The 57,671-nt window shown below is 71.1% G+C and carries 49 protein-coding genes and 1 pseudogene (2 of these 50 cut by a window edge); 27 read left to right on the top strand and 23 right to left on the bottom strand.

All coding sequences use genetic code 11. From position 1 onward, the window contains the following. The 5 genes and pseudogenes from ACFMQL_RS24050 to ACFMQL_RS24030 all read right to left on the bottom strand — a co-directional run. A protein-coding gene (locus ACFMQL_RS24050) for a hemolysin family protein (RefSeq protein WP_364057015.1) crosses the window boundary here: on the bottom strand, positions 1–834 show its 5' portion. It extends 528 nt beyond the left edge of the window; 834 of the gene's 1,362 nt are visible here — the first part of the coding sequence; it begins with the start codon at positions 832–834; its stop codon lies beyond the left edge, outside the window. Beyond that, positions 831–1,307, bottom strand: a complete 477-nt coding sequence (gene ybeY, locus ACFMQL_RS24045; RefSeq protein ID WP_364057018.1) for an rRNA maturation RNase YbeY — start codon at positions 1,305–1,307, stop codon at positions 831–833. Before ybeY ends, ACFMQL_RS24050 begins: the two co-directional genes overlap by 4 nt. Further along, the gene (locus ACFMQL_RS24040; protein WP_378790204.1) at positions 1,304–2,185 is read right to left on the bottom strand and encodes a PhoH family protein; all 882 of its coding nucleotides are present in this window, start codon (positions 2,183–2,185) and stop codon (positions 1,304–1,306) included. Before ACFMQL_RS24040 ends, ybeY begins: the two co-directional genes overlap by 4 nt. Before the next feature lie 339 nt (positions 2,186–2,524). Next, positions 2,525–3,229 (bottom strand): annotated as a pseudogene (locus ACFMQL_RS24035) (PhoH family protein); the annotation flags it as partial. Positions 3,230–3,368: 139 nt separating this feature from the next. Further along, entirely contained in the window at positions 3,369–3,713 is a 345-nt protein-coding gene (locus ACFMQL_RS24030) for a histidine triad nucleotide-binding protein (protein WP_364057021.1), read from the bottom strand. Between the two features lie 280 nt (positions 3,714–3,993). On the opposite strand from ACFMQL_RS24030, the gene ACFMQL_RS24025 reads away from it, so the two are divergent. Both ACFMQL_RS24025 and ACFMQL_RS24020 read left to right on the top strand, forming a co-directional pair. Continuing rightward, positions 3,994–4,506 (top strand): SigE family RNA polymerase sigma factor, encoded by a 513-nt coding sequence (locus ACFMQL_RS24025; RefSeq protein WP_080047132.1) that lies wholly within the window; start codon positions 3,994–3,996, stop codon positions 4,504–4,506. After that, the gene (locus ACFMQL_RS24020) at positions 4,503–5,165 is read left to right on the top strand and encodes a hypothetical protein (protein ID WP_364057024.1); all 663 of its coding nucleotides are present in this window, start codon (positions 4,503–4,505) and stop codon (positions 5,163–5,165) included. The genes ACFMQL_RS24025 and ACFMQL_RS24020 overlap by 4 nt, the downstream gene beginning before the upstream one ends. Before the next feature lie 107 nt (positions 5,166–5,272). On the opposite strand, the gene ACFMQL_RS24015 is transcribed toward ACFMQL_RS24020, so the two are convergent. From ACFMQL_RS24015 to hrcA, 3 genes are read right to left on the bottom strand one after another with little or no spacing between them, the layout of a single operon-like run. Further along, on the bottom strand, positions 5,273–6,004 hold the full coding sequence (locus tag ACFMQL_RS24015) for a 16S rRNA (uracil(1498)-N(3))-methyltransferase (RefSeq protein ID WP_364057027.1): 732 nt from the start codon (positions 6,002–6,004) through the stop codon (positions 5,273–5,275). Continuing rightward, a complete protein-coding gene (gene dnaJ, locus ACFMQL_RS24010; RefSeq protein ID WP_364057030.1) occupies positions 6,001–7,146 on the bottom strand; it encodes a molecular chaperone DnaJ in 1,146 nt (381 codons plus the stop codon). The genes ACFMQL_RS24015 and dnaJ overlap by 4 nt, the downstream gene beginning before the upstream one ends. A gap of 11 nt (positions 7,147–7,157) precedes the next feature. After that, the gene (gene hrcA, locus ACFMQL_RS24005; protein WP_364057033.1) at positions 7,158–8,171 is read right to left on the bottom strand and encodes a heat-inducible transcriptional repressor HrcA; all 1,014 of its coding nucleotides are present in this window, start codon (positions 8,169–8,171) and stop codon (positions 7,158–7,160) included. Positions 8,172–8,597: 426 nt separating this feature from the next. Here hrcA and ACFMQL_RS24000 point away from each other — a divergent pair, with 426 nt between their 5' ends. The 3 genes from ACFMQL_RS24000 to ACFMQL_RS23990 are packed head-to-tail and all read left to right on the top strand — an operon-like array spanning position 8,598 to position 10,876. Further along, a complete protein-coding gene (locus ACFMQL_RS24000) occupies positions 8,598–9,092 on the top strand; it encodes a hypothetical protein (protein WP_378787109.1) in 495 nt (164 codons plus the stop codon). A gap of 18 nt (positions 9,093–9,110) precedes the next feature. After that, positions 9,111–9,920 carry a DUF3097 domain-containing protein gene (locus ACFMQL_RS23995; protein WP_364057039.1) on the top strand — a complete coding sequence of 270 codons (810 nt, stop codon included), beginning with the start codon at positions 9,111–9,113 and terminating at the stop codon, positions 9,918–9,920. After that, positions 9,917–10,876 (top strand): DUF4870 domain-containing protein, encoded by a 960-nt coding sequence (locus ACFMQL_RS23990; RefSeq protein ID WP_364057042.1) that lies wholly within the window; start codon positions 9,917–9,919, stop codon positions 10,874–10,876. Before ACFMQL_RS23995 ends, ACFMQL_RS23990 begins: the two co-directional genes overlap by 4 nt. 256 nt (positions 10,877–11,132) lie before the next feature. Here the strand turns inward: ACFMQL_RS23990 and hemW are convergent, their stop codons facing one another. Continuing rightward, positions 11,133–12,353: a radical SAM family heme chaperone HemW gene (gene hemW, locus ACFMQL_RS23985; protein ID WP_364057045.1), complete on the bottom strand. Its 1,221-nt coding sequence runs from the start codon at positions 12,351–12,353 to the stop codon at positions 11,133–11,135. A 618-nt stretch (positions 12,354–12,971) separates the two neighbouring features. Here hemW and ACFMQL_RS23980 point away from each other — a divergent pair. Continuing rightward, complete coding sequence (locus ACFMQL_RS23980; RefSeq protein WP_378787106.1) at positions 12,972–14,222, top strand: glycoside hydrolase family 18 protein; 1,251 nt, start codon at positions 12,972–12,974, stop codon at positions 14,220–14,222. 12 nt (positions 14,223–14,234) lie between these two features. Here the strand turns inward: ACFMQL_RS23980 and ACFMQL_RS23975 are convergent, their stop codons facing one another. Further along, positions 14,235–14,384: a hypothetical protein gene (locus ACFMQL_RS23975; protein ID WP_364057051.1), complete on the bottom strand. Its 150-nt coding sequence runs from the start codon at positions 14,382–14,384 to the stop codon at positions 14,235–14,237. A gap of 67 nt (positions 14,385–14,451) precedes the next feature. Continuing rightward, positions 14,452–14,784: an RNA polymerase sigma factor gene (locus ACFMQL_RS23970; protein WP_378790203.1), complete on the bottom strand. Its 333-nt coding sequence runs from the start codon at positions 14,782–14,784 to the stop codon at positions 14,452–14,454. A 1,302-nt stretch (positions 14,785–16,086) separates the two neighbouring features. Here ACFMQL_RS23970 and ACFMQL_RS23965 point away from each other — a divergent pair. From ACFMQL_RS23965 to ACFMQL_RS23955, 3 genes are all read left to right on the top strand, one after another. Then, entirely contained in the window at positions 16,087–16,575 is a 489-nt protein-coding gene (locus ACFMQL_RS23965; protein WP_378787104.1) for a hypothetical protein, read from the top strand. A 49-nt stretch (positions 16,576–16,624) separates the two neighbouring features. Continuing rightward, the gene (locus tag ACFMQL_RS23960) at positions 16,625–17,641 is read left to right on the top strand and encodes a sensor histidine kinase (RefSeq protein ID WP_378787102.1); all 1,017 of its coding nucleotides are present in this window, start codon (positions 16,625–16,627) and stop codon (positions 17,639–17,641) included. A 479-nt stretch (positions 17,642–18,120) separates the two neighbouring features. Continuing rightward, on the top strand, positions 18,121–19,251 hold the full coding sequence (locus ACFMQL_RS23955; protein ID WP_378787100.1) for a response regulator: 1,131 nt from the start codon (positions 18,121–18,123) through the stop codon (positions 19,249–19,251). Here ACFMQL_RS23955 and ACFMQL_RS23950 read toward each other — a convergent pair. Beyond that, positions 19,238–19,528, bottom strand: a complete 291-nt coding sequence (locus ACFMQL_RS23950; RefSeq protein WP_364057057.1) for a hypothetical protein — start codon at positions 19,526–19,528, stop codon at positions 19,238–19,240. The two genes, ACFMQL_RS23955 and ACFMQL_RS23950, sit on opposite strands and share 14 nt — an antisense overlap. 696 nt (positions 19,529–20,224) lie before the next feature. Here ACFMQL_RS23950 and ccmA point away from each other — a divergent pair. After that, positions 20,225–20,848, top strand: a complete 624-nt coding sequence (ccmA, locus tag ACFMQL_RS23945; RefSeq protein ID WP_364057060.1) for a heme ABC exporter ATP-binding protein CcmA — start codon at positions 20,225–20,227, stop codon at positions 20,846–20,848. A gap of 455 nt (positions 20,849–21,303) precedes the next feature. Continuing rightward, complete coding sequence (locus ACFMQL_RS23940) at positions 21,304–23,091, top strand: DUF6297 family protein (RefSeq protein WP_378787097.1); 1,788 nt, start codon at positions 21,304–21,306, stop codon at positions 23,089–23,091. A 33-nt stretch (positions 23,092–23,124) separates the two neighbouring features. On the opposite strand, the gene ACFMQL_RS23935 is transcribed toward ACFMQL_RS23940, so the two are convergent. Further along, entirely contained in the window at positions 23,125–23,616 is a 492-nt protein-coding gene (locus ACFMQL_RS23935) for a GNAT family N-acetyltransferase (RefSeq protein ID WP_364057066.1), read from the bottom strand. Between the two features lie 197 nt (positions 23,617–23,813). Next, positions 23,814–25,685: a translation elongation factor 4 gene (gene lepA / locus ACFMQL_RS23930; protein ID WP_378787095.1), complete on the bottom strand. Its 1,872-nt coding sequence runs from the start codon at positions 25,683–25,685 to the stop codon at positions 23,814–23,816. Positions 25,686–25,699: 14 nt separating this feature from the next. On the opposite strand from lepA, the gene ACFMQL_RS23925 reads away from it, so the two are divergent. The 6 genes from ACFMQL_RS23925 (at position 25,700) to ACFMQL_RS23900 (ending at position 34,517) form a co-directional block, all read left to right on the top strand. Further along, entirely contained in the window at positions 25,700–26,686 is a 987-nt protein-coding gene (locus ACFMQL_RS23925) for a hypothetical protein (RefSeq protein ID WP_378787094.1), read from the top strand. Positions 26,687–26,794: 108 nt separating this feature from the next. Then, positions 26,795–27,067 (top strand): 30S ribosomal protein S20, encoded by a 273-nt coding sequence (rpsT, locus tag ACFMQL_RS23920; protein WP_364057075.1) that lies wholly within the window; start codon positions 26,795–26,797, stop codon positions 27,065–27,067. Between the two features lie 208 nt (positions 27,068–27,275). After that, positions 27,276–30,332, top strand: coding sequence for an ABC transporter permease (locus tag ACFMQL_RS23915; protein ID WP_378787091.1), 3,057 nt, complete (start codon positions 27,276–27,278; stop codon positions 30,330–30,332). Further along, entirely contained in the window at positions 30,329–32,911 is a 2,583-nt protein-coding gene (locus tag ACFMQL_RS23910) for an FtsX-like permease family protein (protein ID WP_378787089.1), read from the top strand. The genes ACFMQL_RS23915 and ACFMQL_RS23910 overlap by 4 nt, the downstream gene beginning before the upstream one ends. Beyond that, positions 32,908–33,828 (top strand): ABC transporter ATP-binding protein, encoded by a 921-nt coding sequence (locus tag ACFMQL_RS23905; RefSeq protein ID WP_364057084.1) that lies wholly within the window; start codon positions 32,908–32,910, stop codon positions 33,826–33,828. Before ACFMQL_RS23910 ends, ACFMQL_RS23905 begins: the two co-directional genes overlap by 4 nt. Continuing rightward, positions 33,825–34,517: an ABC transporter ATP-binding protein gene (locus ACFMQL_RS23900; RefSeq protein ID WP_364057087.1), complete on the top strand. Its 693-nt coding sequence runs from the start codon at positions 33,825–33,827 to the stop codon at positions 34,515–34,517. Before ACFMQL_RS23905 ends, ACFMQL_RS23900 begins: the two co-directional genes overlap by 4 nt. A gap of 105 nt (positions 34,518–34,622) precedes the next feature. On the opposite strand, the gene ACFMQL_RS23895 is transcribed toward ACFMQL_RS23900, so the two are convergent. After that, on the bottom strand, positions 34,623–36,035 hold the full coding sequence (locus ACFMQL_RS23895) for an MFS transporter (RefSeq protein WP_378787086.1): 1,413 nt from the start codon (positions 36,033–36,035) through the stop codon (positions 34,623–34,625). Between the two features lie 68 nt (positions 36,036–36,103). Here ACFMQL_RS23895 and ACFMQL_RS23890 point away from each other — a divergent pair, with 68 nt between their 5' ends. Continuing rightward, entirely contained in the window at positions 36,104–36,589 is a 486-nt protein-coding gene (locus tag ACFMQL_RS23890; protein ID WP_364057093.1) for a MarR family transcriptional regulator, read from the top strand. An 11-nt stretch (positions 36,590–36,600) separates the two neighbouring features. On the opposite strand, the gene ACFMQL_RS23885 is transcribed toward ACFMQL_RS23890, so the two are convergent. From ACFMQL_RS23885 to ACFMQL_RS23865, 5 genes are all read right to left on the bottom strand, one after another. Then, complete coding sequence (locus tag ACFMQL_RS23885) at positions 36,601–37,005, bottom strand: hypothetical protein (RefSeq protein WP_364057096.1); 405 nt, start codon at positions 37,003–37,005, stop codon at positions 36,601–36,603. Between the two features lie 688 nt (positions 37,006–37,693). Further along, the gene (gene holA / locus ACFMQL_RS23880) at positions 37,694–38,665 is read right to left on the bottom strand and encodes a DNA polymerase III subunit delta (protein ID WP_364057099.1); all 972 of its coding nucleotides are present in this window, start codon (positions 38,663–38,665) and stop codon (positions 37,694–37,696) included. Between the two features lie 203 nt (positions 38,666–38,868). Continuing rightward, the gene (locus ACFMQL_RS23875) at positions 38,869–41,379 is read right to left on the bottom strand and encodes a ComEC/Rec2 family competence protein (RefSeq protein WP_378787084.1); all 2,511 of its coding nucleotides are present in this window, start codon (positions 41,377–41,379) and stop codon (positions 38,869–38,871) included. A gap of 364 nt (positions 41,380–41,743) precedes the next feature. Then, the gene (locus ACFMQL_RS23870) at positions 41,744–42,670 is read right to left on the bottom strand and encodes a helix-hairpin-helix domain-containing protein (RefSeq protein WP_378790202.1); all 927 of its coding nucleotides are present in this window, start codon (positions 42,668–42,670) and stop codon (positions 41,744–41,746) included. Between the two features lie 1,503 nt (positions 42,671–44,173). Further along, positions 44,174–44,797 (bottom strand): DegV family protein, encoded by a 624-nt coding sequence (locus tag ACFMQL_RS23865; protein ID WP_378790201.1) that lies wholly within the window; start codon positions 44,795–44,797, stop codon positions 44,174–44,176. Between the two features lie 46 nt (positions 44,798–44,843). Between ACFMQL_RS23865 and ACFMQL_RS23860 the strand changes: the two genes are divergently transcribed. Beyond that, complete coding sequence (locus tag ACFMQL_RS23860; protein WP_378790285.1) at positions 44,844–45,128, top strand: hypothetical protein; 285 nt, start codon at positions 44,844–44,846, stop codon at positions 45,126–45,128. A gap of 301 nt (positions 45,129–45,429) precedes the next feature. Here ACFMQL_RS23860 and hutI read toward each other — a convergent pair whose 3' ends face one another. The 3 genes from hutI to ACFMQL_RS23845 form a co-directional block, all read right to left on the bottom strand. After that, on the bottom strand, positions 45,430–46,638 hold the full coding sequence (hutI, locus tag ACFMQL_RS23855; protein ID WP_364057105.1) for an imidazolonepropionase: 1,209 nt from the start codon (positions 46,636–46,638) through the stop codon (positions 45,430–45,432). Between the two features lie 1,003 nt (positions 46,639–47,641). Then, a complete protein-coding gene (gene hflX / locus ACFMQL_RS23850) occupies positions 47,642–49,054 on the bottom strand; it encodes a GTPase HflX (RefSeq protein WP_378790200.1) in 1,413 nt (470 codons plus the stop codon). 11 nt (positions 49,055–49,065) lie between these two features. Beyond that, entirely contained in the window at positions 49,066–49,854 is a 789-nt protein-coding gene (locus ACFMQL_RS23845; RefSeq protein WP_378787082.1) for a DUF4097 family beta strand repeat-containing protein, read from the bottom strand. Between the two features lie 158 nt (positions 49,855–50,012). On the opposite strand from ACFMQL_RS23845, the gene aceB reads away from it, so the two are divergent. From aceB to ACFMQL_RS23805, 8 genes are all read left to right on the top strand, one after another. Next, positions 50,013–51,590, top strand: a complete 1,578-nt coding sequence (gene aceB, locus ACFMQL_RS23840; protein ID WP_378787080.1) for a malate synthase A — start codon at positions 50,013–50,015, stop codon at positions 51,588–51,590. A 25-nt stretch (positions 51,591–51,615) separates the two neighbouring features. Continuing rightward, positions 51,616–53,052, top strand: coding sequence for an FAD-linked oxidase C-terminal domain-containing protein (locus ACFMQL_RS23835; protein ID WP_378787078.1), 1,437 nt, complete (start codon positions 51,616–51,618; stop codon positions 53,050–53,052). Further along, positions 53,049–54,278: an FAD-binding oxidoreductase gene (locus ACFMQL_RS23830; protein ID WP_378787076.1), complete on the top strand. Its 1,230-nt coding sequence runs from the start codon at positions 53,049–53,051 to the stop codon at positions 54,276–54,278. Before ACFMQL_RS23835 ends, ACFMQL_RS23830 begins: the two co-directional genes overlap by 4 nt. 1 nt (position 54,279) lies before the next feature. Further along, a complete protein-coding gene (locus ACFMQL_RS23825; protein ID WP_378787074.1) occupies positions 54,280–55,482 on the top strand; it encodes a (Fe-S)-binding protein in 1,203 nt (400 codons plus the stop codon). Beyond that, a complete protein-coding gene (locus tag ACFMQL_RS23820) occupies positions 55,479–56,225 on the top strand; it encodes an IclR family transcriptional regulator (RefSeq protein ID WP_364057126.1) in 747 nt (248 codons plus the stop codon). Before ACFMQL_RS23825 ends, ACFMQL_RS23820 begins: the two co-directional genes overlap by 4 nt. A gap of 18 nt (positions 56,226–56,243) precedes the next feature. After that, on the top strand, positions 56,244–56,984 hold the full coding sequence (locus tag ACFMQL_RS23815) for an IclR family transcriptional regulator (protein ID WP_364057129.1): 741 nt from the start codon (positions 56,244–56,246) through the stop codon (positions 56,982–56,984). A 3-nt stretch (positions 56,985–56,987) separates the two neighbouring features. Beyond that, positions 56,988–57,200, top strand: coding sequence for a DUF2277 domain-containing protein (locus ACFMQL_RS23810; RefSeq protein ID WP_364057132.1), 213 nt, complete (start codon positions 56,988–56,990; stop codon positions 57,198–57,200). Positions 57,201–57,485: 285 nt separating this feature from the next. Further along, on the top strand, positions 57,486–57,671 hold the beginning of the coding sequence (locus tag ACFMQL_RS23805; RefSeq protein ID WP_364057135.1) for a hypothetical protein. Its footprint extends 666 nt past the window's final position; 186 of the gene's 852 nt are visible here — the first part of the coding sequence; the start codon lies at positions 57,486–57,488; its stop codon lies beyond the right edge, outside the window.

Here is a 57,671-nt window from a genome sequence, read left to right as displayed (position 1 = left end):
CACGTACGCGGCCGGCCGCATGATCGACTCGACCGTCTCCTTGCCCCCGCCCTCGCCCGACTCGTGGATCTTGCGGGCGATGTCCTTGAGGTAGGCGATGCCGATGACGTCGTCTTCGTTCTCGCCGACCACCGGGATGCGGGAGAAGCCGCTGCGCAGCGCCAGCGACAGCGCCTGGCTGATCGTCTTGGCCCGCTCGATGTAGACCATGTCCGTGCGGGGCACCATGACCTCGCGCACGAGCGTGTCGCCGAGCTCGAACACCGAGTGGATCATCTCGCGCTCGTCCGGCTCGATCACCTGGCGCTCCTCGGCCAGATCGACCAGGTCGCGCAGCTCGGCCTCTGAGGTGAACGGGCCGTCGCGGAAGCCCTTGCCGGGCGTCAGCGCGTTGCCCAGCAGGATGAGCAGCTTGGGCAGCGGGCCGAGTATGCGGGTCAGGCCGTAGACGATGGGCGCGCTGGCCAGCGCCACCGGCTCGGCGTGCTGGCGGCCCAGCGTGCGCGGCATCACGCCGACCACGACGTAGCTGATGACGATCATCACGGCGGCGGCCCAGAAGTAGGCCCAGCCCTGGTCGTCCAGCAGGTCGATGAAGAGCAGCGTCGCGATCACGGTCGCGCCCATCTCGCAGCACAGCCGCAGCAGCAGGAGCAGGTTGAGGTAGCGAGGCGGGTCGTTCACGATGTCCCGCAAGCGCGCGGCGCCGCGCCGCGACTCACGGACGTATTCGTCGGCACGCACCCGGGAGATGCGTGTCAGCGCCGTTTCCGCACTGGCGATCAGGCCACCGACGACGACGAGCGCGATGGCCGACAGCAACCAGGCGTTCACCGCGGCTTGCGCACCTCCTGCCACGACTCGAGGAGCCGGGACTGAAGGCCGAACATCTCCCTGTGCTCCTCCGGCTCGGCATGATCGTAACCGAGCAGGTGCAGGATGCCGTGGGTGCACAGCAGCTCGAGCTCGTCGGCCGTGCTGTGCCCGGCCTCCTCCGCCTGCCTGGCGGCCACCTGCGGGCAGAGCACGACGTCGCCGAGCAGCGCGGGGTCGGCGGGCCCTTCGGACTCGCCGCGCGCGCCGCCGCCGGGACGCAGCTCGTCCATCGGGAAGGCCAGCACGTCGGTCGGGCCCGGCTCACCCATCCACTTCTCGTGGAGCTCCGCCATGGCGTCTTCGTCGACGACCACGATGGACAGCTCGGCCAGCGGGTTGATGCCCATCTCGCCGAGCACGTGGGTGGCCAGGGCGACGATGCTCTCCTCGTCGATGCCGACGCCCGACTCGTTGTTGATCTCGATGCTCACGGTCGCCGCTTCCCTCGCTGCTGAATCGCCTTGGGCTCCTGGGCCGCCTGCGAGGCGTCGTAGCGCCCGTAGGCGTCGACGATCTCGCTGACGAGCTTGTGGCGCACGACGTCGGTGCTGGTCAGCCGGGCGAAGTGGATGTCGGGGATGCCTTCGAGGATCTCCTGCACCACCCGCAGTCCGCTCACCGTGCCCGACGGGAGGTCGACCTGCGTGACGTCACCGGTGACCACGATCTTCGAGTTGAACCCGAGCCGGGTCAGGAACATCTTCATCTGCTCGGCCGAGGAGTTCTGGGCCTCGTCGAGGATGATGAAGGCGTCGTTGAGCGTGTTGTGGGTCAGCAGGAAGCCCTCGGTGACGTAGAGGGAGTCCTCGGCCGCCACCTGGATGCAGACGCACTCGGCCGTGCCGCTGGGCTCGATGCGCTCGATGCGGCGCTCGGGGCGGACGCCGCCGTGAGCGTGGTAGGCCGCCGCCTTGCCGGCCCGCCTGAAGGGCTCGACGCCCTCGGGCAGGTGGACGTCGAGGACGCCCGCCGTCCGCCGCGCCACGCCGCCGAGCGAGCGCACCAGGGTGACGACGTCGTCGCCGAGCCGCTCGGAGGCGGTGGTGAAGCGCAGGCCCTCGGCGGTGACCGTGCCGCCGGCGTCGAGCAGGCCCTGGAGCACCGCGAGCCTGATCTCCGCCGTGTTGCGGAGGTAGACCTCCGGCACGAACGTCGTCTCCGGCCCGAGTTCGGCCAGGCCGAGCTCGGCCGGCGGGTGCGCGAGCGTCGTGGTGCCGCCGGACCGCCCGGCCGCGACCGGCACGCCCAGGCTCTTGGACGCGGTGCCGCGGCCCTCGCCGAGCAGCAGGCCCAGCGCGTACGGGTCCATCGCGACGGCGCGCTCGGGGAAGCAGACCGGCGCGGTCAGCAGCGGCAGCTCCCACCTGCGCTCACCGGCGGGACCGAGGTCGCCTGCCAGCTCCTTGGTCTCCAGCACCCGCCAAGGCCCGCCGCGGCCGTCGCGGACGGTCCACAGGTGGTCTTCGCTGGCCAGGACCGAGGCGCCGTCCTGGCTGGACAGGCGGTAGATCTTCTTCTCACCCTGCGGGTAGACCCCCAGCACGGGCGTCGGCTCGCCATCGGACCCGACGACGAGATCGCCGACCTCCAGCTCGCCGATGGGGCGCCAGCCGTCGGGCGTCAGCACCTTGCTGCCGACCGGCTGGGCCCGCCCGCGCATGTAGGCGAGCGGCGCGACCTCGATGGTGCCCGCGGCCATCAGCTTGGGGATGGAGTCGGGGTCGACCATGTCGTGCAGCGCGTCGTAGAGCGGCCGCAGGTATGGGTCGATCTTCTCGTACAGGGTGCCGGGCAGGAAGCCCAGCCGCTCGCCCGCCTCGACCGCGGGACGGGTCAGGATGATGCGGTTGACCCGCTTCTCCTGCAGCGCGCGCACCGCCTTGGCCATCGCCAGGTACGTCTTGCCGGTGCCGGCGGGGCCGATGCCGAAGACGATGGTGTGCTTGTCGATGGCGTCGACGTAGCGCTTCTGGTTGACGGTCTTGGGACGGATGGTGCGGCCCCGCGACGACAGGATGTCGAGCGAGAGCACCTCTGCCGGCCTGTCGGAGGTCATGCGCAGCATGGCGATGCTGCGCTCGACCGCGTCGGGGCTCAGCTCCCCGCCGCTGCGCAGGACCTCGACGAGCTCCTCGAAGAGGCGTACGACGGTGCCGCTCTCGTCAGGGCTGCCGGTGACGGTGATCTCGTTACCGCGTACGTGGATGTCGGCCCGGAAGGCGCCTTCGATGACGCGCAACAGCTCATCGCCGGAGCCCAGGAGGCTGACCATCGGGTATTCGTCCGGTATCAGCACCTTCGCTTGAGTCCGCGAGGGAGGTGCTGTACGTCGGGATTCATGTAGTTCGGACATGGGCAGGCCAGCGGCCTGATGCCTCCCGGTCTCTTTCGGAGTTCTTCTCCGCCCATCGTATCCGGGGCCAGGCCGATTGCTCGCCCCGATATTCGCAGCGTCCGGGCCCCGTGCAGGCGGCCCCGGCCGCTGCGGGCCGTCAGCCCGGCGGCCAGGTCAGGTCGCGCCCGCCCAGCACGTGAGCGTGGACGTGGAAGACCGTCTGGCCCGCGCCGGGTCCGGTGTTGAAGACCACGCGGTAGCCGCGCTCGGCGACGCCGCGCATCACGGCCACCTCGTGCGCGGTCTTGAGCACCTCGTCAGCGAGCCCGTCGTCGGCCTGGGCGAGCGCCGCGGCGTTGGCGTGGTGCTCCTTCGGGATGACGAGCACGTGGGTCGGCGCCTGCGGGTTGATGTCCTGGAACGCCAGGGTCCTGCCGGTTTCGTAAACGATCTCGGCGGGAATCTCCTTGGCGACGATTTTGCAGAAGAGGCAATCGCTCACCCGATCAGCCTACCGAGGGCGCCGCCCCCGGCCGAGTCCGTTGCGAATCGGTAATCACCTGTGTCGTGCACAGGAAGATCAACAAGGTTAGGGTGAGTGTGCGAAACTACAGCAGAAAAGACGATTCAGGGTCGGGCGAGCGCCACCTGGCGAGGACACAGACTGGGTAATGCACCCTAAGGAACCGGGGAAACCTCCAGAACCGGAAGAGCGTAAACCCTCTGGGAAGGCCGCGCGTCCCACTGATGTGACCACCGAAACCCTTCTGGCCGACAGGTCGATGGGGGCGGTGCCGGTCGGGTGGGATGCCGACATGGCCGTGACGGCGCTGTACAGCGCTCATTTTCGGTCGTTGGTGCGTCTCGCTGTGTTGCTGGTGCGCGACATAGCAACAGCTGAGGAAGTCGTGCAGGATGCGTTCGTCGCCATCCATGGTGCCTGGCGCAGGCTGCGCGACCCCGACAAAGCACTTGCCTACCTGCGCCAGTCTGTCGTCAACCGGTCCCGGTCAGTGCTGCGCCACCGCGCGGTCGTCGAGAAGTATGCTCCGAAAGGTCTGCCTGACGCGCCGAGTGCCGAAAACGGCGCCATCGGGGAGCTGGAACGTTCTGCTGTGATCGAGGCGTTACGTGCCCTGCCCACCCGACAGAGAGAAGCACTGGTTCTACGCTACTACGGTGATCTGTCCGAAGCTGAGATCGCTCACGCCATGGGCATCAGCAAGGGGGCGGTCAAGAGCCACACGGCACGTGGCATGGCCGCCTTGCGATCGGTCCTGGAGAAGATGTCATGACCCAGCCCCCCGACGAGTACGGCGACCTGCTGCGCCGTGCGCTCCGCGCGGAGGCGGACGCGGTCGTGCCCTCGCCGGACGGACTGGAGATCATCCGTGCTCGCATCGAGCGGCGCAACGTACGAAGGCTGTTCTGGTGGCGAGCGGGGGCGGCCGCGGCCGGCGCGGTCCTGGTGGCCGGCACGATCGTGCTGGCCGTCCCCGGCCTGCGCTCCCAGATCATCGACCGGGCTCCCGTGCAGGTCGTGGACGATGAGACGACCAAGGTGCCGTCCAACTCCTCGACCACCCGCTCCATCGACCCGCCGGTCACCAGTGTCCTGCCCCGCCAGTCCCATCCGGTGGTGCTGCCGCCCGCCACGTCGGAGCCCGCGACCCCCAAGGTGACCCGCAAGGCCGACTCGACCAGCAGGCCGTCACCTACTCCCACGCCCACCCCCACCCCCTGTCCGTCGGCGCTCGCCGATGAAGCCGAGCCGCCGGCCGACTGCCCCACGCTCTCGCCGTCGCCCACGCCGACGCCGAGCCCCACGATGATCGAGACGTCCGCGCCGCCGTCGCCGTGCCCGCCCGAGGAGTGCCCTCCCGAGGACGTGATGACCGAGACGCCGCCCGTCGAGGCGTCCACGCCGCTGCAGGACACGCAGCCCACGCCCTGAACAGGCCCTGAAAAACAGGCCCTGAAAAACAGGCCCTGAAAAACAGGCGCTGAAAAACAGGCCCCGAAAAACAGGCACTGAAAGACGCCCTGAAGAGCGTCAGAGGCTCACCAGCGCCCCGTACGGCTGAACAGGACGGACGCCGCCGCCACCCCCGCCGTGGACGTGCGCAGGACCGTCGGGCCGAGCAGCACGGGCGCCGCCTTGGCCGCCGTGAACCTGGCCAGCTCCTCCTCCGAGACCCCGCCCTCGGGGCCGACCACCATGACGATGTCGCCCTCGGCGGGCAGCGCCACGCCCGACAGCGGCTCGGTGGCCTCCTCGTGCAGCACCAGGCCCAGCGCGGCCTCCGACAGCAACCGCTCGACCTGGGCGGTGGAGGCGAGGTCGGCCACCTCGGGCAGGTGGAAGCGGCGGGCCTGCTTGCCGGCCTCGCGCGCGGTGGAGCGCCAGCGGCCCAGTGCCTTGGCGACCTTATCGCCCTTCCACTGGGTGATGCTGCGCGCGGCCGCCCACGGCACGATCACGTCGACGCCGGCCTCGGTCATCATCTCCACGGCCAGCTCGCCTCTGTCGCCCTTGGGCAGGCCCTGGACGACCGTCAGCCGGAGCGCCGGCCGTTCGACGTCGTAGCGGCGCAGCACGTCGAGCCGGAGCCTGTCCTTCAGCGTCTCGCGTACGACGCACTCGGCCACCGCGCCCGCGCCGTCGGTGAGGTCGACGCGCTCACCGGGCCGCAGCCGGCGCACGGCGGCCGCGTGCCGCCCCTCGGGGCCCTCCAGCGTCAGCTCGGCCCCGTCGAGGCGCTCGCGCTCGCAGAGGAAGACCGGCGCCGTCACCGGCCGTTGAAGGCGTCACGCAGGCGGGAGAAAAAACCCTGCTGACCCGGTGCGAACTTGCCAGGCGGGCGCTCCTCACCTCGCAGCCTGGCCAGCTCGCGCAGCAACTCCTCCTGAGCGGAGTCGAGGCGGGTCGGCGTCTCGACGTTGACGTGGATGAGCAGGTCGCCCCTGCCGGACTCGTTGAGCCGCTGGACGCCCCTGCCGTACATGGTGATGACCTGGCCGGACTGCGTGCCTGGCCGGACGTCGACCTCTTCGGTGCCGTCGAGGGTGTCCACCGTCAGCACGGTGCCGAGCGCCGCGGCCGTCATCGGGATCTGCACGGTGCAGTGGAGGTCGTCACCGCGCCGTTCGAAGATCTCGTGGGGCCGCTCGGCGATCTCCAGGAACAGGTCTCCGGGCGGGCCGCCGCCGGGGCCGACCTCGCCCTCGCCGGCGAGCTGGATGTGGGTGCCGTCCTCGACGCCCGCGGGGATGCGGACCTTGATCGTACGGCGGGTGCGCACCCGGCCGTCGCCGGAGCACTCCTGGCAGGGGTGGCGGATGATGGTGCCGAAGCCGCCGCACTGCGGGCAGGGACGCGAGGTCATGACCTGGCCCAGGAAGGACCGCGTGACCTGGGAGATCTCGCCGCGCCCGCTGCACATGTCACAGGTGTCGGGGTGGGTGCCGGGTGCGGTGCCGGCCCCGTGGCAGACGTCGCAGAGCACGGCCGTGTCCACGGCGAGCTCGCGGGTCGTGCCGAAGGCCGTCTCGCGCAGGTCGAGCTCGACCCTGATCGTGGCGTTGCGGCCCCTGCGGGCACGCGAGCGCGGCCCCCTGGCACCGGTGGCGGTGCCGAAGAAGGCGTCCATGATGTCGCTGAACGGGAAGCCCGCTCCGAACCCGCCGGCACCGGCGCCCGCTCCCGCACCGCCGCCGCCGAAGGGGTCGCCACCCAGGTCGTACATCTGGCGCTTGTTCGGGTCGGACAGCACCTCGTAGGCCTGCGTGATCTCTTTGAACCGCTCCTGGGTGTCAGGATCGGGGTTCACGTCAGGGTGCAGCTCGCGAGCGAGCCGGCGGTACGCCTTTTTGATCTCGTCCTGACTTGCGTCACGGCGCACCCCGAGGGTGGCGTAGTAGTCGCTGTTTGCCACTTATCGACCTCTTATGATGCAGCCAGGATCTGGCTGACGTAGCGTGCCACCGCGCGTACGGCGCCCATCGTCACGGGGTAGTCCATCCTGGTCGGGCCCAGAACGCCGAGCCGGGCGAGTTGGTTGTCGCCAGAACCGTATCCGGTCGCGACGACGGATGTGCCCCGCAGGTAGGGGTTTTCCGATCCGATGCGCACGGTGAGCGCGGACGGGGTGTCTGAGGATGTCTCGCCGAGCAGCCGCATGAGGACGACCTGCTCCTCAAGCGCCTCCAGCACGTCGCGCAGACCGGTGGCGAAGTCGGCGCCGGCGAGGTTGGCCGCTCCGGCGAACACGACCTTCTCGTCGTGCCGTTCGACCAGCGTCTCGAGCAGCACGGAGAGGATCGTCGCCGCGGCGGGCCGGTCTTCGACGGGAAGCCTTTCCGGCAGGTCGGCGACCAGCTCGGGCACGGCGCTCAAGCCGCAGCCGTCGAGGCAGGCGTTGAGCACGGCGCGCAGGTTGGCGATGCGGTGGTCCTCCACCACTTCCGGCAGCTCCACCACCCGCTGCTCGACGCGGCCGGTGTTGGTGATGAGCACGAGCATGACCCGCCGCTCGGTCAGGGGAACGAGCTCGACGTGCCGGACCGTCGAGCGGGTGAGCGTCGGGTATTGGACGACCGCGACCTGCCGGGTGAGCTGCGCCAGCAGCCGGACCGTACGGGTGACCACGTCGTCGAGGTCGACGGCGCCCGCGAGGAACGTCTCGATGGCCCGCCGCTCGGCCGCCGACAGCGGCTTGACCTGCGAGAGCCGGTCGACGAACAGGCGGTAGCCCTTGTCCGTCGGCACGCGGCCCGCGCTGGTGTGTGGCTGGGTGATGTAGCCTTCCTCCTCCAGCGCGGCCATGTCGTTCCTGACCGTCGCCGGGGAGACCTTCAGATTGTGACGCTCGGCCAGCGCCTTGGAGCCCACCGGTTCGTTGGTGGACACGTAGTCTTCGACAATGGCCCGGAGCACCGCCAGCTTCCGATCGTCGAGCACGTGCTCACCTCCTGCCTCTGTCCCTTACAGGAACGTGGTGTCTAGCACTCTGTGTTCCCGAGTGCCAAGTGTACGGCTCTCGGTCACAAGGTGCGATAACACCGCGTCCCAACTGCTTCTGGCTTCCTGAGAGCAGCAGGCCTCACACTTGCCCTCATGACCGACGATTCCCGGCCCCCGACGTACGGCCCGCCGCCCGGCCACGGACCGGCACCGTACGGACAGCCGCCGTGGCAGCCTCCGCAGGAACCACCCCAATACGGCCGGCAGCCCGTACCTCCACAGGGCCCACCGCCGTACGGTGGCCCGGGTCAGTTCGGCCCGCCATCTCAGTACGGACAATACGGCCAACAGACCCAATTTCCACCACGAATCGACTCCAAAGCCATAAAGCCCAGCCTGTGGTGGATCGCGGCCGCCTGGGGAGTGTTCCTGGCCTGCGCGGCGGCCGGGATCGTGCTGTTCGCGAACGGTATGGGCGCCGCCTCTGACCTGGTGCCCAAACAGACGTTCGCGTCCGGCGAAAAGATCACGGTGACGGTGGACCCGGCCGACAAGCCCGGCGTCTACCTCGCGAGCGACACCCAGGTCACCTATGACTGCTCCATCAGCGGGGACGCCAAGCTGGCCAAGACCCCCGACCGGCGGATGATCGAGGCGGGAGACGCGGTCTGGGAGCAGTTCCTCGTGATCAACGCCCCGGCCAAGGGCGACTACGAGCTGACCTGCGTCAACGAGGAGAAGGCCACCGTGCGCTACGGCGTCGGCCGCGACTCCTACTCCGTCGTGACCGGTGTCGCCGACGGCATGATCACCATCATCGCCGTCTCGGGCGCCGGGCTGCTCGCCGCCGTCGCAGGCACGATCGTCGTCCTCGTCCGCCGCAGCGGCGCCCGCAAGCGCCTTGCGGTCAGCGGGTGATTTGCTACGGTCCCCCCTGTGTACGAGGGCGATGTTCTGGCGGGAAACTGGCGGCGGCCGGGCAAGGGGAAGATCCCCAAGGTGCCCGCCGAGCGGGACCTCGTCGTGGAGGACGCCGACAGCGGCTTCTGCGGCGCCGTGGTGGCGTGCGACAAGGAGGCCGTCACCCTTGAAGACCGGTTCGGCAACCGCCGGCTCTTCCCGCTCGCGCCCGCCGCGTTCCTGCTCGAGGGCAAGCCCGTCACGCTGATACGCCCTGCCGCGCCCGCCCCCGCGGGCCCCAGGCGCAGCGCGTCGGGCTCCATCGCCGTCGAGGGCCTGCGGGCGCGAGTGGCCCGGCAGAGCCGCATCTACGTCGAGGGCGTCCACGACGCCGCGCTCGTCGAGAAGATCTGGGGCCACGACCTGCGGGTCGAAGGCGTGGTCGTCGAATACCTCGAAGGCATCGACCACCTGCCCGCCATCGTCGAAGAGTTCCGCCCCGAGCCGGGGCGGCGGCTCGGCGTGCTCGTCGACCACCTGGTGCCCGGCTCCAAGGAGAGCCGGATCGCCGCCGAGATCACCTCCCCCGATGTGCTCGTGGTCGGCCACCCGTTCGTCGACATCTGGCAGGCGGTCAAACCGTCCGTGCTGCGCATCCCGGCCTGGCCGGAGGTGCCGCGCGGCGTGCCGTGGAAGGAGGGTGTCATCGCCGCGCTGGGCTGGCGCATGGAGCCCGCGGAGGCGTGGCGGCGCATCCTCGGCGCCGTCTCGACGTACACGGACCTGGAGCCGGCGCTGCTCGGCCGGGTCGAGGAGCTGATCGACTTCGTTACGGAGGCACCATGAGCCAAGACCCCCATGCCGGCCAGGACCCGCCCCGACCTTCCCCCGACGACGACGCGACCCGCAAGGTGAGCGCGGCGGACGCCGACGCCACCCGCAAGTTCTCCCCCGCCGACATGCCGCCGCCCGCGCCGGGCTCTGGCCCGCAGCCGGGCCCGCCGCCGTACGGACAGCAGCCCGACTCCGCACCCGGCTACGGCGCACCATCCGATTCCGCACCCGGCTACGGCCCGCCATCCGACTCCCCACCCGGCTACGGCACGCAGCCCGGTTCGACGCCCGGCTCGGCCCCTGGTTACGGCGCGCAACCCGGCTCCGCACCCGGCTACGGCGCACAGCCCGGTTCAACCCCCGGATACGGGCAGCAACCCCCCTCCTACGGCGGGCAGATTCCCTACGGGCAATTGCCCGGCTCGGCGCCCCAGTACCAGCAGCAGCCGCCCACCGACTACGGGCAGCCCGGTTACGGCCAGCCCGATTACGGCCGGCAGGGCCCCTACGGCGCGCCCGGCGGCTACGGCCAGCCAGGCGGCCACCCCGGCGGTTACGGCCGTCCCGGATACCCGCCGCCCCCGCCCGGGTACGGATACGCCCAGCCGCCCGGCCAGCCGTACATCCCCGGTCGCTTCGGCCCCCGCCCTGGCTCCGACGACAACAGCATGGCGATGCTCAGCCACCTGCTGGGCCTGCTGGTCTCCTGGATCGGCCCGCTCATCATCTACCTGGTGCGCAAGGACCAGTCCCCCTACGTCAGGGACCACGCGGCCGGTGCGCTGAACTTCGAGCTCACGATGTTCATCGGCTACATCGCATCGACGTTCCTGATGTTCTTCTTCATCGGCTTCCTGACGCTGCCGGCGATCTACGTGGTGTCGCTGATCTTCCACATCCAGGCGGCGGTGGCGGCCAACAAGGGCAAGCACTACCGCTACCCGATCGCCATCCCCTTCGTCACCTGAACCAGCCGTCACCTGAACCAGCAGATCCCTGACCGGGGCATCGGTCTACGCCAGGAGATCCCCCGGCCAGGGCGTGGATTCAGACCAGGAGATCGATCCTGATCAGGGGCGTCGGCCTGGACCAGCCGGCGCAGGGCAGGCCCCCTGACCGAGCCGTCGGCCTGGACCAGCCGGACTGCGTCAGATCGGTCGGTCAGTCGGCGGCGTCAGGCCACTCGAATCAGACCGGCGAGACCAGTCGGTTAGGACCACCGGCTCAGACCAGGAGATCCCTGACCAAGGCATCGGCCAGCAGCCTGCCCTGGAGGGTCAGCACCATGCGGCCCGCCTTGAACGGCTCGGGCTCCAGCAGCCCCCTGGCGAGCGCGCTCGCCACCGCGGGCCGCGCGGCGGGCGCGACCTCGGCCAGCGGGTAGCCGGACGACAGCCGTAGCTCCAGCATGAGGCGTTCGGCGGCGCGGTCGTCGGGCCCGAGCACCTCGCGGGCGTGGGCGGGCGAGGTGCCGGCGGCCAGCCGCTGGGCGTAGGCGGCGGGGTGCTTGACGTTCCACCAGCGGGTGCCGCCGACGTGGCTGTGCGCTCCTGGGCCGGCGGCCCACCAGTCGCCGCCGGTCCAGTAGAGCAGGTTGTGGCGGCAGCGGGCGTCCTGCGACGCCGCCCAGTTGGACACCTCGTACCACTCGAACCCGGCCTGCGACAGCAGCTCGTCGGCGATCAGGTAGCGGTCGGCGGCCACGTCGTCGTCGGGCATCGGCAGCTCGCCGCGCCGGATGCGCGCCGCCAGGCGGGTGCCCTCCTCGACGATCAGCGAGTACGCCGACACGTGGTCGGGACCCGCCTCGATCGCCGCGCTCAGCGACGCCCGCCAGTCGTCGTCGGACTCGCCCGGTGTGCTGTAGATCAGGTCGAGGTTGACGTGCTCGAACCCTGCTTCCCTGGCCTCCCGTACTGCCGCGGCCGCTCTGCCGGGCGTGTGGCGGCGGTCGAGCACCTGCAGGACGTGCTCTCGTACGCTCTGCATGCCGAAGCTGACGCGGTTGAACCCGCCGTGGCGCAGCTTCTCCAGCGACGACGGATCCACCGACTCGGGGTTGGCCTCGGTGGTGACCTCGGCGTCCGGCCGCAGCCCGAACTCCGAGCCGATCGCGGCGAGAATGCGCGCCAGGTCCTCAGGGGGCAGCAGCGTGGGGGTGCCGCCGCCGAAGAACACCGTCTCCACCGGCAGGTCCGTCTCGCCCAGGACGCGCCGCGCCAGCCGGATCTCCTCGATCACCGTGTCGGCGTAGTCGCGCTGCGAGGCCCCGGGGCCCAGCTCGGCGGCGGTGTAGGTGTTGAAGTCGCAGTAGCCGCAGCGGGTCAGGCAGAACGGCACGTGCACGTAGAAGCCGAACGGCCGCTCGCCGAGGCCTTGCAGGGCACTGTCGGGCAATTCGCCGGAGGCGGGCGCGGGATCACCGTCAGGCAGGATGGATGGCACCCCTCCAGTGTGCCCGCCCCTCACAGTGCTCCGCCCCACCCAAGCCCGCCCGGTGCCAGCCCGCAGCAGCCGCGCCCGCCGGGTGGTCACGCCGCGCGAGGGCCGCCCCACCCGCACCCGCCGGTGCTAGCGCCGTTGAGAGCCGCCCCGCCAGGACACGAGCCGCGCCACCGTCCCGCCCCCGCAAGAGCCGCCCTACCGGTGCTCACGCTGGGCAGGAGCCACTCCCGCCCGCACACAAGCCGCACCACCGTCCCCGCGCCCCGCAGGAGGAGCCCCACCGCGTCAGAGCCGCGCACCGCACCAGGCCCGATCCTTACGCCCCTCGCCACGCGGGAGCCGCGCCCGCCGTGCTCGCACCCACGCCGCGCAGGAGTTGCCGCCGCCGTGGCAGCACGCGCCACACCCACCACCCGCTCGTCCCCGCGCCTCACGCGCAAGAGTCGATTGCCCGGATCCGCCACAGGTATCGACGCCTTTCCCACCAGCGAGACACACAAGCAAGCCAGCCCTCGCCGAGGCGGCGACGAGGGTCGTTGACGTCGGCGAGGGGCCGCTCTACGATCGCGTTCAACTTATAGGAAAGTTTCCTATTTGTAGGCGTCCGGGAGCGGCCCCGTGAAGAAGAAGATCCTCATCGCAGTGTCACTCTTACTCGGCCTCACGCTGATCTCCGTACCGGCAGAGGCCCGCGCCGCCGGGTTCAACCGGGTCGCGTACTTCATCCAATGGGGCGTCTACGGGCGCGACTACCACGTCAAAGACGTGCACACCACCGGGGCCGCCGCCAAGCTCACCCACCTCAACTACGCGTTCGGTTTCGTGAGCGCCGACGCCACCTGCTACTCCTCCGACCCGTGGGCCGACTGGCAGCGCCCCGTACCGGCCGAGCAGAGCGTCGACGGCGTCGCCGACGAGCCCGGACAGGCGCTCAACGGCAACCTCAACCAGCTCCGCAAGCTCAAGGCCAAGCACCCCCACCTCAAGGTGATGATCTCGCTGGGCGGCTGGACCGGCTCTGCGTCCTTCTCCGACGCCGTCCTCACCCCCGAGCGGCGCTCCGCACTCGCCCGTTCCTGCATCGACATGTGGCTGCGCGGCAACCTGCCCGGCCTCGAGCCCGGCGCGGCCGCCGGCATCTTCGACGGCATCGACCTCGACTGGGAATGGCCGGGCTCGGCCGGCGCCGAAGGCAACGTGGTCAGGCCCGAGGACAAGCGCAACTTCACGCTGTTCGTGGCCGAGCTGCGCCGCCAGCTCACCGCGTTCGACCGTAAGACGCAGCTCACCGCGTTCCTCCCGGCCGCCGCCGCCAAGATCGACGCGGGCTTCGAGGTACGCGAGGTCTTCAAGCACCTCGACTTTGCCACCCTCCAGGGCTACGACCTACACGGCACCTGGGAGCAGCAGACCGCGCACCACGCCAACCTGTTCACCGACCGCCGCGACCCGAGCCCGGTCAAGTTCAGCGTGGACCAGACCGTACGTGACTACCTCACCCGCGGCGCGCCCGCCCGCAAGCTCGTGGTGGGCGTCCCCGCGTACGGGCAGGGCTGGACCGGGGTCCCCGCCCGCGGCAAGGGCCTCTACCAGCCCGCCACCGGCGCCGCCCCCGGCAGGTGGGCCGACGGTGTCGAGGACTATAAGGACCTGGTGAACAAGCCCGGCAAGCGCCACCGCGACCTGGGCACCGGCGCGCTGTGGCTGTACGACGGCAACGAGTTCTGGTCGTACGACGACCCGGCCGTGATGCTGCAGAAGGCGGCCTACATCCGGCTGAAGGGGCTCGGCGGGGCGATGCTGTGGTCGATCGACCAGGACGACGCCCGCGCCTCGCTCACCTCGGCCCTCTACACCGTGCTCCGCTGACCGCCCCGGCCGTCACGGGTGCGGGCTGTCCAGGTCGAACGCCACATCGGCGAGCCGGATCGTCCGCACCCGCGGGTCCTTGAGCAGTTCGCGCAGATTGCGGACTGAGCTGAGGCCGTCCACGTAAGCGTGGGCGAGCCCGGCTCGCGCCGCCTCGCGCAACCGCTTGAGGCTCAGGTCGAACGAGCGCAGGTTGGCGTCGTCGTGGTCGCGCAGCAGGCCGACCCGGCTACGGAACCGTGAGCAGCCGGCGCTGCTGTTCGGGCAGCCGCTCCAGCGCGTCGCGCACGTCCATCGCCGCGACGTGCAGCGGGGGCACGCCCAGCTCGTCGGGGCTGGGAAGCTCCAGCTCGCGGCGGTTCCTCCGTACGTGGTCGAGCAGGACATTACGGGCGATTGTGAGCAACCACGCGGCCGCGTTCCCGCCGCGCCAGCCGAGCAGCGCCCTGGTCGCCTTGACGAACGTCTCCTGCGCCAGGTCTTCGGCGAGATGCGGGTCGCGGGTCCTGCGCAGTAGGAACCCGCACACGAGCGGCCAGTGCTCGCGGTAGAGCTCCTCGATGATGTCGCCCTCCGAACGGTTTCGATGGTCATGTCACATACAGACGCCATCGACCCCGCAATGGTCACACCCTCCCAAAAGCCAATCCCCAGCACCCCTGCTCGCCAACTGCCCCTGCCCGGCCTAAGAGGCCACACCCCTCCCTCCGCCTTCGAACGGCCGCTCTCTGAAAAGACGCCGCGCCCCACCCTCGATCGACCACCACCCCGGCAAAGACGACGCACCCCACCCCCGAACAACCACCCCGGCAAAGACGACGCGCCCTACCCCGAAGGACCGCTATTCCGGACCAAGATGGGGGCACCCCGCCCGCCCCAACGTCCCACTCCGGCCGAAAGGCGTCCCCCACCCGACCCAACCGTCCACGTTCCGGACTGAGAAGTGGCTCCCCACCGAGCCCGACAGCCCCACTTCAGACACCTCCACCCGGCCGAACCCCGGCTGGTCGGGGAGACACGTCAAGCGGAGCGAAGCACCCCGCACCCACGGAGCACCCCGCACCCAGGAGCGCCACGCCCGGGCTGGGAGCACCGCGCCCTCAGCCCCACCGGCACCGGCACCAGCACCAGCACCAGTCCGCACCATCGTGGACGGCCCCGGCGTGCACGGCCGGGGGCTACGGACGCCGTGGTGGGCGCGGCCCACGGGACGCCACGCCAGCGGGCGCGACTCCCGAGACGCGCTCCTGACAGGTGCGGTGCAGTCCCGGGAGGCGACGTCGGGCGAGCGCAGCCCACCAGGTCCAGCCTCTCGCAGCCACCTCCACCCCGACACCAGCCACCACCACCCACCCCACCGTCCGCCGACCAGCCACTCACCAGCCGCCAACCGCCACCACCGACCGCCGACCAACCACTCACCAGCCGCCAACCGCCACCACCGACCGCCGACCAACCACTCACCAGCCGCCAACCGCCACCACCGACCGCCGACCAACCACTCACCAGCCGCCGACCGCCACCACCGACCGCCAACCGCCAAACCTGCCCACAAGAGAGCCCGCCCCGAGCCGGAAGTCCGACCTCGGACCGGAAGCCCGACACCGGACAGGAAGCCCGACCTCGGGCCGGACACCGGACAAAGCCGACACCGGCGAGCCGGACAGAAAGCCGACACCGGCGACACCGAACAGGGAGCCCGACACCGGCGACACCGAGCAGGAAGCCCGACACTGAACCGACACATCAGGATCGTCAGGAAGACCAGGAACGTCGGGAACATCTCCACCCCCGGGTGGAGATGCACGAACCTCAACCCGCAGGTCGATCCACGTCGCCGACCCCGTCCCTACCGTCACGTGACATGAATTCCGCTGTCACACCCCTGCTGATCGTCCTCGTCCTCGCCTACGCCATCTACCGCCAGTTCAAGACCCGCCCAGCCGACCGCTCGGCCGTCCTCTACATCTCGCTCGCCCTGATCGTGTTCGGCCTCGTCTCGGGCGGCGTCCTCGACTCCGACCACCTCGGCCCCAGCGTCTTCATGCTCGCCATCGAAGTGGTGACCGCCGTAGGGCTCGGGGTCCTGCGCGCGATGACCGTACGCATCTGGGCCGACGCCAAGGGAGTCGCCTGGTCGAAGGGCACCGGCTGGACCCTGCTGGCCTGGCTGGCCTCGATCGCGGTACGTGTGGCCGAGCAGTTCGCCGGCAGCGCCATGGGCCTGACCGTCGCAGCCGGCGGCATCATGGTCTTCGTCGGCCTGACCCTGGCCACGCAGTCGCTGGTGGTGTCGTCTCGGGGACGTGCGCTTTTCGGTTCCGGTACCGGGTCCTATACCGTCGAACGGTGATGCACGTTTCGCCCAGACCCTCCCCCGCATCCTGCGGCTGGTCGCGATCGTGCTGGTCGGCGCGGCCCAGGCCCGGACCGCGCTCACCGCAGGCCCGCCGGGCATCATCTTGGGCTGCGCCCTGGTGCTCGCCCTCGCCCTGGCCCTGCTCCCCTTCAGAGTCGCCGGCCGGAGCTCGGCGGACACGCCCCTCCCGACGGTCGCCCTCGCCGTCGCCACGGTCATCGCCGCCGTCCTGCACGACATGATCCCGAACGGCGCCGCCGCCCTCGTCGTGCTCGCCTGCGTCGTGGCCGCCACCAGCCGCCTGCCTCTCCAGAAGTCGCTGGTGATCGCCCTGACGGCGATCGTCGCCCTGCTCGTGACGGGCGCGATCACCGGTGACGTCTCGAAGAACCTGACCCTCGCGTTCAGCACCAGCCTGGTCTTCCTGATCACGTACGCCGCCGGGCAGCGCAAGGCCATCAGGCAGGCCGAGGCCAGGGAAGCCGTGCTCGCCGAGCGGGCCAGGATCGCCAGGGAACTCCACGACATCCTCGCCCACTCCCTGTCCGCCCAGCTCGTCCACCTGGAGGGCGCCAAGCTGCTGCTGCGTGCCGAACGTACCGAGGAGGCGCTCGACCGCGTCGTACGCGCCCGCGACCTCGCCAAGTCGGGCCTGGAGGAGGCCAGGCGCGCGGTGGCCGCCCTGCGTGAGGACCCGCCGGAGCTGCCCACCGCCCTGCGGCGGCTCAAGGAGGAGTTCGAGAGCACCACCCACCTGCCCTGCACGCTGCGCATCTCCGGCCCCGAACGCCGCCTCACCCCGGAGGCCGAGCTGGCTCTGACCCGCACCGCGCAGGAAGCCCTCACGAACATCCGCCGCCACGCCCCCGGCGCCCCCGCCACCATCGACCTCACCTTCTCCCCCACCTGGTGCGACCTCCGCATCACCAACCCACCCCCAACCGTCACCCCACCCGAGCGCCTATCGCCAGACCACGCCACTCAGCCGGCACTCCTCGCTGGGCACCGCACCCGAGCACCAGGCCGCTCGGCAACACCCTCTGCTAGACGCCTCCCCTGAGCGCCCCTCACCGGACACCACCACTCAGCACCCCTCTCCGAACGCCGCATCCGAGCACCATTCACCGAGCAGCCCCTCCCCCCAGCGCTACTCACCGATCGTGGCCCCAGCCGAGGGCCAATCACCGGACGGCTCCTCAGCGAGGCGCCGCACGCTCAGCGAACCGGCGGAAGCGGCGGAAGCGGCGGCCGAGCATCGGTCGCTGGGCGGCGGTCACGGCCTCATCGGCATGCGTGAACGCGCCGAACTCCTCGGCGGCACCCTCACGGCAGGCGCCGACGACCAAGGATTCACGGTCCACCTCAGGGTTCCGGCATGATCGCACCGACCATCCCTCCCGCCCCTGCCTTGGCACGTGACGCTGCCCCCACTCCAGCGAGCGAAGGACGGGGCGTTTGCTCGGCTGCGATGGTTTGGGAGGTGGCCGGATGACCAGGGTGGTCGTCGCCGATGACCAGGCCGTGGTGCGGGAGGGGCTGGTGCTGCTGCTCGGCCTGCTGCCCGGCATCGAGGTGGTCGGCGCGGCGGGCGACGGCGAGGCGGCTCTACGGCTGGTCGAGTCGGAACGGCCGGACGTGGTCCTCATGGATCTGCGCATGCCTCGCATGGACGGCGTGGAGGCAACTCGCCGGATCCGTGCCGCCCATCCCGGCACGCAGGTCGTGGTGCTGACCACGTACTCGGATGACGAGTCGGTCTTCGCCGCACTCCGGGCAGGCGCGCGTGGCTTCCTCACCAAAGACGCCGAGGCCGAGGACATCGCCAAGGCCATCGCCACCGTCATGCGCGGCGACGCCCAGCTCGACCCCACCGTGCAGCGCCGTCTTCTGGACACCATGTCCCAGCCCACCTCATCGCTGTCCACTACGCCTTCTTCCATCGCGTCTCCTCCTGCCGGTTCCTCCCCCGCCGCACCACCGACTCCTGACACCCTTCCTGCCGGCGCGTCGCTTTCCGACGGCTCTGGTCCTGATGTGCTTCCTCCTGGCGTCGCCTCTTCCGACACGTCGGGTCCAGGCGTGGGCCCCGACGAGCCCGTGTCGAACGTGCGTCGCCCGGACATGCGCCGCTGGGACGTGCACGGTTCGGGGGCGCGCCCTGCCGACCCGCACGCCTCACATGCACGCCCGGCGGAAGCGGGCCCGGCAGATGCGGGCTCGATAGGCGCAGGCTCAGCGGGCACGGGTCCGACGGGCTTCGGGGTTCACCCGTCACCCGCGCCCTCTTCGGGGACGGGCCTTTCAGACGCGCAGATTGCAGGGGTACGCCCTCCCGGCCCAGATGTACCGGTCTCTAACTCGGATGCACGGCTCGCCAGCGCGGACGGACGGCTCTCCGACGCGCCTCCGGCCCAGCACCGGCAGCGTTCCGCCGGACGACGGGCCCGGCGGAGCGACGTCTCCCTACCCGACGGCCTGACGCCACGCGAGGGCGAGGTGCTGATGCTCATCGCCGAGGGGCTGTCGAACGCCGAGATCGCCGCCCGGCTCTTCATCACGGAAGCCACCGTGAAGACGCACATCAACAACCTGTTCGCCAAGGCGAGGCTGAGGGATCGCGCCCAGGCAGTCACGTACGCCTACCGCCACGGCCTCGTCACCCCTGGCTGAGGCCCCCTTGCTGCCGCTCGCCGAGCTTCTCGCCGGACCCGCCGTTGAGCTGGGACTCCTCGTCGAACCCGGCGAGCTGTAAGAGGGTCTCAAGGGCCGCCTGCCGGGTCTCCTCGACCGAGCCGCCACGCTCGCCGAAACACTCGGCCGCCACGTCGAGCAACATCGCTACCACCGCCGCATCCGGATAGGGGACATCGACCAGCACAGTGCCGTCGGCCGCCTCTTCGGCCTCACCCACGTGGCGCCTCAGCAGCCGTCGAGTCTCCTCAGCCACGGCAACCCCTAGAACGGCTGCACGCTCGAAACGCTCAGAAGCAATCACGTCACCCTCCAGTCGCACAGGTGTTCGGAGAATGAAAGGTAGACGACGCCACCGACAAAATCGGCCCTGCAGCGGGCACCCAAACAACCGGCGCGGCCGGGTGATCGGGCGGGCAGCCGCACCACCTCACGCCGTCCGGCAACCAAGCAATCGGTACGGCGAAGCAATCGGTATGGCCGAGCAGGCGAGCCGACATACGGCGCCCACGACGGCGGGACCGTACGCTGGGAGCTCGGCCCGGGCACCGGCCACGGCGCGCGCCTGGTCTTCAGCCACGCGGCCAGACCGGCGCCCGCCCAGGCATCCGGCTGCGCACGGCCGGGCGAGGCCCCTCGCGTGCGGGACAACCGAGCACCAGGCGTGGCCGGGCGGTCAAGCGCCTCACATCGTCCAGCGACCACGCCGCCTCGCTCCGCTCAGCAACGGGCCCAGCAACCAGCAGGACTCGGCGCGGCCGGGCAGCCAATCACATCGATCTGGCCACCAAGCCATCTCGCGCCGTCAGACGACCACACCGCCTCGCTCCGCTCGGCAACAGGCCGGACGATCAGCAGGCCCCACCGCCGGTCGCACAGCTCTCGTGTCCGCCTCTCTCCAGGCGACACGGGCCGACACGCGATCACATCGCCGACCGGTTAGCCTCGAACCGTGTCAGACCCCCTCATCAGCGTCGATTCCCTCACGGTCGAGCTCGGGGGCAACCCCGTACTGCGTGACCTGTCCTTCACCGTCGCGCCGGGTGAGATCGTGGCGGTGGTGGGGCCGAACGGTTCCGGCAAGTCCACTCTGCTGCGCTGCCTGGCCGGGTTGCAGCCTGCCACCGCCGGTGAGGTACGCGTGTTCGGGGAGGCCCCGGCCGACGATGCACGCTTCTGGGGCCGCGTGGCGCTGTTGAGCGATGAGCCCGCCTGGTATCCGGGGCTCACCGCGCGCGAGCACCTGGAGCTGATGGGCGCCGTGCACACTGCCGCCCGCATGACCGTGGACGCGGCGCTGGAGACGTTCGCGCTGGTGGAGCGGGCGGACGCCGCCCCGCTGAACCTTTCGACCGGCCAGCGTCAGCGCCTCGCCCTGGCCGCCGCGCTGCTCAGACCGAGCTCGTTGCTGCTTCTCGACGAGCCGGAACGCGGCCTCGACGCTCAGTTCCGCGCCGCTCTGGCCGACCTGCTCGACGAGTACGCCGCCGAAGGCGGCACCGTGGTCCTGGCCACCCACGACCAGGATCTGGCCGACCACGGCCGTCGCATCCTCCCATCGGGCATCCCCGCATGACCGGCCGCAAGCGCCGCGTTCTCCCGTCGAGCGTCCGCGGCATGACCGGACACGACCGCGTTCCTGCATCGGACGTCCACGCATGACCGGCCCCATCACAGCCACATGTCTCCGCCACCCCGCATCACCTGCGATCTCCTGCCTTCCCGCATCGGCGTCTCGGCCGTCCGCCAACGCACGGGCATCTCGATGAGCCTTCCGACGTGCACGGCAGCCCTCGGGTACCGTCCTGGCGCGGGCAGCTCGGCAGGCCGTCCCCACGGCGTCAGTTCACGACACGGCGAAGGCCGGCTCCACGGCGTCGGTTCACGACACGGCGAAGGCCGGCTCCACGGCGTCGGTTCACGACATGGCGAAGGCCGTCCCACGCCACAACAACGGGGCCGGAGCGTGCCCGTTCCCGCAGCCGTTCCACCTGACGTCCACCCCGCCGCCACCCCACCGAGGACCATCCGATGACCGAGATCGGTGTACGGGCCGTCCGGGCGTATCTGCGCTCCCGCGGCCCCGCGCCCGCCAGCCTGCTCGACCGTTACGTCTCCGGGTTCTGCCTGCTCATGGCCATCGTGGTCCTGGGGCAGCCGCTGGCGGGGGTGCTCGCGGGGCTGGCCGAGCCGGTCGATCCCGACCGCATGGGAGCGGGGGTGGCGCTGCTCGCGCTCGCCCTGTGCGGGTTCCTGGCGGGTGCGCGCGCGGCGGGGCCGGTGGCGATGTCGGCCCCTGACGCGTCCTGGCTGCTGCTCTCCCCGCTGAGCCGGCGGTATCTGCTCGCCCGTCCGGTCAGGACGCTGGGCTTGGTGGTGCTGGCGGCGGGTCTGCTGTTCGGGGTGGGGCTGGCAGCGGTGCTGGGCGCGCCCGATCAGCTCGTGTGGCGGGTGCTCGCCGCGCTGGTGCTGGGCGTGGCGGCGACCGTGGGCGGTACGGCGCTGGCGGTGCTCGGCCAGGCCGACCAGCCGGAGCGGTTCGGGCAGGCGGCGGTACAGCCGGGACGGCTTGGGCAGACGGCTCGGTCGTGGCGGCTCGGGCAGGTGCAGGCGTGGCAGCTGTGGCTGACCGGGGTGATGGCCGCGCTGCTGGTGCTGGCAGTGGTGGCGGTGACAGGTCAGTTGCGTACGGTGCTCACCACGGTCGCGCACGCACCCCTTGCGGCGCTGGCCGCCGCCGCGGCCGGGGCGGTCGTGGGGGCGGGGCTACTGGCCCGGCACGCGTGGCGTTCGCTCGACCGCATCCCCGCCCGTACGCTCCTGGCCGCCTCCACCCGCGCCGGGCACGTCGCGAACGCCACCACGTCGCTCGACCTGAGCACGCTCACCTGGATCGCCGAGGACAACCACTGGCGGGCCAGGAAGCTCACCTCCCGCCGCTGGCCCGTGCTGCCGGCGCCGCTCGCGCTCGCCTGGCAGGACTGGCGGCGGCTGGCACGCAGGCCGGGACGGCTCGCGCTGATCGCGGGTACGGCGGTGCCGCCCGCGATCCTGGGTCAGGCGGGCGCTCCTGTGGCGGTGCTCGCGATCGCGGTGCTGATGGGCGGTCTCGCCGTGGCCGCGACCGCCACTTCGGGTGCCCGGCGGGACGCCGACAACCCGGCTCTGGCCAGGCTCATCGGAACGCCGTTCCGCGCGACGCTGGCCGCCCGCGCAGTGCTGCCCGCCCTGCTGAGCGGCGTCTGGACGGCGTTGGCCCTGCTGCTGATGAGCCTGCAGGCGGCGAGCGTCCCGGCGGCGGCCGATGCCGCAGCCGTCTTCGCGGGTGACACAGCCGTCGCCACAGGTGACTCGACCGTCTTCGCAGGTGACACAGCCGTCTTCGCGGGCGACTCGGCCGTCTTCTCGGGTGACGCGGCCGTCTTCGCCGGAGATGCGGTCGGCGTCGCTCTGAGCGGATCCTCGGGCGCGCTCCTAGGCGAAGGCGTGGGCGCCGCAGCGGGTCAGGCCTTGCCGGTCGGTACGGCGTGGTTGTTCGGGCCGCTGGTCGGGCCCGCCCTGGCCGCCGGGGCGCTGCGGATGGCCAGGCGTGAGCCGGTCGATCACACGATGCCGGTCATCGAGACGCCGGGCGGCGCTATCCCCACCGGGCCGCTGAAGTGGGCGGCGACGGGGCCGGATCTGGCCCTGGCCGGCAGCCTGCCCGCCCTGGTCGCGCTGACCTCCCCAGGCGTTCCTCTGGCCACCTGCCTCGCCGTCCAGGCCGTCTGGGGCGCGGTGGTGCTGGCGGCCTACGTCCGGCGCACCCGGTCCCGATGAGCGCCGTCACACATCAAGCGGTGCGGAAATCGGTCAGGCCACGTACAGGTCGCTGGGCACGCCGCCGTACGGGATCGTGCGCTCCCTGCGCATCCCGGCCCGCTCGGCGACCCTGCGGGACGGTTCGTTGATGTCGCGGATGACCGCGACCACCGTCCCCAGTCCCTTGCCCACGTCGAGGGCGGCGCGGACGAGTTCGAGTGCGTAGCCGTGCCCCCACGCGGACGGGCGGAAGCGGTAGTAGAGGTTGAGCACGTGCCGGTCGTCCACCACGGCGTGGCGCAGCCCGCCGAAGCCGAGTACGTGCTGCGAGTCGTGGGGCCGGGCGGCCCAGTAGCCGAGGCCGCGCTCGTCCCAGTCGTCGAGCCACAGGCCGAGCATGGCACGGCTGGACTCGATGTCGGTGATGGGGCCGCTGGGGTGGTAGACGCTGGTGCGCGGGTCGGAGTGGATCTCGTGTACGGCGTCCAGGTCGTCAGCCGTCACCCGGGAAAGGACCATACGCGCCGTCTGCACCACTTCCATGCATTCAGGGTATTTCGCCGGGCTCGGCGGGCGGCACGAACCCCGACAAAGGGCGCCGAGGCCTAGCGAGGCGCCCCAGACCCCGGGCGAAGGGCTCAGGAGCCCAGCAAAGCGCCCCAGACCCCGGCAAAGGGCTCAGGAGCCCAGCAAAGAGCGTCACAGCCCCGACAAAAGGCGGCCGAGCCCCGGCGAGTCCCCTACTTCTTGGGCTTGTCGGCGCTGGAGTCGGTGGACAGCGCGGCGACGAAGGCCTCCTGAGGCACCTCGACCCGGCCGACCATCTTCATCCGCTTCTTGCCTTCCTTCTGCTTCTCCAGCAGCTTCCGCTTACGCGAGATGTCACCGCCGTAGCACTTGGCGAGAACGTCCTTGCGGATGGCCCTGATGTTCTCGCGCGCGATGACCCGTGCCCCGATGGCCGCCTGGATGGGCACCTCGAACTGCTGCCGGGGAATCAGCTCGCGGAGCTTCTTGGCCATGTCGACGCCGTACGCGTACGCCTTGTCCTTGTGGACGATGGCGCTGAAGGCGTCGACCGCCTCGCCCTGCAGCAGGATGTCGACCTTGACCAGGTCGGCCTCCTGCTCGCCCGCCGGCTCGTAGTCGAGCGAGGCGTAGCCGCGGGTGCGCGACTTGAGCTGATCGAAGAAGTCGAAGATGATCTCGCCGAGCGGCAGCGTGTAGCGGATCTCGACGCGGTCTTCGGACAGGTAGTCCATGCCGAGGAGCTGGCCGCGCCGCCCCTGGCAGATCTCCATGATCGCGCCGATGAACTCGGCCGGCGCGAGGATCGTGGACTTGGTGACCGGCTCGAAGACCTGCGCGATCTTCCCGCCCGAGGGGAACTCGGAGGGGTTGGTGACCGTGAACTCCTTGCCGTCCTCCATCACCACGCGGTAGATGACGTTGGGCGCGGTGGAGATCAGCGACAGGCCGAACTCGCGCTCCAGCCGTTCGCGCACGATCTCCATGTGCAGCAGCCCGAGGAAGCCGACGCGGAAGCCGAAGCCGAGCGCCGCCGACGTCTCCGGCTCGTAGATCAGCGCGGCGTCGTTGAGCTGAAGCTTGTCGAGCGCCTCGCGCAGCTCCGGGTATTCGTCGCCGTCGATCGGATAGAGGCCGGAGAACACCATCGGCTTGGGGTGCTCGTAGCCGGCCAGCATCTCGTCGGCGGGCCGCGCGGCCGAGGTCACGGTGTCGCCGACCCGCGACTGGCGGACGTCCTTCACGCCGGTGATGAGGTAGCCCACCTCGCCCACGCCGAGCCCGAGCTCGGCGGGCTGGGGCTCGGGCGAGATGACGCCGATCTCCAGCGTCTCGTGGGTGGCGTTGGTGGACATCATGAGGATGCGCTCGCGCTTGCTCAGATGGCCGTCGACGACCCTGACGTACGTCACCACACCCCGGTAGGTGTCGTAGACGGAGTCGAAGATGAGCGCCCTGGCCGCCGCGTCGGCGTCGCCGACGGGTGCGGGCACCGCCTCCACCACGTGGTCGAGCAGCTCGCGCACGCCCTCGCCGGTCTTGCCCGACACCTTGAGCACGTCGGAGGGGTCGCACCCGATGAGGCCGGCCAGTTCTTCGGCGAACTTCTCCGGCTGCGCCGCGGGCAGGTCGATCTTGTTGAGGACCGGGATGATGTGCAGGTCGGCGTTCATGGCCAGGTAGAGGTTGGCCAGCGTCTGCGCCTCGATGCCCTGGGCGGCGTCGACCAGCAGGATCGCGCCCTCGCACGCCTGCAGCGACCGCGAGACCTCGTAGGTGAAGTCGACGTGGCCGGGCGTGTCGATCATGTTGAGCACGTGGCCGTTCCACGGCAGCCGCACGGCCTGCGACTTGATCGTGATGCCGCGTTCGCGCTCGATGTCCATCCTGTCGAGGTATTGGGCCCGCATCGTGCGGTCGTCGACCACGCCGGTGATCTGCAGCATCCGGTCGGCAAGGGTCGACTTGCCGTGGTCGATATGCGCGATGATGCAGAAGTTGCGAATCAACGCGGGGTCGGTCTGGCCAGGCTGAGTGCGCACCGAAGTCCGTTTCGACAGGGTTGAGGTCAAGCAGTCTTTCATGGTGACATGCCCGGGTGATTACCCGAACCGTCATCCGCCGCGGCCTGCGCCTGCTCGCGCTTGCCTTGGCCGTCGTGGTCGCGCTGGCGGGCGTCTTAGCCGCAGCGCTCCGGCTTCAGTTTACCGGTGCACCGGCGGCCTGGGCGAAGAGCACCGGCAACGACGCCCTGTGGCTGGGGCATGCCTGGGTGGACGGCCGCCGTACCGAGCGCGACGTCGAGCAGCTCGCGGCGCGGCTCAAGACGACGGGCATCAAGGACGTGTACGTCCACTCCGGCCCGTTCGAGACGGACGGCCGCTTAGACCCCGCCAAATACCCCAACGCCGGAAATTTCGTGAAGTGGCTGCGTGAGCACGCTCCCGGCATCCGCATCTCCGCCTGGCTCGGCCAGCGGGTGGACGGCTTCCTCGACCTCGACGACCCCCGCGCCCGCGCGAACGTCCTGTCCGGCGTCGCCGCCATCATGAAGCAGGGCTTCGACGGCATCCACTACAACTTCGAGCCCATCGGCGACGGCGACACCGACTTCCTCGACCTGCTGGAGCAGACCAGGCGGCACACCGGCCTGCTGTCGGCCTCGACGCCGCAGATCGAGCCCTATCCCGGCCTGCGCCTGGCCGCCAGGGCCGCGATCGGCCACGACAAGTACTGGTCTCAGGGCTTCTTCGAGCAGGTCGTGGCGCGGGTGGACCAGGTGGCGGTCATGACGTACGACTCGTACCTGCCCGCCCAGTCCCTGTACGGCGGCCACGTCGCCCGCCAGGCCCGGCTGGCGCTCGACCTGGTGCCGGAGGACAAGGCGCTCTACATCGGCGCGCCCGCCTACCATGACCACGGCGCGCCCTGGCTGGACGCCGCCGAGAGCGTGGCGATGGCCGCGGAGGGCGCCCGGCTCGCGCTCACCGACCACGGCAGGCGCGAGCGGTTCGGCCTGGCGCTCTACGTCGACTTCGCCGCGACGGAAGAGGATTGGCGCGAGTACATGACACGATGGCGTTGATTTGAGCAGCCGCCTTGAGTATTGGTAACCTGGCTAACTGCGTGTGGCGCGCCCTCTCTCGAGCCCGCGCGCCCCATCCATCACTCAGACTTTCACCGAGGCTTCTTCGTGGCGAACATCAAGTCCCAGATCAAGCGCAACAAGCAGAACGAGAAGGCTCGCCTGCGCAACAAGGCGGTCAAATCGTCTCTGAAGACGGCCATCCGCAAGTTCCGCGAGGCGGCCGAGCAGGGTGACGTCGAGAAGGCCGTGGCCCTGCAGCGGGCCGCCGCGCGCCAGCTCGACAAGGCCGTCAGCAAGGGTGTCATCCACAAGAACCAGGCGGCCAACCGCAAGTCCGCGATCGCCAAGCAGGCCGCGGCCCTGGCTTCCGCCAAGTAGTAACGGTGCCGTCGCATCGGCGACGGCACCGGCCTCTGAACGCCGTACTCCATTCGCCGGGAGTGCGGCGTTTTTGTCATTTACGCCGTCGTTTTGTCACGGTTTCGATATCACACGGCCGTATCGGGTGCATCACCGTTGCAGAGATCACCTTGCCGCTCACCTGCGATATCCCCGAGGGTGCACTAAACAGTGCAAAGGGGGACGCATGCGGGCGCCGTTGGTCGTCAAGAGGGCGTTCAGCGAGCCGCTGCTTCTCCTGGCCGCGTTCGGCTCGATCCTGCTCGCCACCACCACGCTCGTGGCGCTGACCATGTACGCCTCCTCCATCGCGGAGGCGGGCGTCCGCAGGACGATGGAGACCGCCTCGCACGAGCAGATCGCGGCCACCGTCAGCGCCCCCATCACGGCGGAGACGTTCCCGAAGTTCGACCAGGCCGTACGCACCGAGCTGACCGCCGCCTACGGCCGCGCGCCCGACGTGGCCACCAGCCTGCGCTCCGACTCCTACACGATGCCGGGCCAGGAGGACAGGCAGCGACCCGAGCTGCTGCGCTTCGGCAGCTACGACGGGCTCGACCGGCACGCCAAGCTCGTCAGCGGCGCCTGGCCCCAGGCCGGCGGCGACAACGACACCGTGCAGGCCGCGATCTCGCTGTCGGCGGCATCGGAGACCGGGTTCAAGGTCGGGCAGGAGTTCACCACGCGCGGCCGGCTCGACGAACGCGCGGTACGGGTGCGCGTGGTCGGCGTGTTCCAGCTCGACGACCCCTTCGGGGCCCGCTGGACGGGCGAGCCGCTGCTCAGCAGGGGCGTCGAACGCGGCGAGTTCAGCACGTACGGGCCGCTGATGGTGGCGCGCGAGACGTTCATCGACCGCTTCGCCACCAACGTCAACGCCACCTGGACCGCCGTACCCGACCTGCGCGCGCTCACCCCCGAGCAGCTGCGCCCGATGGCCGCCGCGATCTCCGGCCTTGAGGACCGGCTGAAGGAGAAGGGCTGCGGCAGCTGCGTCGCCGCGAGCCACCTGCCCGAGCTGCTCACCCAGCTCGACACCGCCTCGCTGGTGGCCCGCTCCACCATGCTGATCCCCGTGCTGCAGCTGCTGCTGCTCGCCGCGTACGCGCTGATGCTGACCGCGCGGCTGCTGGCCGACCACCGCCGGATGGAGGTGGCGCTGCTGCGCTCGCGCGGCGCGGGGACCGTGCGGCTCGCGGTGCTGGCGGGCGGCGAGGCGCTGCTGGTGGCGCTGCCGTGCGCGATCGTGGCGCCGTTCCTCGGCCCGCCACTGCTCGCGCTGATCAACCGGCTGCCGTGGATCGAGGCGGCGGGCGTGCGGCTGGCTCCCGAGGCCGACCTGGGGACGTTCCTGGTGTCGTCCGGAGTGGCGCTGGCCGCGGCCGTGCTGCTCATGGCCCCGGCGCTGGCCGGGGCGCGCAGGACGTACGTCGAGGAGCAGGCGGCGCGCGGGCGCGGCGGCGGTCGCGGCCTGATCGAGCGGGCGGGCGCCGATCTCGCGCTGCTGGTCGTGGCCGGGCTCGCGATCTGGCAGCTCCAGCGTTACGGCGCCCCCGTGACCGCGACGGCGGCCGGCGGCCTGGGCATCGACCCGCTGATCATCTCCGGTCCCGCGCTGGCCCTGCTCACCGGCGGCATGCTCGGGCTGCGGCTGGTGCCGCGCGTGTCCAAGCTGGCCGAGAAGATCACCTCAAGGCGGCCCTCGCTCGCCCCCGCGCTCGGCGCGTGGCAGGTGAGCAGGCGCCCGCTCAAGTACGCGGGGCCCGCGCTGCTGCTCACCATGGCCATCTCCATCGGCATCGTGTCGCTCGCGACCGCGGCGACCTGGCGTACCTCGCAGCTCGACCAGGCCCGCCACCAGGCCGGTGCCGACCTGCGGCTGTCCGGCCCGCCGGACGGTCCCGAGCTGGGCGCGCTCGGGCGCGGCACCGCGTTCACCACGCTGCCCGGCGTCAGCGCCGCGTCCCCGGGTTTTCGCGGGCAGATCGACGTGGGCGGCGAGAACGCGATGCTGGTCGCGCTCGACGCCGGCAAGCTGGGCGAGCTGTTCCACCTGCGTCCCGACCTGTCGGCGCAGCCGGTGAGCGAGCTGTCGCGGACGCTGATCGGCGGCCGCGCGGACCGGCTCGAGCTGCCGGGACAGCCCGCCAAGGTGACCGTGACCGCCGAGGCGAGCGCCGAGCTGTCGGCCCGGCTGGTGCTGACCGACGCGCTCGGGGTCTGGCGTGACGTGCCGCTCGGCGTGCTCAAGGCCGGTACGAACCGCCTCGAAGTGGACCTGCGGCCACTGGCCGGGCAGAACGGCAAGATCACCTACCCGGTCTCGCTGCTCGGCGTGATCGCCGGAGCGCCGTCCGGCAAGGCGACGCTCACGGTCACCGGGCTGAGCGCCGACGGCCGGCAGGTGAGCGCGCCACGGCTGACGATGGAGGCCGAGCAGGCCACCGCCGCCGCGTTCGTCCAGCGGCCGCAGCCGGGGCCGCTGCCGGTGGTGCTGACCGCCGACCTCGCCGCCTCGCTGAAGCTCGCCGCCGGGCAGGAGGGACGGGTCAGCATCGACCGCCGGGTGCTGCCGGTCAAGGTCGTCGGCGTCGTCGAGACCATGCCCACCACCACGGCCGGGCAGCAGGCCGTGCTCGCCGACTGGGAGACGATGCAGACGTACGAGCTGGCCATGGCGCAGCCGCCGCGGCCCGCGACCGAGTGGTGGCTGGCCACCGCTGACGGCACCGCCGCCACCGCGGAGCTCAAGAGCCACCCCGAGTGGGACGTCACCGTGCTCGACCAGCGCGCGCTGGCCGCGAGCCTCCAGGACGACCCGCTGGCCAGCGGTCTGCAGGGGGCGCTCATGCTGGGCTTTGCGGCCGCGCTGGTGTTCGCCGCGCTCGGCTTCCTGGTGAACGCGGCCGTGGCGGCGCGCGAGCGGATGTCCGAGTTCGCGGTGCTGCGGGCGCTCGGCGTGAGCCCCCGGCAGGTGCTCGGGATGCTGGCCATGGAGCAGGCGTTCGTCGTGGGGCTGTCGCTGCTGGCCGGCACGGGGCTCGCGGTGGTCGTGGGCGTGCTGGTCGTGCCGCACATCGTGCTCACCGGGCAGGCCGCGGCCGTGACGCCCGGCGTGGTGCTCGACATCCCGTGGGGGGCCACCACCGCGATGCTGGCCCTGGTCACGGCGGTGCTGTTCGCGATCGTCGCCGGGCTGGCCCGCACCGTACGCCGGCAGCACAGCCTCCGGGAGGAACAGTGAGAATCGGGCTGCTCTCCCGGGTGCACCTGGGCCCTCTGGCGGTGCTCTTCGCGCTGACGCTGAGCGCCTGCCTGCTCATCTCCGGGCTGCCGCGGGCCACCGAGTCCGCGTACGACGAGGCGCTGCGCCGCGCCCTGGCCGGCGCGCCCGGCGTGCAGACCGACCTGACCGTCACGGTGGGCACCTGGTCACCGGCGGTGGACCTGCGCGAACGCGCCCAGTTCGACTCGCGCATGCGCGTCTGGCAGAAGATCCTGCCCGCCACGCTCCGCCCGCTGGTGACCGGGCCCGGCCACATGAACGCCAAGACCGCCGCCACCCCCATCGCCGGAACCGGCGGCTCCTCCTACCTCAACCTGGGCTGGCTGTCCGACGCCGACCAGCGCGTCGAGTGGGTGCAGGGCAAGGCGCCAGGCGCGCCCTCGACGATGCGGTACGAGGGCGAGACGATCCCCGTGTTCGAGGCCGGGGTCGTCGAGGAGGCCGTGCGCGAGATGAACCTGCGCATCGGCTCCACCACGGTGATCGGCGAGCACGACTACGCCGCCGTCAAGATCGTCGGAGTGTTCCGCGCCAAGCAGGCGGACGACCGCTACTGGTCGCACCACAACGACATCCTGCACGTGCTCAAGCTGCAGCCGCCGGGCAGTCTCGACTTCGAAAGGCACGCCACCGCGCTGCTGTCCGACGCCGGGCTCGCCAAGCTCAGCGGCGAAGGACGCAACCTCGCCTACCGGTGGACGCTGCCGCTCGATCCGCGCGGTGCGAGCGCCCTGGACGTGCCCGGCCTGCAGGCCGCCATCGCCGAGTTCGGCCGGGTGGTGGACATCCAGTCCACCGGCACCGTCGCCCCGTACTCGCTGGAGACCGGGCTGCCGCACCTGCTCGCCGAGTTCCAGGCGCAGCTGTCCACCGCACAGACCGTCATGTACCTGGTGCTGGGCGGGCTGCTCGCGGTCGCGCTCGGCGTGATCGTGCTGGCCGTGCAGCTGCTCTCCGACCGGCTCGACCACACGCTCGCGCTGACCAGGGCGCGCGGCGGGTCTCTGGCGCAGGTGGCGGGCACGGCGGCTGCGCTGACCGCCATGGGCGTGGTGCCGGGAGCGGTGGCCGGGTACGCGCTGTCGTACCTGGTGCCGGGCACCGCGCGGCCCATCGTGCACGCAGGACCGGTGATCGTGGTGCTGGCCGCCGCCGGGTTCGCCGCCGTGCGGATCGCGCTGGCCCACCGCACTCCGCTGCACGAGCGGCGCGCGGACGTCGCCACCGCCCGGCCGTCCGCCAAGCGGATCACGCTCGAGGTGCTGATCGTCGTGCTGGCCGTGGCGGGGGCGTACCTGCTGCGGGCGCGCGGGCTGAGCGCGTCGGCGGGGCAGGACCCGTTCCTGCTGATCGTGCCGGTCGCGCTGACCGTGGCGGCGGCGCTGGTCACGCTGCGGCTGTATCCGTACCCGCTGCGGCTGATCGTCCGGCTGGCGGCGCGCGGGCGGGCCGCGGTGCCGTTCCTGGGGCTCACCCGGGCGGCGCGGGCGCGTGCCGCGAGCGTCATGCCGGTGCTGATCCTGCTGCCCGCGCTGGCCGTGTCGGTCTTCGCCGCCGTCGTCTCCGACGGCATCGCCGGCACCCAGCGGCTGGCGTCCTGGCAGCGGGCCGGCGCGCCGATCAAGGTGACGTCCGAAAGCGAGATCCCGGCCGCCGTCATCGACGAGATCCGCAAGGCGCCGGGCGTCGAACGGGTCGTGCTCGCGCAGCGGGGCCAGGTCCAGGTCGGGTACGGCGCGGAGCGGGCCGAGGCGCTCGCCGTGAACGTCGCCGAGTGGCGGTCGATCCTGTCCGGCGCGCCGGTGAGCCTGCCCGCGGTGTCCGGAGGCGCGATCGTCTCGCCGGAGCTGCGCGGGCGCGGAACGCTCGACCTCGGCTGGCAGTCCCGGTTCAAAGTGCCCACCGCCGCCGTCGCCGAGTCGGTGCCCGGCTTCTTCACCACCGGCAAGTTCCTGGTCGTGCCGCTGGAGGTGCTGCTGCGCCCGGCCGTCAACACGCTGCTCATCCAGGGCGACGCCGACGTGGCCGAGCTGGCCGCGCTTGCGCCGTCGGCCACCGTGATCTCCCAGGAAAGCGCGCTGGCCGGCATCCAGGACGATCCGCTGACCGGCACCGTACGGGCCACACTGGTGATCGTGACGATCGCACTGGCCGGCTACGCGCTGCTCGCCGTCGTCCTGCTGCTCATCGTCGGCGCGGCCGACCGCGCCAGGGCGGTCTCCTTCCTGCGCACGCTCGGGCTGTCGGACCGGCAGGCCCAGTGGCTCACCGTGCTGGAGGTGCTGCCCATGATCCTCATGACCGCGCTGGCCGGCCTCTGTCTCGGCCTGGCCCTGCCCACCGCGCTCGGGCCCGGCGTCGATCTGTCGTCGTACGCCGGTGACCTGCCCGTCGGCGACTACTCGCCCGACCCCGTCCTGCCCGGCGCGCTGGCCGCGGGGCTCGCCGTGGTCGCCGTGCTCGGCGCGTACGCGCACACCGCCATCAGCCGCCGCCGCAGCCTCGGCGCCGTCCTTCGAGTGGGGGACCTCACATGAACCCGACACTGTCAGAGCTGGAAGCGAAGGCCAAGCGGGAGAAGGCCGTCTTCGGCGGGGACGCGCACATCGTGTGCGACAACCTCGTCCGCATCTACAAGACCGAAGGCGTCGAGGTCGTCGCGCTGCAGGGCCTCGACCTCGTCATCGACAAGGGCGAGCTGGTGGCCATCGTCGGCGCCTCGGGTTCCGGCAAGTCCACGCTGCTCAACGTGCTGTCCGGGCTCGACGTGCCGACCGCGGGCGTGGCCAGGGTGGCCGGCATGGACCTGCTGTCGATGACCGCCCGCGACCGCCTCCACTACCGGCGCTCCGTCGTCGGCTTCATCTGGCAGCAGACCGCGCGGAACCTGCTGCCGTACCTGACCTCGCGGGAGAACATCGAGCTGCCGATGAAGCTGGCCGGCAAGCGCCGCCGCCGCGAGCGCGCCGACGAGCTGCTCGAACTCCTCGGCGTCGCCGACTGCGCCGGGCGCAAACCGCCCGAGATGTCCGGCGGGCAGCAGCAGCGCGTCGCCATCGGCGTGGCCCTGGCCAACTCCCCGCAGCTCATCCTCGCCGACGAGCCCACGGGCGAGCTCGACAGCGAGACGTCCGAGCAGGTCTTCGAGGCGCTGCGCACCGCCAACAGGGAGCTGGGGGTGACCGTCGTCATCGTCACCCACGACCCCATGGTGGCCGAGCAGGTGGACCGCACCGTCGGCATCCGCGACGGGCGTACCAGCAGCGAGACCGTGCGCCGCGAGGGCGCCGAGGGACAGATCATCGCCGAGGAGTACGCCGTGCTCGACCGCGTCGGACGCCTCCAGCTCCCCCGCGACTTCATGAACGCCCTCGACATGGAACGCCGGGTGCGTCTCGAACTCGAATCCGACCACATCGGCGTGTGGCCCGCCCGAGAGGAGCCGTCCGAATGAGTCAGTCGCCCCTGGTCGAGGTCGAAGGGCTGCGCAAGGTCTACCGCACCGGGCCCAAGGAGGTCGTGGCGCTGCGGGAGGTGTCGTTCGCCGTGTACCCCGGTGAGCTGGTGGCGCTGCGCGGGCGGTCCGGGTCCGGTAAGACCACGCTGCTCAACCAGATCGGCGGCCTGGACAAGCCGGACGCCGGGCGGGTGGTCGTGGACGGGCGCGAGATCACCGCCATGTCCGAGGACGAGCTGCTGCAGGTGCGGCGCGACGTCGTCGGGTTCGTGTTCCAGTCGTTCGGGTTGATCCCCGTCCTGTCTGCGGCCGAGAACGTGGGCGTGCCGATGCGGCTGCTGCGGGTCCCTGCCGCTGAGCGGGAGGAGCGGGTACGCGTGCTGCTCGCGCTCGTCGGGCTTGAGCAGCACGTCAACCAGCGGCCGTACGAGCTGTCCGGCGGTCAGCGGCAGCGGGTCGCCATCGCCCGCGCCCTGGCCAACCGGCCCCGGCTGCTGGTGGCCGACGAGCCCACGGGGCAGCTCGACTCGCAGACCGGGCGGCAGATCATGGAGCTGTTGCGGGCGCTCGTACGCAGTGAAGGCGTGACGGCGCTGGTGGCCACCCATGACCCCAGCCTGATGACGGTGGCGGACCGGGTGCTGGAGATCAGCGACGGTGTGGTGCGCGAGGCCGCCCGTACCTGACCCCGGCAGTTGCGGCACCGGTGGAGAGCCGTTCGGCACCTGTGGAGGATCGTCCGGCACCCGTGGAGAGCCGCGCGCTCGCCCCCACCTCCGATGGGGTTTCCGTCACCTGCCGTGAGCACTGGGGGCGACGGCCCGCCTCGGTTTCGGCGCCCAGACGATGGCGGCGAGGTTGACGACCGCGACCAGCACCCCGCCCACCACCGCCGGCGCCGCGATCCCGGCGAGCCCGGCCAGCGGCGCGGCCACCGCCAGCCCGAACGGCCGCGACGCGAACGAGATGAGCTGGTCGAACGACCGCACCCGCCCGAGCGCGTGCTCCGGTACCTCGTCGGCGACCACCGTCTCCCACAGCGGGCTGAGCAGCCCAAGCCCGAACATCGCCACCGCGTAGGCCGCCGCCATCACCGGCAGCGACGCCCCGGCGGCCAGCGCCGCCATCGGGAACGCGTAACAGGCCGCGCCGAGCTGCACCGCGACCACCGGCCGCCGGATCGGCAGCCTCGGTGCCAGGAACACGCCCAGCACCATGCCCACGGTGCCGCACTGCACGATCACCGCCCAGCCCGCCTCGCCGCCCGCCTCCCGTACGGCGACGACGGGGCCGAGCGTCAGGAACAGGCCCGCCATGAAGTGCCACACGCCGTGCCCCGCCACGCAGGCCAGGAACCACGGGCGTTCGCGGACCTCCCGCCACCCCTCGACCAGATCCCGCCCGAACCCCGAGCCTCTGCCGATCAGCTCCCGCCATGGCCGCTGCCTCGATCCGCCTGCGTTCTGTGCCGGCGCACCGCGTCCAGGCCCGGCCGTCGCCCCTTGCCCGGCAAGGGACTCCTGCTCACCGGCTGCCTCTGCGCTGACCCGGACCGTCTCCTCGCTGACCCGGGCCGTCTCCTCGCTGACCCGCACCGCCTCCTCGCTGACCCGCACCGCCTCCTCGCTGACCCGCACCGCCTCCTCCGGAACCGGCGACGTCTCCCGGATGCCGCCGAGGGTCCATGCCGAGCACGCGAACACCGCGGCCGTGATCCCCGCCGCCCACCCGGGCCCGGCGACCACCGTGACCGTCCCCGCGATCGCCGGCGCGGCCACCGCGGACAGGCTCGTCACCACCCCGATCCGCGCGTTCACCCGCAACCGGTCCGGCCCGGGCACCACCGCCACCACCAGCCGGGGCACCGCCGGGCTGCCGAACGCGATCGCCACCCCCGCCACCGCCGACAACACGGCCAGATCGAGCACCCGGTAGACGCCGAGCAGCAGTTCCACGGCGATGATCGCCTGCGACAGGCACCGGGTCAGGTCGGCGAGCAGCACCACGCGTGCGGGCCTGATCCGGTCGGCGAGCACCCCGCCGACCGGCAGCAGCACCAGCAGTGGAACGAGCTCGGCGGCCAGCACCACACCCAGCTCGCCCTCTCCGCCTCCGGCCCGCAGCACCGCCAGCGTCAGGGTGGTCGGGATGAGCGCCGTGGCCAGCGCGGACAGGCAACGCCCGATGAGCAAACGCGTAATCACGCCGCCTGAGGATATTTCGACAGCGAATCTTTCGTCAACTAATTACCTGCTCCCCTATGCTCCCAGGCATGGAGGACTCCGTCGATCGTCACCTGGCCCGCTGGCGCGGAAAGGCGCCCTTCGACGAACGGGTGGAGGCGATCGTGACCCGCCTGCAGTTCCTGGTGAAGCACATCGCCCACACCAAGGAGGCGGCCCTGTCGGAGGTCGGCATGCAGGACTTCGAGTTCGAGACCCTGCACCGCCTCGTCGCCCGCGGCGGCACCGCGACGCCGTCCGAGCTGGCCGCCGACCTCCTGCTGTCGCCGGCGGGCATGACCGGCCGCCTCGACACGCTGGAACGTTCAGCCCTCGTACGCCGCGTACGCAGCACCGAGGACCGCCGCCGGGTGGACGTCGAGATCACCCCCAAGGGCCACGACCTGTGGATGGAGGCCATGACCATCCGCGCCGAGGTCGAAGCCTCCATGATCAACGCCCTGTCCCCCGAGGATCAGGTCCTCCTCGACGGCCTGCTCAAACAACTCCTCATCAACGCCGAGAACCCTCGCTGACGAGCACCTTCTCAGGCGTCGAGCTGGTGATCCGCCCAGACGTAACTCACCGGCAGCAGATCGGCGATCGGCACCATCCGAAGGCCGTCCTGCGTACCGACGATGACCTTGAGCGCCGGGAAGTAGTCGAGAAGGAACTGCCGGCACCGCCCGCACGGCGGCACCACCCCACGGTCACGATCTCCCACCGCGACCATGACATCCAGCTCGTAGATCCCCTGACCGGCGGCCGTACCGACGACGACCATCTCCGCACACGGGCCGCCGGTGAAGTGGTAGGCGTTCACCCCGGTGACGATCCGGCCGTCCCGCGCCCTGGCCGCGGCCGCCATGGTGTGGTTGTCGCCGCGGCAACGCGTGGCCGCCACGCGCGCCGCCGCCCGTACCAGCTCCTCATCGACCCGCTCACCCGGCACAGCCCCACTCCCCGAACCCAGCGCCCATCATCGTGACTCACGGCCCACTGTGCCAGACCCCTTACCCCGCACCGCCTTCCGCCCCGTAAGACACCCCGTACCCCACGCCCTGGCCACCGCCCGAGACGGCGCGCCCGCACACCCACCCACCGGCCACCACCCGAAACGCACACCCACACACCCACCCGCCACCACCCGAAACGGCACACCCACAACCAGGACACCACCCAGCGCGGCGCGCCCACGCACCCACGCACCGGTCACCACCAGGGGCGGCCCGCCCGCACCCTCACCCCCAGGACGCCACCCGACACGAGCCCCCCGCACACCTGCACACCCACCACCCGGCGCGACGTCCCGACCCCGCCAGCGGACACGACGACTTCTCCGCCGACGGGCAGGGGTGGTCGGCGGCGGTGTCGAGGACCCAGCGGGCCACGGCGGCACCGCGACGGCCGGGGCGGGTGCTGCCGACAACGAGAGGCCACGCACCACCCCGCGCAACCCCGAACCGCCGACACCAGCCACGCACCACCCCGCGCAACCCCGAACCGCCGACACCAGCCACGCACCACTCCGCGTATCCGCACTCCCACCAGGTCGCCAAAGCACGGAGCCACGAGGTCACGAGGGCAGGGGCCGCAGTCAGGCACCGCCCCCACACAGCACCCCGCTACAGCGCCACCACTCAGCGGCCGTTGCGGCACGCCACGATGACCTGCACCGTGTGCTCCAGCGCGTAGGCCGGGTCCGCTCCCCCACCCTTGACCTGCTCGTCAGCATGGGCCACGGCCTGGATCGCCCGGGCCAGCCCTTCCGGCCCCCAGCCGTTCAGCTGCCGCTTGACCCGATCGACCTTCCACGGCGGCATGCCGACATGGCTGGCCAGTTGCCCGCCCCGGAGATTGCGAGGCGCACTGGCGACCTTGGCCAGCGAACGCAACCCGCCGGCCAGCGCGCTGACCAGCAGCACGGGGGCGACGCCGGTGCCGAGCGCCCACCTCAACTGCTCCAGCGCCTCCGCCAGTCGCCCCTCCACCGCCGAGTCGGCGACGTTGAACCCGGTGACCTCCGCCCGCCCCTTGTGGTAGCGAGCCACTGCCGCCGCATTGATCGTCTTGTCCTCGGTGTCGAACATCATCTGGGAACAGGCCGCGGCCAGCTCCCGGAGATCGTTCCCCACGGCGTCCAGCAACGCCTGAGCCGCATCGCCCGAGATGCTGCGCCCGGCCCGCTTGAACTCCCCCTTGATGAACTCCAACCGCTCACCGGACTTGGTGAGCTTGCTCACCGTCACCACCTTGGCGCCGGCCTTCTTCACCCCATCGACCAGCGCCTTGCCCTTCACCCCACCCGGGTGGGCCAGCACCATCACGGTGTCCTCGGACGGCTGCTTCGCATACGCCACGATCTCGGCGATGACGTCCTTGCCGAGATCCTGCGCTCCGCGGATCACCACGACGGACCGATCCCCGAACAACGACGGCGACGTCAGCTGCGACAGCTCACCCGTCGTGACCTTGCTCCCGACGAGGTCGTGCACCTCGATCTCAGGGTCGGCGCTCCGGGCCGCCGCGACGACCCCGCTCACCGCCCGCTCGGCCAGCAACTCCTCGTCGCCGACGACCAAGGTCACAGGTGCTGGATCGGTTCCCGCCATGTCAGGCAGCATGCCACGCCCCACCGACAACTAGGTACTCGACGACCAACCCCGAGCCGCCTCCGTACCAGCCCACCTGTCTCGCTCTCGACGACCAGGGCCGTCGAAGCGACATGAGGCCAGGCTCCGAAGAGCTGCAGCAGCCCCTCGAACGCCGACGAGAGCCCCGAATCACCACGAGACACTGTGCGGGCAACCGCGGACTAGGGGCCGCGCGGGACCACCGCCAGGCCGCCACCCTCCTGCTCGACCACAGCAATATCCCCCGACTTGTCCGTACGGTGAACCGTGAGGCCGAGCCGCCGCAGCAGGTTCAGCGTGGACGCCGCGGGATGTCCGTAGTCGTTGTCCGCCCCCACGCTGATCAACGCCGCCCGCGCCCCCAGCGACGCCACGAACTCGGGCGACTGCCGGTTCGACCCATGATGCGGCGTCTTGAGGATGTCGGCCCGTACGGGCATCCGCCGCACCAGCTCATCTTGCGCCTCGGTCTCCAAGTCTCCGCCGAGCAGGATCGACCCGGACCGCCACCGTACGTGCACCACGACGCTCGAGTTGTTGATCGCGCTGCCCTCGCCTTGCCCAGCCGACTCGCCGGCGGCGGGGTCGGGTGCGAGGACGGTCAGCTCCGACGGGCCGAACCGCCAGCGGGTGCCCGGCCGAACCGTCCACTCAGGGATGCCGCGTTGCCGCAGCATGCCGGCGATGCGCCCCTCGGCCCGCGCACTCGTACGCTGCGGGCTGACCACGACGGCCCCGACGCGACGGTTCCTGAGCACGCCCGGCAGACCGTCCACGTGGTCGGCATGGGGATGCGTGAGCACGAGCAGCGGTACGTCCACGACGCCGAGTCTTCGCAGGCACCGATCCATGACCACCGGGTCCGGCCCTGTGTCCACGACCACGCCCCTGCCGGGACCGGCCGCGACCACCAGGCCATCGCCCTGCCCGACGTCGCACATGACCATCAACCACCCCTTGGGCGGCCAAGGCCCAGCGATGGGGCGGATCACCAGAACCGCCACCAAAGCGGCACCGGCCACCGTCAGCGCCACCGCGCGCCAGGCACGGCGTCTCATGACCGGTACCGCCACCGCCACAGCGAGCAGCAACAGGCCGAGCCCCACGATCCCCGCCGGCCACGGCACCGTCGCGAACGGCACGCCCACCGCCCACCGGGAGACCGTGATGATCCAGCCGACCGCGTACCCGGCGGGGATGGTGAGCATCCGCGCCCCGTCGAGCCACACCGGCGCAATCAGAGCGGCACCGAACCCGAGCAGGGTCGCGGGCGCCACCGCCGGCGCGACAAGCAGGTTGGCGATCACCGCGACGGGCGTCAACTGCCCGGCCATCAGCACCAGCACGGGTGTCACGGCGAGCTGCGCCGCCGCAGGCACGGCCACGGCCTCCGCCAACCACCGCGGCAACCGCAACCTCCGCCGACGTTCAGCGAAAACCCCACCACCAACAGCAGAACCGGACGCACAACCACCCACCCCACCACCAACAGCAGGCGAGAAGGAGACACTCTTCCCAGCGGCTACGCCAGGGATGGGGGTGGAAGCGCGAAATACGCCGGGATGGTCGAACTCCCCCTGCGAGGTCTTTGTGCCCGTCAGCTTGTCTCGCCAGCGTGGGGCGAGGAGGAGTATGCCGGCGGTGGCCGTGACGGAGAGGGCGAAGCCGTACGAGCGGGCGAGTTCAGGCACGAACAACATCAGGAGCAGGACCGTGGCCGACAGGGCCGCGACGCCGTCCTTCGAGCGGCCCGTGCCCATGGCGACCGCGGCGGCCAGCCCCATGAGAAGGGCGCGCAGGACGCTCGGCGACGGGCGGGCGACCACGGTGAACGCCAGCATCGCGACGGCGGCGAAGCCGGCCCGTACCGGAAGCGACAGGCCGACGAGTCGGGACAGCGCGAGTGCCGCGCCTGCCACGATCGCCAGATTGGCACCGGATACGGCGTTCAGATGGCTGAGACCGGCTTCCCTGAAGTCGGCCGTCACCTGCGAGTCCATGCGGGAGACATCGCCCACGACCAGGCCCGGGAGGAGACCCCGCTGGTCGGGCGGCAGAACGTCGGCCGCCGCTCGCAGGCCCGACCGTATCGCTCCCGCCGCCGTCTGAAGGCTGGACGGGGGCGCCAGGGGACGGGGCGGCTCGCGGACGAGCAGGATCGCGGCCACCGATGTGCCCGGCGTCGGCTTGGCCAGGCGTCCAGTGACCTCCACCTCCTGTGTGGGCAGGTAGGAGCGCCAGGCCGAGCCCGTCGCGAAGACCGTGATGGGGACATCCACCGCTTGCCGCGACGTGGACGTCTGGATGACCTTCAGTGTCGCCGGGACGACGTAGCTTTCCTGAGCGAAACGGCCACTTTCGTTGGGTCTGCGCCGAGGGTCGTCGGTCAGGGCGATCTGGGCGGTGATGAAGGCGTTCTCGGCGGCGAGCTCGGTGGCCGGTCCGGTGGTGATCGCGTGAACGCGCAGGGCCACAGAGGCGGCCGTCGCCGCCGTACCGATGAGGGTGGCGATGATGACATTGCGCCATCCAAGGCCGAGCCGGCGGGCTGGCTTTTCCGTGGACTTCCGGGTACGCCAGAGCGTCACCAAAGCGGCGACCGCGGCACCAGCGGCGGCGATGAAGCCGACGAAAGCGGTGCATCCGAGCAGGATCAGTGCAGTGGCCCAGGCGGCCAACGCCGGAAGCGCCAAGGGCCAAGCAGGCTCGGGCTTGGCAACGGCGGGCTCCGACGGTGGCCGAGGCACCGGACGGCGGCTGCGCCGAGCAAGAGCGACATCAAGCCTTCGTACGGAGCCAGGGCCGGAGCTGAGGGAACGGACGCGAGTAGGGCCGTGAGCGCGGGCGGAGTCAGAACCAACGATTCGCGCAGGGTCGGAAATATGGAAACGGACAGGGTCGGGGCTGAAGCCTCGGGCCGCACCGGAACCAAGAGCATGCACAGAACCAGAACCGAAGACCTGCGCAGCATCGGCGCCGAGTGCACGCTCAGGGTCCGGGCCGAGAGTGCGAGCGTCATCAGAGCTGTGGGCGCGGGTGGGGTCGGGGACAGGCATGTCAGACGCGGACCTTCGGCTTGATCTCCTCGAACTTCCTCGGGCCGATGCCTGAGACCTCGCGGAGCTGGTCGACGCTGGTGAAGCCGCCCCGGCTCGTACGGAACTCCACGATGCGCGCGGCCAGGACCTCGCCCACGCCCGGAAGCTGTTCCAACTGGTCGGCGGTGGCCGAGTTCAGGTCGAGGACGGCGGTCGCGGGGTCGATCATCGGGGAGCCGGGTGCCGCCTGGCCAGCTGGGGCGCCCACCACGATCTGCTCGCCGTCGATCAGGCGTCTGGCGAGGTTGAGCTGGCCTGTGGAAGCGCCCTTGGACACGCCTCCGGCCGCCGTGACGGCATCCGTCACTCGGGAGCCTGCGGCAAGCAGGTAGACACCCGGCTTCCTGACCTTGCCGGCCACGTGCACGGTGACTTTGGCGGCAGCCGCTGCCGAGGGGGTGACCGCAGGCGGAGGTGTGATCGGTGCGGGCGGTGGCAAGGGTTGGGGCGTCGGCTGCGCGCGCCAGACGAGGAAGGCCGCCACCGCTGTGGCGAGCACCCCGATGGCGAGGAGTGCCCGTAGACCGGGCTTGCCCGGGTCGAGGGTGGGGCTCTGGGCGGCCAGGAACTTCCGGAGAGCCTGGAGAGAGGCCGATGAGGGGTCAGCGGTCGGGGCGGACTTCTGCGCCCGGTCAGCGGATGCTGAGGGTCGCTGTGATGGTGTGCCAAGGTCAAGTGGCGTCCAGCCGTCCCCCGCCGCGTCGAGGTGCGCTGGTCTCGGGAACTGTCCTGCCGGGCCAGAGCTCAAGGGCACTCCAAGGTCAGTGGCCTGGTCGGCATGCGACGACGCCTCAAGTTCCGTGGAAGGACCGTCATGCGGCCACACGTCGAGATCGTCAGGTGTGTGAACGCGCGGAGATTCTCCACGGTCGACTGACGGGGACATGCGCGGCGACGGCCTGCGCGTAGGTGAAGAGTCATCATGTGGTGGGGCCGTCGGCATCGTGAGTGAATCGCGGTGCGACGGCACCGGAACGTCGGCCGCCGCGCCATGGCGCACGGGCATCATCGAGGGGTCTGCCGACAGGGCGCGCTGCGGTGACTCCGTAGGGTCCGCAGACGAACCGGGGTACAGAGACGGACCGGGGTGTGGGGAGGTGCCGGGGGCCGGCGACGCGGACGGGCCGTGGTTCGGGGAAGGGCTGGGGTTCGGGGGCGCAGACGGGCTGGGGGCCGGGAACGGCCCGGAGTACGGGGACAAGCCGGAGTACGAGGGCAGGCCGGAGTACGAGGACATCGCCAGGTGGCCGACAGGCAGGGCGCGGTGCGGCGATGTCTCAAGGTCGGCCGGCGGGGCGACGTCTGACGCCTTCGCACGGTTCAGTGGTGAGTTCGGGTATTGCACGTCAACGGCGTCCCGGGGCGGAGCGGAGTCTCCTAGCGGAGCAGGGTGGAGCAGTGATGACAGGTCGCGTGGCGAGCTGGAGCGCGCCGGTCGTGTGTGGTGCGATGATGCGCCGGTGTTCGCCAGGTCCGCCGCCCAGAAGGCAGCGGAGAACACGGCGATGTCTTCCTTCCTGCGTTGTTCCTCGTCGAACGGATGGGAGACGACCCTGCGTTGTTCCTCGTCGAACGGGTGGGAGACGACGGATGCCGGTGAGCCCGCCACAGCGAGGGCGACGCCGGACCATGAGCTCGCGTCTGCGGGCCCAGCAACGGCGGGTGCTTCCTCCTCGATGCGGTGCGGTGTTTGCGACGGGCGTACGTCAGCGAAGACGGTCGTCGTCGGTGAACCCGCCGCAGCGGTGACAACGCCAGACGGCGGGCCCGCGTCAGCGGGAACGACGCCTGACAGCGGGCCCGCGTCAGCGCGGGCGGCAGCCGGCGATCGGCCTGCGCCCGTGGAAGCCGAGGTCCTCGGTGGCACCGGCTCGGTGCGGGTGGAGTTCAGCGGCGGACTCGTGGCGATGGGACGCTCGGTCGTCCGGGGCCCGGCATCGGCGGGCACGGCGCTCGGCTTCCGCTTCGGGTTGTCGCCGGCGTCTCGTCGGAACTCTTGATAGGGCGGGCGGTGCTTGGAGACCGGCCCGATGCTCTTCGACCGGGTGGGCCTGGCGAGACGGCGACGGGCACGGCGGGCAGGCGCGGTGATCGCCCGTATCCGGAACTCGGCTATGACGCGCTCTGCCGCTCGATCGGGGGTTCGCACGGCAGCGAAGGTACGGCCAGGCGGCGGGCGGGAAAGGGCCGAGCGGCGTTCTGGGGATAGGTACCGGTCTCGGTGCCAGGCTGTGGATGAGGTGATCGGAAGGACGACCGGCGTTGGCTCGGCCCGCCGATGCGCTCATGCCTGCGTCAGGGTGTCGTCGTCGGGTCTGCTGCAGGGTGTCGCCGGTACGTCTGCTCACGGTGTTGTTGCAGGGGCTTCGGAGCGGCCGACGAGCCGGAGTTAGATGTCGCTCGGCGTCACGGTCAGGCCGAGCATTCCCGGACCGACGTGGACGCCGATCACCGCGCCCACCTCGACCACCCGCAGCTCCCCCAGCCCCGGCACCCGCTTCGACAGCCGTTCCGCGAGGCCCTCGGCGCGCTCACGCGCTCCCAGGTGCTGCACCGCCACGTTCACCGGCCTGTCGCCCGCTGCCTCCACGGCCAGGTCCTCCAGGCGGGCGATGGCGCGGGATGCCGTACGGACCTTCTCCAGGAGCGAGATGCGGCCGCTGGTGATGTGCAGCAGCGGCTTGATCATGAGCGCGGAACCCACGAGGGAGGCCGCGGTGCCGATACGGCCGCTGCGGCGGAGGTAGTCGAGGGTGTCCACGTAGAAGAACGATCGTGTTGCGGAGATGCACCGGTTTGCGGCCGAGACCACCTCCTCCATGGGGGCGCCGCCGGCGGCGGCTCGGGCGGCGGCCAGCACCGGGTAACCCAGGCCCATGGCGATCGAACGGCTGTCGATGACGGCCACCGGTACGGGTGCCTCTCTGGCGGCGGCGCGGGCGGACTCGATCGTGCCGGACATCTCGCCGGAAAGGTGGATTGAGACGATCGCCGTGGCTCCGGCGGCGGCCAGGGCCGAGTAGCAAGAGGCGAAGCTGGCAGGCGACGGGCGAGAGGTGGTGGCCGAGGCCAGATCGCCGGTGAAGGAGCCCTCATCGAAAACGTCCGGGGTATCGGAAGGGGCGGCCGTCGTGGTCGAGGAGGCGGCTGAGCTTCCCGAGGGGGCGGCCGTCGTGGTCGAGGAGGCGGCTGAGCTTCCCGAGGGGGCGGCCGTCGTGATCGAGGAGGCGGCTGAGCTTCCCGAGGGGGCGGCCGTCGCGGTCGAGGAGGCGGCTGAGGATCCGGAGGGGGCGCCCGGAGTGCCTGGGGTGTCAGGAAGCGGGGCGGCCGGACTTTCGCAGTGAACGCTCGGCCTGCCAGGCGACACGGCCGGGCCTTCGGAAGGTGTGCTCGGGGTGTCAGCCGGCGCGGCTGGGCTTTCGAAGAGGGACGAAGCGCTCAAGGAGGACGCGGGAGGTCGTGGCTCCAGGGGCTCAGCGGGGTCTCGCCGCTCTTGCGACGACGGCGGGCTGGCGCCGTCCTCCTTCGTACGTGCGCCCTTGGCGATCACCTGTACGGGAACCACGGACACCCCAGGCACAGAACCCAGGTAAGCAGTCGAATCGGTGACAACAGCAACCAAGGGTGGCATACCACCGAGATTAACTACTGAACGGGCGTTCCACCCCGCCACACTCGACGCGGCTTGAGGCCGAAGGACCAGGCGAACGCGCCCTCGTGGTCGGCGTCCCACTGAACGATGTCCGCCAGCCGCCCGGGAGCCAGCACGCCGCGGTCGGGCGCGCCCAGGACCGTGGCGCCGCCGAGGGTGGCCGCGCGCAGGGCGTCGTTGACGCTCATCCCGAACGCCGACACCGCCATCGCGATCACCAGGGACATCGAGGTGATGCCGCAGAAGCCGGGGTTGTGGTCGCTGCCCAGGGCGATCTGCACGCCGTGCTTGATCATCTGGCGGACCGGCGGCAGGTGGCCGCGCTGCAGCGCCGTGGCCGGGCAGACGACCGCCGGGACGCCGTACCGGGACATGATGGCGATGTCCTCGTCGGACAGGTGGTGCAGGCCGTCGGCGGAGGCGCACCCCAGCTCGGCCGCGAGCTGCACGGCGCCCCGGCGGCTGTAGATGCCGGCGTGGATGCGGGGCAGCAGCCCGACGTTACGGCCGGAGGCGAGCACCCAGCGGGACTCCTCCGTCGTGAAGTGGCCCTCGTCGCAGTAGACGTCGACGCTGTCGGCGCCGGCCGCGGCCGCGTCGGCGCACCACGCGCCCACGGCCTCGACATATTCGCGCTGCCTGCCGAAGTACTCGGGCGGCACGACGTGCGCCGCGAGGAACGTGACGTGCACCCGCGGCATCATCGGCTCCTTCTCCAGCTCGCGCAGGAGCCGCACGTCGGCGAGCTCGCCGTCGCGGGTGAGGTGGTAGCCGGTCTTGGCCTCGACCGTGGTGGTGCCGCTCAGCAGCCAGTCGCGCAGGCGCTCGCGTACGCCGTTGCACAGGGTCCAGGGGTCGGTGCCGCGGGTCACGGTGACGGTGGAGCCGACGCCGCCGCCCGCCGCGGTGATCGAGGCGGACGTGGAGCCGCCCGTACGGATCGCCAGCTCGGCGTAGCGGTTGCCGGCGTAGACCGGGTGGGTGTGCGCGTCGATGAGCCCGGGCGTGACGAGGGCGCCGCCCAGGTTTTCCACGTGGTCGACGTCGACGATGTCGTCGACGACGCCCGGCACGCTCTGCGGCAGATCTGGAGCGCGCCCCACCCACGCGATGCGATCGTTGTGCACCAGGATGGCCGCGTTGCTGAGAACCTCGTTGCCGGTCCAAAGGCGGCCGATGTTGGTCAGAAGCCGAACGGTCACCGCATCACCACCCCGCACGACCCCCTGCACGGGTGCAGGACACAGCGCACGGCTACCTGCGCCGCGCCCACTGAGTCCGCTCCGGGTCCGGACGACATGGGGGGTCTCCTGCTCTCATCCGCATCGAGTAGTGCGGTGACCGTATCGCCGGACACATGATCCAGCGATTTCAGTTCAGTTACGTTATTTCACATGTCGGGCTGCTGTACAGGGTTATTCGGAAGAAAGACCATTCATCCCAACCATCCCGCAGCCCTGCCTCGTCCCCACGGCCCCCGCTGACGACTTGAACACGCCCAGTCATCATCCGAAACCTAGAACCTGAACCCAAAAACCAGACCAACGTTAGGTCTGGCCAATCCTAGCAACCCCAAGGGGGCCCGGACCACTGCCGCTTTTGGGGATGTCTGCACGCTTTGTGGAGAGTGTCGCACAACCATAGCGATGGGTACGGCGGCGCGAGTTATCGCAGCGTATGCATAACTCTGGGCGGTCTATCACGGGACCGTTATACGACGTGTGCACGCAGCGCCACCATCACCCGCCGCCCATCCGTGACATGCGAATGAAGTGGCACGTCGATGTGCCGGTCGCATGGTTTGGACGGCATCGCAGGAAGACCCTACGACGGCTCTGGGCGGGCGCCGGAGACGGCCACAGCGGGGACTGGAACGACCACAGGCGGGTGCCGGAGACGACCGCAGGCGGACGCTGGAGACGGCCACAGGCGGCGCTGGACGTGACCGCAGGCGGGCGCTGGAGTGCCCCGTGCGGCCCAGACCTCAGGAGACGGGCGTCGGCAGCCTCTGAACGGTGTGTGCGTGCCGTTGAGGCGTTACCGAAGGGCTCTCTGCGGCGGTGGCCGCCGGGCGGTGGCCGCCGGCCGCGATCCCGAGGCGGCGCCCGGCAACTCTCCGTCTGAGCGTCTTAATCCGGTCGCCGTACGGCGCGCGCGAGCGCCCCTCATTCCCGAGAGGCGCTCACAACGTACGGAACAAAAGGGTCAGGAGACCCGCTCCACCGGCTTACCGACCCGCAGCAGCTCCTGCGACAGGCTGGGCAGAACCCGGGCGTGCAGGATGGTGCCGTCCTCGACGTGCTCGACGGACAGCACCTCACCCTCCTTGTGCGCACGCGAGATCAGATCGCCCCTGTCGTACGGCACCAGCAGGTGCACCTCGTGATCGAGGCGCGGCAGGCGTTCCTCGATGAGCCGCATCAGCTCGGATATGCCCTGGCCGGTGCGGGCCGAGACGACGATGCTGTCGCGCTCGCGCCGGGTGATGCGGTCGAGCACGTCCTGGTCGGCGGCGTCGGCCTTGTTGATCACCACGATCTCGGGGATGTCGGAGGCGCCGTCGATGTCGCGGAGCACCTCGCGGACGGCCGCGATCTGGCCTTCGGGGTCGGGGTGCGAGCCGTCGACCACGTGCAGGATCAGGTCGGCGTCGCCGACCTCCTCCAGCGTGGAGCGGAACGCCTCGACGAGCTGGTGGGGCAGGTGGCGCACGAAGCCGACGGTGTCGGCGATCGTGAACAGCCGGCCTTCGGGCGTACGGGCCCTGCGCACGGTCGGGTCGAGGGTGGCGAACAGCGCGTCCTCGACCAGCACGCCCGCGCCGGTGACGCGGTTGAGCAGCGAGGACTTGCCGGCGTTGGTGTAGCCGGCGATGGCCACGGCCGGGATCTCGCGGCGCTGGCGCCGGTAGCGCATGGTCTCGCGCGAGGTGGACATGCCGCTGATCTGGCGGCGCAGCTTGGACATGCGCTCGCGGATGCGGCGCCGGTCGAGCTCGATCTTCGTCTCACCGGGGCCGCGGCCGCCGATGCCGACGCCGCCCGCGGCGCGACCGCCGACCTGGCGCGACAGGTTGCCACCCCAGCCGCGCAAGCGCGGCAGCAGGTAGGAGAGCTGGGCCAGCTCGACCTGCGCCTTGCCTTCGCGGCTCTTGGCGTGCTGGGCGAAGATGTCGAGGATGAGCGCGGTGCGGTCGATGACCTTCACCTTGACGACGTCCTCGAGCTGGCGGAGCTGACCGGGGGTCAGCTCGCCGTCGCAGATGACGGTGTCGGCGCCGGTGGCCTCGACCACGTCGCGCAGCTCCAGCGCCTTGCCGGCGCCGATGTAGGTGGCGGGGTCGGGCTTCTGGCGCCGCTGGATGAGCCCGTCGAGCACCTGCGACCCGGCCGTCTCGGCCAGGAGCTTGAGCTCGCGCAGGGAGTTTTCGGCGTCTTCGGCGGTGCCGCTGGTCCAGACGCCGACGAGGACGACCCGCTCGAGCCGCAGCTGCCGGTATTCGACCTCGGTGACGTCCTGAAGTTCTGTGGACAGGCCCGCTACTCGGCGCAGTGCCTGGCGGTCCTCAAGGTCCATGTCGCCGGTCTCGATCGGGTCGAGCGCGGGGTATTCGTGCATAAAAGTCATCTCTATGAGGGAACGTCTGGACACCTCGGTGTCTTCCCACGATGGTGGCACGACACCCTCGGCTCGAGCACCTGGTTATCAGGCGAGTCCCACAGACTGTCAAGACGGCGAGACGGTGATGTCCCCGAGCCGGCCGTGACAGAGATCTTGTTCGGCGCGGCCGTGTCCTGCTTGACGCCGACGGTGACGTCGCCGGAGCCGACCTGGCTGTCGATCGCGTACGGCTGGTCGGGCACGCGCACCTCGATGTCGCCCGAGCCGGTCTTGAGCCGGATGTCCTCGGGGGCGGCGGTGTATTTGAGCTCGACGTTGCCTGAGCCCAACTCGCCGGAGAGCTTCTTGCCGGCGAGCCCGGCCGCGTCCACGTCGCCGGACCCGGCGCTCAGCGTGATCTCGCCGGTGAGGTCTCTGAGCGTGAGGTTGCCCGAGCCGGACTCCAGGTTCATGCGCAGGCCCTTGGGCACCTCGATCTTGTAGTCGACCCCGCAGGCCCCCCACTCCGACGGGCACTTGTAGGTGACGAACAGCTCCTGACCGTCCACCCTGTGCTCCGGCTGCGGCTTGTCGCCGCCGCGCCAGTGCAGGGTCTCGACGACGCGTACCGCATCGCCTCCCGTCTCCGTGATGACCGCGTCCCCCGCCTTGCTGACCAGCCTCAGCGCGGTGACCTTGTCGGTCACCTCGTACGACACCGTGTCCTCGTGGTTGGGCCCGGCGAGGCTCGCGACCCCGCACCCGGTGAGCAGCACGGTGGAGGCCAGCAGCCCGCCCGCGATCGCAATCCTTCTCATGGGGCAGATCCTTCCCTGAGGGCAGGTGCTCCGGCATCGGGGATCACCCCGGAATCACTCCCGGGTAACCCCGACCTTTGACCCGCGAAGGCCGCCAGAGTAGCTTGACTTCCACAATCCAGAATTCATTTTCCACTATATGGAAAAGGGTGAGGCTCATGGAGATCACCGGCCCGAAGCTCGACCGGTTCGACGAGATACTCACGCCGGAGGCGCTCGCGTTCGTGGAGACGCTTCAGCGCGAGTTCGGCCCGCGCCGCCTGGAGCTGCTCGACGCCCGCCAGGCCAAGCAGGCGGAGCTGTCGGCGGGCGGCAGGCTCGACTTCCTCCCGGAGACCAAGGAGATCAGGGAGGGCGAGTGGAAGGTCGCGCCGCCCGCGCCGGGCCTTGAGGACCGCCGCGTCGAGATCACCGGGCCGGTGGACAGGAAGATGACCATCAACGCCCTCAACTCGGGCGCGAAGGTGTGGCTCGCCGACTTCGAGGACGCCAACTCACCGCTGTGGGAGAACTGCGTGGCGGGCCAGCTCAACCTGCGCGACGCGCTCGACCGCACGATCGACTTCGAGACCGGCGGCAAGTCGTACACGCTCAAGCCCGACGACGAGCTGGCCACGATCGTCGTGCGCCCGCGCGGCTGGCACCTCGACGAGAAGCACGCGCTGGTGGACGGCGAGCCGGTGTCGGGGTCGCTGTTCGACTTCGGCCTCTACTTCTTCCACTGCGCGCAGCGGCAGATCGACAAGGGCAAGGGCCCCTACTTCTACCTGCCGAAGATCGAGTCGCACCTGGAGGCCAGGCTCTGGAACGACGTCTTCGTCAGGGCCCAGGACCTCCTCGGCATCCCGCAGGGCACGATCAGGGCGACGGTGCTCATCGAGACCTACCCGGCGGCGTTCGAGATGGAGGAGATCCTCTACGAGCTGCGCGACCACTCGGCGGGGCTGAACGCCGGCCGGTGGGACTACCTGTTCAGCGTGATCAAGAAGTTCCGCACGCGGGGCCGCGAATTCCTGCTGCCCGAGCGGAACGCGGTGACGATGACGGCGCCGTTCATGCGGGCCTACACCGAGCTGCTGGTGCGCACCTGCCACAAGCGGGGCGCGCACGCGATCGGCGGGATGGCGGCGTTCATCCCCTCGCGCCGCGACCCGGAGGTCAACGCGGTGGCGCTGGAGAAGGTGCGGGCCGACAAGACCCGCGAGTCCAACGACGGCTTCGACGGTTCGTGGGTCGCGCACCCCGACCTGGTGCCGATCTGCCGCGAGGTGTTCGACGGGGTGCTCGGCTCGCGGCCCAACCAGATCGACCGGCTGCGCGAGGACGTCAACGTCACGGCGGCGGACCTGCTTGCGGTGTCGGACACGCCGGGCGACATCACCGAGGCGGGGCTGCGCAACAACGTGGACGTGGGCCTGCGCTACCTGGCGGCCTGGATGGGCGGGCAGGGCGCGGCGGCCATCCACAACCTCATGGAGGACGCCGCCACGGCCGAGATCTCGCGTTCGCAGATCTGGCAGTGGATCCACAACGACATCACGCTGTCCGACACCGGAGAGCAGGTGACGAAGGAGCTCGTGGAGCGGATCATCGGCGAGGAGCTGGCCAAGATCGCCGAGGAACCGGGCTACGACGAGGGTCTGTACGCGCAGGCGACGGCGCTGTTCAAGCAGGTCGCGCTGGACGACGACTTCGCGGAGTTCCTGACCCTTCCGGCCTATGCTCAAATGCCATAAAGAAGCGTACAAAGGGGGATCGGTGATGAAGACGCTGATTACGGCCCTGCGCTCACTGCTGCCGCACGACGCGGTGATCACCGATCCCGTACGCCTGCGCACGTACGAGTGCGACGGCCTGACCTATCACCGCGCGACGCCCGGCGTGGTCGTGCTGCCCGAGACGGCCGAGCAGGTCGCCGCCGTGGTCCGCCTGTGCAACGAGCACGGCGTGCCGTTCGTCGCGCGGGGCTCGGGCACCGGCCTGTCGGGCGGCGCGCTGCCCCGCGAGGACGGCGTGCTGATCGTCACCTCGAAGATGCGCGCGATCCTGGAGATCGACCTGCCCAACCGCAGGGCCGTGGTGGAGCCGGGGGTGACGAACCTGGCCATCACCGAGGCCGTGCGCGCCCAGGGCTACTACTACGCCCCCGACCCGTCCAGCCAGCAGGTCTGCTCGATCGGCGGCAACGTGGCGGAGAACTCCGGCGGCGCCCACTGCCTCAAGTACGGCTTCACCGTCAACCACGTCGAGGCGTGCGAGATCGTCACCCCGGAGGGCGAGCTGGTCACGCTCGACCGCATGGACCCGGGCTACGACCTGCTGGGCGCGTTCATCGGGTCGGAGGGCACGCTGGGCATCGCCACCAAGATCACCGTACGGCTGAGCCGCGCGCCCGAGGCGGTGACCACGGTGCTGGCCGCGTTCGACAGCATCGAGCAGGGCGGCAGGGCGGTGTCGGCGATCATCGGGGCGGGCATCGTGCCGGCCGCGATCGAGATGATGGACGCCCTCGCCATCGAGGCGGCCGAGGCGGCGGTGTCCTGCTGCTATCCCGAGGGCGCGGGCGCGGTGCTGATCGTCGAGCTGGACGGCCCGGCCGCCGAGGTCGAGCGGCAGTTCGCGCGGCTGCGCGAGCTGTGCTCGGAGGCGTTCGAGCTGCGGGTGGCCGACGACCCGGCCGAGCGCGCGGCGATCTGGAAGGGCCGCAAGTCGGCCTTCGCCGCCGTGGGGCGGATCAGCCCGGCCTACATCGTGCAGGACGGCGTGGTGCCCCGCACGTCGCTGCCCGCCGTGCTCGCGGCCATCGACCGGCTGTCGGCCGAGCACGACATCAGGGTGGCCAACGTCTTCCACGCCGGCGACGGCAACCTGCACCCGCTGGTGCTGTTCGACGACGGCGATCCGGGCGCGGGCGAGCGGGCGGAGGCGGTGTCGGGGGCCATCCTCGATCTGTGCATCGAGAACGGCGGCTCGATCACGGGCGAGCACGGCGTCGGCGTCGACAAGTCGCGCTACATGCCGAAGATGTTCAGCGCCGACGACCTCGACACCATGCAGCTCGTGCGCTGCGCGTTCGATCCCGCGGGGCTGGCGAACCCGGGCAAGGTGTTCCCCACCCCGCGCCTGTGCGGCGAGGTGCCGGGGGTGCGCAAGGGCGTGCACCCGCTGGTCGAGTCGGGGAAGGCGGAGCAGTTTTGAACGGCGGTACGGCGAGCGCGGCGATCGGCGGGGTGACGACCCGGCAGGCGGGACCCGACGACGTGGTGGGCGGCGTGCGGCCCCGCTGGGTCGTGCTGCCCGAGACCGTCGAGGAGGTCTCCGCCGCGCTGCGGGCCTGCGCGGAGCAGGACCTCGCGGTGGTGCCCGCGGGCGGCGGCACGAAGCTGCACTGGGCGCCGCCGCCGGAGCGCTGCGACGTGCTGCTCGACATGTGCTGCATGAACGAGGTGATCGAGCACGCCGCCGGTGACCTCGTGGTGCGCGCGCAGGCCGGGGTGACGATGGGCGCGCTGGCCGGGACGCTCGCGGCCGAGGGCCAGGAGCTGGCGCTCGACCTGCCGTACGCCGATGACTCCACGGTCGGCGGCACGCTGGCCACCGGAGGGCCGCCGGGGCCGCGCGCGTTCCGCTACGGCACCGCCCGCGACCTGCTCATCGGCATCACGGTCGTGCTGGCCGACGGCACGATCGCCCACTCGGGCGGCAAGGTCGTCAAGAACGTCGCGGGCTACGACCTCGGCAAGCTGTTCACCGGCTCGTACGGCACGCTCGGCGTGATCGCCGAGGCCACGTTCCGGCTGCATCCGTTGCCCGCCGATCGCCGCTGGGTGATCGCCCGCCTGCGGTCGGACGGCGCCGCCAAGCGCGCGGCCGGGGCGGTGGCGGCGCTGTCCGCCTCGCAGGCCGAGCCGAGCGCGATCGAGATCAACCGTCCTGAGCCAGGCGGGCCGATCACCATCGCCGCGCTCGCCGAGGGCACGGCGGCGGCCGACAGGGCTGCGGCGCTGCGCGAGCTGATCGGCACCGGCGAGGTCGCCGAGGAGCCGCCGGTCTGGTGGGGGCGGCTCCTCGGCGATGACGTGCTCATCGAGCTGCGCTTTCCTCCTGCGGCGACGGCGGCGGTGCTCGAAGCGGCGGACGCCGCGCGGATGGTGCTGCGCGGCTCCCCCGCCTGCGGGCGGCTGCTGCTGGAGCCGGTGCGGCCGATGGCGGAGGACGAGCCGGCGGCCGTCGTCTCCGCGCTGCGCGCCGGGGTCGAGGCGGCGGGCGGGCGGGCGCACGTGCTCGCCCTGCCGCCGGGGAGGCCGTACGAGAACGTCGACAGGTGGGGACACGTGGGCTCGCTGCCGCTGATGCGGCGGGTCAAGGAACGGTTCGATCCCGGTCGCAGGATGTCTCCCGGCCGGTTCGTGGGAGGCGTGTGAGGTGGACCCCGAGCTGATCAACGACTGCGTGCACTGCGGTTTCTGCCTGCCGACCTGTCCCACGTACGTGTTGTGGGGCGAGGAGATGGACTCGCCGCGCGGCCGCATCCACCTGATGCAGCAGCATGTCGAGGGCACCCCGATCACCCCCGAGATGGCCGGGCACTTCGACGCCTGCCTGGGCTGCATGGCCTGCGTGACGGCGTGCCCGTCCGGCGTGCGCTACGACCGGCTGATCGAGCAGACCAGAGTCGAGGTGGAGCGGGAGCACGTACGCGAGCCGCAGGAGCGCGCCATCCGCGGCATCGTGTTCAGCCTCTTCCCCTACCCGCGCAGGCTGCGGCTGCTGCGCCCGGCGATGAGGCTGGCCAGGCGGATGGCGGCGTTCCTGGAGCGGGCCCACCCGAGCCTGGGCGCGATGGCGGCGCTGGCGCCCCGCGTGGAGCACCGGCAGCGGCTGCCGCGCCTGGTCAAGGCCAGGGGCGAGCGCCGCGCCGTGGTGGGCATGCTCACCGGGTGCGTGCAGCGGGAGTTCTTCCCGCAGGTCAACGCGGCCACCGCGCGGGTGCTCGCGCTGGAGGGCTGCGACGTGGTGATTCCGCCCGAGCAGGGCTGCTGCGGGGCGCTCAGCGTGCACTCCGGGCTCGACCGTCAGGCGGGGCGGCTGGCGCGCAGGACGGCGGAGGTGTTCGAGCGAGCCGGCGTGGACACGGTCGTGGTAAACGCGGCCGGCTGCGGCTCCACCATGAAGGAGTACGCCGAGCTGCTCGGCCGCGAGCCGGGCTTCCGCGTCATGGACCTGTCCGAATACCTGGCTGAGCTGGGGCCGGTGGCCAAGCGGCACCCGCTGCCGCTCACCGTGGCCTACCACGACGCCTGCCACCTGGCGCACGCGCAGGGCGTGCGGGCGCAGCCGCGCGAGCTGCTGTCCGGCATCCCCGGGCTGGAGCTGCGCGAGATCCCCGAGTCGGCGATCTGCTGCGGGTCGGCGGGCACGTACAACCTGCTGCGGCCGCAGGCCGCGCGCGACCTCGGCGACAGGAAGGCGGCCTCGGTGCGCACGACGGGGGCCGAGCTGCTGGTGTCGGCCAACCCCGGGTGCACGATGCAGATCGCCGCGGCCATGCGGCGGGCGGGCGCGGACATCAGGGTCGCCCACACCGCCGAGGTGCTGGACGCGTCCCTGCGCGGGGTCACGCTGTGAGCGTCCAGTCGGTCGAGCGGGCGCTCGACGTGCTGGAGGCGCTGGCCGAGCACGGCGGCGAGGCGGGGCTGTCGGAGATCGCGGCGCGCACGGGCCTGCCGTACGGGACCATCCACCGGCTGCTGCGCACGCTGCTGGCGCGCGGCTACGTCCGGCAGGAGTCCGACCGGCGCTACGCGCTGGGCGGCGGGCTGGTCAGGCTGGGCGGCATCGCGGAGAGCATGGTCGGGGTGTGGGCACAGCCGTACCTCGCGAAGATGGTCGAGCTGTCCGGCGAGACCGCGAACCTGGCCGTGCTGGAGGGCGACTTCGTCGTCTACGTGGCGCAGGTGCCGTCGCCGCGCAGGCTGCGGATGTTCGCCGAGGTCGGCAGGCGGGTGCTGCCGCACAGCACGGCGGTGGGCAAGGTGCTGCTCGCCGGGCGGCCCGAGGCGGAGGCGGTGGCGGTGTTCGAGCGCACCGGCATGCCGCGCCGCACCCCCAACACGATCACCGAGCTGGACGCGATGAGGGCGGAGCTGGAGACCGTCAGGCGCCAGGGGTACGCGCTCGACCTGGGCGAGGAGGAGCTGGGCGTGCACTGCCTCGCGGTGCCGGTGCGCGATGGCGGCCGGGTGGTCGCGGCCATGTCGGTCTCGGGTCCCGCCGAGCGCATCGACGCGCTCGACCGCGATGAGCTGGCCGAGGGCATGCGGAAGATCGCGTCGCAGTTCGGTGACGAGCTGGGACCGATCGCCGACTGAACGATATTCTGTTGCGGCATGAGCAACAGCACGTCGGTCCAGTCGGTCGATCGTGCCATCGCGATCTTGGAGATCCTCGCCCGCGACGGCGCCAGCCGGGTCACGGACCTGGCGACCGAGCTGGACGTCCACAAGTCCACCGCCTTCCGCCTGCTGTCGGCCCTGGAACAGGGCGGGCTCGTCGAACAGAGCGGCGATCGAGGACGCTACCGGCTCGGCTTCGGCGTCGTACGGCTGGCCGGCGCGGCCACCGCCCAGCTCGACCTGTCGGGCGAGAGCCGCCCGGTCTGCCTGCGCCTGGCCGTCGAGATCGGCGAGACCGTCAACGTGGCGGTGCCCCGCAACGGCGACGCCATCAACATCACGCAGGTGCGCGGCCCCGCCGCCATCAGCGGCCACAACTGGGTCGGCCAGCGCACCCCTGCACACGCCACCTCCAGCGGAAAGGTGCTGCTGGCCTTCGGGGCGCTGCGGCTGCCGTCCGAGCTGGAACGCTACACGCCCAACACCATCACCGAGCCCGACGAGCTGGGCCTTGAGGAGATCAGGGAGCGCGGCTGGGCCGCCGCCGTCGAGGAGCTGGAGGTGGGGCTCAACGCGGTCGCCGCGCCGATCAGGGGCTCCGACGGCACGGTGGTCGCCGCCGTCAGCGCCTCCGGGCCGTCGTACCGGCTGACGCCCGAGCGGCTGCCCGAGGTCGGGGCGATCCTGGTGGCGGGCGCGAAAGAGATCAGCCAGCGCATCGGCTATTACGGTTGAGTCATGTGTAGAAGCATCAAGACCCTCCGCCCGCCTTACACCGAGAGCGTGACCGAGGAGGACGTGCGGGCCGCGGCGCTGCAGTACGTCAGGAAGATCTCCGGCTTCCGCACGCCCGCCGCGCACAACGCGGAGGCGTTCGACCGCGCGGTCGAGGCGATCACGCGCGCGTCGGAGGAGCTGCTGGGCGCGCTGCAGGTCCGCGGGAGCCGTTGACAGCCCTCACGAGCGAGACGGCTCCCGCGCGGGCGCGCCGGTGGTCCGCCACCGACGGGCGCGACGCCCGCCCCGGCGGCGGGGCCGCGTTTGACCGGCCGTTTCACCGGCCGCAGCACCGGCCGCAGCACCGGCCGCAGCACCGGCCGATGCTGTGACCGTGCGTGAACGGCCGTGCCGAGGCGGGCCGACAGCCGGCGTCAAAGATCGGGCAAGCCGCCCGCAAGCCGTGCTCCCTAGCATGAGAACCCGCACCAGGACCGGGCTCTCACATAGGAGGCAGCGGTGCCGCCACCTCGCGCACGTGCCGTCGTCAGTCTGCTGGTGCCGTGGCTCGCCGCCAAGCGCGCGTTCAAGCCCCCGGTCGGCTCGACTCCAGAGGAGCGGCGGCTGGACCGGCTCGCGTTCTGGCGGACGATGCTCGGCCTGATCACGGTCGTCATCGCCACGCATCACTATCGGAATGTCCTC

It is taken from the genome of Nonomuraea fastidiosa, assembly GCF_042751225.1.
Lineage (GTDB): Bacteria > Actinomycetota > Actinomycetes > Streptosporangiales > Streptosporangiaceae > Nonomuraea > Nonomuraea fastidiosa.
Note: the sequence above shows the minus strand (reverse complement) of the source record. Positions and strands in the feature narration are given on the sequence as shown.

Coding starts and splice junctions, on each gene's coding strand:
- ACFMQL_RS23940 (WP_378787097.1), top strand. CDS start 21,304: ATGACCGAGATCGGTGTACGGGCCGTCCGGGCGTATCTGCGCTCCCGC.
- ACFMQL_RS23935 (WP_364057066.1), bottom strand. CDS start 23,616: ATGGAAGTGGTGCAGACGGCGCGTATGGTCCTTTCCCGGGTGACGGCT.
- ACFMQL_RS23890 (WP_364057093.1), top strand. CDS start 36,104: ATGGAGGACTCCGTCGATCGTCACCTGGCCCGCTGGCGCGGAAAGGCG.
- ACFMQL_RS23905 (WP_364057084.1), top strand. CDS start 32,908: ATGAACCCGACACTGTCAGAGCTGGAAGCGAAGGCCAAGCGGGAGAAG.
- aceB (WP_378787080.1), top strand. CDS start 50,013: ATGGAGATCACCGGCCCGAAGCTCGACCGGTTCGACGAGATACTCACG.
- ACFMQL_RS23965 (WP_378787104.1), top strand. CDS start 16,087: ATGAATTCCGCTGTCACACCCCTGCTGATCGTCCTCGTCCTCGCCTAC.
- ACFMQL_RS24040 (WP_378790204.1), bottom strand. CDS start 2,185: ATGGACCCGTACGCGCTGGGCCTGCTGCTCGGCGAGGGCCGCGGCACC.
- ACFMQL_RS24020 (WP_364057024.1), top strand. CDS start 4,503: ATGACCCAGCCCCCCGACGAGTACGGCGACCTGCTGCGCCGTGCGCTC.
- lepA (WP_378787095.1), bottom strand. CDS start 25,685: ATGAAAGACTGCTTGACCTCAACCCTGTCGAAACGGACTTCGGTGCGC.
- ACFMQL_RS24025 (WP_080047132.1), top strand. CDS start 3,994: ATGGGGGCGGTGCCGGTCGGGTGGGATGCCGACATGGCCGTGACGGCG.
- ACFMQL_RS23835 (WP_378787078.1), top strand. CDS start 51,616: ATGAAGACGCTGATTACGGCCCTGCGCTCACTGCTGCCGCACGACGCG.
- ACFMQL_RS23900 (WP_364057087.1), top strand. CDS start 33,825: ATGAGTCAGTCGCCCCTGGTCGAGGTCGAAGGGCTGCGCAAGGTCTAC.
- ACFMQL_RS23990 (WP_364057042.1), top strand. CDS start 9,917: ATGAGCCAAGACCCCCATGCCGGCCAGGACCCGCCCCGACCTTCCCCC.
- ACFMQL_RS23810 (WP_364057132.1), top strand. CDS start 56,988: ATGTGTAGAAGCATCAAGACCCTCCGCCCGCCTTACACCGAGAGCGTG.
- ACFMQL_RS23815 (WP_364057129.1), top strand. CDS start 56,244: ATGAGCAACAGCACGTCGGTCCAGTCGGTCGATCGTGCCATCGCGATC.
- ACFMQL_RS23845 (WP_378787082.1), bottom strand. CDS start 49,854: ATGAGAAGGATTGCGATCGCGGGCGGGCTGCTGGCCTCCACCGTGCTG.
- ACFMQL_RS23870 (WP_378790202.1), bottom strand. CDS start 42,670: ATGTCCCCGTCAGTCGACCGTGGAGAATCTCCGCGCGTTCACACACCT.
- holA (WP_364057099.1), bottom strand. CDS start 38,665: ATGGCGGGAACCGATCCAGCACCTGTGACCTTGGTCGTCGGCGACGAG.
- hflX (WP_378790200.1), bottom strand. CDS start 49,054: ATGCACGAATACCCCGCGCTCGACCCGATCGAGACCGGCGACATGGAC.
- ACFMQL_RS23915 (WP_378787091.1), top strand. CDS start 27,276: ATGCGGGCGCCGTTGGTCGTCAAGAGGGCGTTCAGCGAGCCGCTGCTT.